Annotated in this window: 55 protein-coding genes, 2 tRNA genes and 1 rRNA gene (1 of these 58 running past the window's edge); 35 read left to right on the top strand and 23 right to left on the bottom strand. The window is 42.8% G+C overall.

Translation table 11 applies throughout. The features are described 5' to 3' along the window. The 4 genes from GTK07_RS17540 to GTK07_RS17525 all read left to right on the top strand — a co-directional run. Positions 1–542, top strand: partial view of a competence/damage-inducible protein A gene (locus GTK07_RS17540; protein WP_163636471.1) — the 3' portion only. 706 nt of this gene lie to the left of the window's left edge; only the last 542 of its 1248 coding nucleotides appear in the window; its start codon lies off the left edge, out of view; the stop codon is at positions 540–542. A 73-nt stretch (positions 543–615) separates the two neighbouring features. Continuing rightward, complete coding sequence (rpmB, locus tag GTK07_RS17535; RefSeq protein ID WP_163636470.1) at positions 616–843, top strand: 50S ribosomal protein L28; 228 nt, start codon at positions 616–618, stop codon at positions 841–843. Between the two features lie 28 nt (positions 844–871). Continuing rightward, positions 872–1054 (top strand): 50S ribosomal protein L33, encoded by a 183-nt coding sequence (rpmG, locus tag GTK07_RS17530; RefSeq protein ID WP_163636469.1) that lies wholly within the window; start codon positions 872–874, stop codon positions 1052–1054. Positions 1055–1091: 37 nt separating this feature from the next. Beyond that, entirely contained in the window at positions 1092–1244 is a 153-nt protein-coding gene (locus GTK07_RS17525; RefSeq protein ID WP_163636468.1) for a DUF4295 domain-containing protein, read from the top strand. An 86-nt stretch (positions 1245–1330) separates the two neighbouring features. On the opposite strand, the gene GTK07_RS17520 is transcribed toward GTK07_RS17525, so the two are convergent. Next, positions 1331–3160, bottom strand: a complete 1830-nt coding sequence (locus tag GTK07_RS17520) for an immunoglobulin domain-containing protein (RefSeq protein ID WP_163636467.1) — start codon at positions 3158–3160, stop codon at positions 1331–1333. A 278-nt stretch (positions 3161–3438) separates the two neighbouring features. On the opposite strand from GTK07_RS17520, the gene ftsY reads away from it, so the two are divergent. Together ftsY and GTK07_RS17510 are read left to right on the top strand one after the other, a co-directional pair. Beyond that, positions 3439–4395 carry a signal recognition particle-docking protein FtsY gene (gene ftsY / locus GTK07_RS17515; RefSeq protein WP_163636466.1) on the top strand — a complete coding sequence of 319 codons (957 nt, stop codon included), beginning with the start codon at positions 3439–3441 and terminating at the stop codon, positions 4393–4395. Between the two features lie 4 nt (positions 4396–4399). Further along, positions 4400–6061, top strand: a complete 1662-nt coding sequence (locus GTK07_RS17510; RefSeq protein WP_163636465.1) for an amidase family protein — start codon at positions 4400–4402, stop codon at positions 6059–6061. Here GTK07_RS17510 and GTK07_RS17505 read toward each other — a convergent pair. Next, the gene (locus tag GTK07_RS17505; RefSeq protein WP_163636464.1) at positions 6058–7152 is read right to left on the bottom strand and encodes a serine hydrolase domain-containing protein; all 1095 of its coding nucleotides are present in this window, start codon (positions 7150–7152) and stop codon (positions 6058–6060) included. The genes GTK07_RS17510 and GTK07_RS17505 overlap by 4 nt on opposite strands. Before the next feature lie 126 nt (positions 7153–7278). Between GTK07_RS17505 and rimO the strand changes: the two genes are divergently transcribed. The 3 genes from rimO to GTK07_RS17490 all read left to right on the top strand — a co-directional run bounded on the left by rimO (position 7279) and on the right by GTK07_RS17490 (position 10929). Further along, complete coding sequence (gene rimO / locus GTK07_RS17500; protein WP_163636463.1) at positions 7279–8583, top strand: 30S ribosomal protein S12 methylthiotransferase RimO; 1305 nt, start codon at positions 7279–7281, stop codon at positions 8581–8583. 250 nt (positions 8584–8833) lie between these two features. Next, entirely contained in the window at positions 8834–9316 is a 483-nt protein-coding gene (locus GTK07_RS17495; RefSeq protein WP_163636462.1) for a DoxX family membrane protein, read from the top strand. Further along, entirely contained in the window at positions 9313–10929 is a 1617-nt protein-coding gene (locus GTK07_RS17490; protein WP_163636461.1) for a Gfo/Idh/MocA family protein, read from the top strand. The genes GTK07_RS17495 and GTK07_RS17490 overlap by 4 nt, the downstream gene beginning before the upstream one ends. A gap of 117 nt (positions 10930–11046) precedes the next feature. Here GTK07_RS17490 and GTK07_RS17485 read toward each other — a convergent pair whose 3' ends face one another. The 3 genes from GTK07_RS17485 to GTK07_RS17475 are packed head-to-tail and all read right to left on the bottom strand — an operon-like array spanning position 11047 to position 12908. Next, entirely contained in the window at positions 11047–12183 is a 1137-nt protein-coding gene (locus GTK07_RS17485; protein WP_163636460.1) for a serine hydrolase, read from the bottom strand. A gap of 9 nt (positions 12184–12192) precedes the next feature. Then, positions 12193–12450 (bottom strand): hypothetical protein, encoded by a 258-nt coding sequence (locus GTK07_RS17480; RefSeq protein WP_163636459.1) that lies wholly within the window; start codon positions 12448–12450, stop codon positions 12193–12195. A 2-nt stretch (positions 12451–12452) separates the two neighbouring features. Continuing rightward, the gene (locus tag GTK07_RS17475) at positions 12453–12908 is read right to left on the bottom strand and encodes an SRPBCC family protein (RefSeq protein ID WP_163636458.1); all 456 of its coding nucleotides are present in this window, start codon (positions 12906–12908) and stop codon (positions 12453–12455) included. A 172-nt stretch (positions 12909–13080) separates the two neighbouring features. Between GTK07_RS17475 and GTK07_RS17470 the strand changes: the two genes are divergently transcribed. The 6 genes from GTK07_RS17470 (at position 13081) to GTK07_RS17445 (ending at position 19842) form a co-directional block, all read left to right on the top strand. Further along, a complete protein-coding gene (locus tag GTK07_RS17470; protein ID WP_235932916.1) occupies positions 13081–13899 on the top strand; it encodes a peptidyl-prolyl cis-trans isomerase in 819 nt (272 codons plus the stop codon). Continuing rightward, positions 13859–15292 carry a peptidylprolyl isomerase gene (locus tag GTK07_RS17465; protein WP_235932915.1) on the top strand — a complete coding sequence of 478 codons (1434 nt, stop codon included), beginning with the start codon at positions 13859–13861 and terminating at the stop codon, positions 15290–15292. The genes GTK07_RS17470 and GTK07_RS17465 overlap by 41 nt, the downstream gene beginning before the upstream one ends. Positions 15293–15296: 4 nt before the next feature. Beyond that, a complete protein-coding gene (locus GTK07_RS17460) occupies positions 15297–16250 on the top strand; it encodes an AAA family ATPase (RefSeq protein ID WP_163636456.1) in 954 nt (317 codons plus the stop codon). 102 nt (positions 16251–16352) lie between these two features. Continuing rightward, on the top strand, positions 16353–18623 hold the full coding sequence (locus tag GTK07_RS17455) for an aconitate hydratase (RefSeq protein ID WP_163636455.1): 2271 nt from the start codon (positions 16353–16355) through the stop codon (positions 18621–18623). An 85-nt stretch (positions 18624–18708) separates the two neighbouring features. Beyond that, the gene (locus GTK07_RS17450; RefSeq protein ID WP_163636454.1) at positions 18709–19269 is read left to right on the top strand and encodes a TlpA family protein disulfide reductase; all 561 of its coding nucleotides are present in this window, start codon (positions 18709–18711) and stop codon (positions 19267–19269) included. Between the two features lie 6 nt (positions 19270–19275). Beyond that, the gene (locus GTK07_RS17445) at positions 19276–19842 is read left to right on the top strand and encodes a TlpA family protein disulfide reductase (RefSeq protein WP_163636453.1); all 567 of its coding nucleotides are present in this window, start codon (positions 19276–19278) and stop codon (positions 19840–19842) included. Positions 19843–19844: 2 nt separating this feature from the next. Here GTK07_RS17445 and GTK07_RS17440 read toward each other — a convergent pair whose 3' ends face one another. The 5 genes from GTK07_RS17440 to GTK07_RS17420 all read right to left on the bottom strand — a co-directional run bounded on the left by GTK07_RS17440 (position 19845) and on the right by GTK07_RS17420 (position 23741). Further along, positions 19845–20294 carry a sterol desaturase family protein gene (locus tag GTK07_RS17440; RefSeq protein ID WP_163636452.1) on the bottom strand — a complete coding sequence of 150 codons (450 nt, stop codon included), beginning with the start codon at positions 20292–20294 and terminating at the stop codon, positions 19845–19847. After that, positions 20291–21133, bottom strand: coding sequence for a phytoene/squalene synthase family protein (locus GTK07_RS17435; RefSeq protein WP_163636451.1), 843 nt, complete (start codon positions 21131–21133; stop codon positions 20291–20293). Before GTK07_RS17435 ends, GTK07_RS17440 begins: the two co-directional genes overlap by 4 nt. Then, positions 21130–22590 (bottom strand): phytoene desaturase family protein, encoded by a 1461-nt coding sequence (locus GTK07_RS17430; protein WP_163636450.1) that lies wholly within the window; start codon positions 22588–22590, stop codon positions 21130–21132. The genes GTK07_RS17435 and GTK07_RS17430 overlap by 4 nt, the downstream gene beginning before the upstream one ends. A gap of 2 nt (positions 22591–22592) precedes the next feature. Continuing rightward, positions 22593–23492 (bottom strand): MerR family transcriptional regulator, encoded by a 900-nt coding sequence (locus tag GTK07_RS17425; protein ID WP_163636449.1) that lies wholly within the window; start codon positions 23490–23492, stop codon positions 22593–22595. 165 nt (positions 23493–23657) lie between these two features. After that, positions 23658–23741, bottom strand: a tRNA-Leu gene (locus GTK07_RS17420). A gap of 272 nt (positions 23742–24013) precedes the next feature. Between GTK07_RS17420 and GTK07_RS17415 the strand changes: the two genes are divergently transcribed. From GTK07_RS17415 to GTK07_RS17390, 6 genes are all read left to right on the top strand, one after another. After that, entirely contained in the window at positions 24014–24592 is a 579-nt protein-coding gene (locus GTK07_RS17415; protein WP_163636448.1) for an RNA polymerase sigma-70 factor, read from the top strand. Between the two features lie 122 nt (positions 24593–24714). After that, positions 24715–25671 carry a FecR family protein gene (locus GTK07_RS17410; protein ID WP_163636447.1) on the top strand — a complete coding sequence of 319 codons (957 nt, stop codon included), beginning with the start codon at positions 24715–24717 and terminating at the stop codon, positions 25669–25671. 142 nt (positions 25672–25813) lie between these two features. Continuing rightward, the gene (locus GTK07_RS17405) at positions 25814–29068 is read left to right on the top strand and encodes a SusC/RagA family TonB-linked outer membrane protein (RefSeq protein ID WP_163636446.1); all 3255 of its coding nucleotides are present in this window, start codon (positions 25814–25816) and stop codon (positions 29066–29068) included. A gap of 19 nt (positions 29069–29087) precedes the next feature. Next, the gene (locus GTK07_RS17400; protein WP_163636445.1) at positions 29088–30833 is read left to right on the top strand and encodes a RagB/SusD family nutrient uptake outer membrane protein; all 1746 of its coding nucleotides are present in this window, start codon (positions 29088–29090) and stop codon (positions 30831–30833) included. Positions 30834–30912: 79 nt separating this feature from the next. After that, positions 30913–32043 (top strand): alkaline phosphatase, encoded by a 1131-nt coding sequence (locus GTK07_RS17395; RefSeq protein ID WP_235932914.1) that lies wholly within the window; start codon positions 30913–30915, stop codon positions 32041–32043. Position 32044: 1 nt separating this feature from the next. Then, the gene (locus GTK07_RS17390) at positions 32045–33811 is read left to right on the top strand and encodes an alkaline phosphatase (RefSeq protein WP_235932913.1); all 1767 of its coding nucleotides are present in this window, start codon (positions 32045–32047) and stop codon (positions 33809–33811) included. A gap of 69 nt (positions 33812–33880) precedes the next feature. Here GTK07_RS17390 and GTK07_RS17385 read toward each other — a convergent pair whose 3' ends face one another. Then, entirely contained in the window at positions 33881–34234 is a 354-nt protein-coding gene (locus tag GTK07_RS17385) for a winged helix-turn-helix transcriptional regulator (RefSeq protein ID WP_163636444.1), read from the bottom strand. A 116-nt stretch (positions 34235–34350) separates the two neighbouring features. Between GTK07_RS17385 and GTK07_RS17380 the strand changes: the two genes are divergently transcribed. The 5 genes from GTK07_RS17380 to GTK07_RS17360 all read left to right on the top strand — a co-directional run bounded on the left by GTK07_RS17380 (position 34351) and on the right by GTK07_RS17360 (position 39609). Next, on the top strand, positions 34351–34950 hold the full coding sequence (locus GTK07_RS17380) for a nitroreductase family protein (RefSeq protein ID WP_163636443.1): 600 nt from the start codon (positions 34351–34353) through the stop codon (positions 34948–34950). A 78-nt stretch (positions 34951–35028) separates the two neighbouring features. After that, the gene (locus GTK07_RS17375) at positions 35029–35622 is read left to right on the top strand and encodes an NAD(P)H-dependent oxidoreductase (protein ID WP_163636442.1); all 594 of its coding nucleotides are present in this window, start codon (positions 35029–35031) and stop codon (positions 35620–35622) included. Between the two features lie 21 nt (positions 35623–35643). Next, entirely contained in the window at positions 35644–35934 is a 291-nt protein-coding gene (locus GTK07_RS17370) for a putative quinol monooxygenase (RefSeq protein ID WP_163636441.1), read from the top strand. A gap of 86 nt (positions 35935–36020) precedes the next feature. Beyond that, positions 36021–37298, top strand: coding sequence for a mechanosensitive ion channel family protein (locus tag GTK07_RS17365; RefSeq protein ID WP_235932912.1), 1278 nt, complete (start codon positions 36021–36023; stop codon positions 37296–37298). A 196-nt stretch (positions 37299–37494) separates the two neighbouring features. Then, positions 37495–39609, top strand: coding sequence for a M28 family peptidase (locus GTK07_RS17360; protein ID WP_163636440.1), 2115 nt, complete (start codon positions 37495–37497; stop codon positions 39607–39609). A 58-nt stretch (positions 39610–39667) separates the two neighbouring features. Here GTK07_RS17360 and GTK07_RS17355 read toward each other — a convergent pair whose 3' ends face one another. Together GTK07_RS17355 and GTK07_RS17350 are read right to left on the bottom strand one after the other, a co-directional pair. Continuing rightward, positions 39668–40060 carry a hypothetical protein gene (locus GTK07_RS17355; protein ID WP_163636439.1) on the bottom strand — a complete coding sequence of 131 codons (393 nt, stop codon included), beginning with the start codon at positions 40058–40060 and terminating at the stop codon, positions 39668–39670. A gap of 461 nt (positions 40061–40521) precedes the next feature. Then, positions 40522–40597 (bottom strand) — tRNA-Lys (locus GTK07_RS17350). Positions 40598–40716: 119 nt separating this feature from the next. Between GTK07_RS17350 and GTK07_RS17345 the strand changes: the two genes are divergently transcribed. Continuing rightward, positions 40717–41229, top strand: a complete 513-nt coding sequence (locus GTK07_RS17345; protein ID WP_163636438.1) for a shikimate kinase — start codon at positions 40717–40719, stop codon at positions 41227–41229. Here GTK07_RS17345 and GTK07_RS17340 read toward each other — a convergent pair. Together GTK07_RS17340 and GTK07_RS17335 are read right to left on the bottom strand one after the other, a co-directional pair. After that, positions 41221–41718 carry a phosphoribosyltransferase family protein gene (locus GTK07_RS17340; protein ID WP_163636437.1) on the bottom strand — a complete coding sequence of 166 codons (498 nt, stop codon included), beginning with the start codon at positions 41716–41718 and terminating at the stop codon, positions 41221–41223. The two genes, GTK07_RS17345 and GTK07_RS17340, sit on opposite strands and share 9 nt — an antisense overlap. Before the next feature lie 31 nt (positions 41719–41749). Next, positions 41750–42121 carry an RNA-binding S4 domain-containing protein gene (locus GTK07_RS17335; RefSeq protein WP_163636436.1) on the bottom strand — a complete coding sequence of 124 codons (372 nt, stop codon included), beginning with the start codon at positions 42119–42121 and terminating at the stop codon, positions 41750–41752. Between the two features lie 77 nt (positions 42122–42198). On the opposite strand from GTK07_RS17335, the gene GTK07_RS17330 reads away from it, so the two are divergent. Further along, positions 42199–43158: an FKBP-type peptidyl-prolyl cis-trans isomerase gene (locus tag GTK07_RS17330; protein WP_163636435.1), complete on the top strand. Its 960-nt coding sequence runs from the start codon at positions 42199–42201 to the stop codon at positions 43156–43158. A 54-nt stretch (positions 43159–43212) separates the two neighbouring features. On the opposite strand, the gene GTK07_RS17325 is transcribed toward GTK07_RS17330, so the two are convergent. The 3 genes from GTK07_RS17325 to GTK07_RS17315 are packed head-to-tail and all read right to left on the bottom strand — an operon-like array spanning position 43213 to position 45688. Further along, positions 43213–43824 (bottom strand): outer membrane beta-barrel protein, encoded by a 612-nt coding sequence (locus GTK07_RS17325; RefSeq protein WP_163636434.1) that lies wholly within the window; start codon positions 43822–43824, stop codon positions 43213–43215. A 47-nt stretch (positions 43825–43871) separates the two neighbouring features. After that, entirely contained in the window at positions 43872–44825 is a 954-nt protein-coding gene (locus tag GTK07_RS17320) for a transketolase family protein (protein WP_163636433.1), read from the bottom strand. 17 nt (positions 44826–44842) lie between these two features. Next, on the bottom strand, positions 44843–45688 hold the full coding sequence (locus tag GTK07_RS17315) for a transketolase (RefSeq protein WP_163636432.1): 846 nt from the start codon (positions 45686–45688) through the stop codon (positions 44843–44845). A gap of 153 nt (positions 45689–45841) precedes the next feature. On the opposite strand from GTK07_RS17315, the gene tgt reads away from it, so the two are divergent. From tgt to GTK07_RS17290, 5 genes are all read left to right on the top strand, one after another. After that, on the top strand, positions 45842–46972 hold the full coding sequence (gene tgt / locus GTK07_RS17310; RefSeq protein WP_163636431.1) for a tRNA guanosine(34) transglycosylase Tgt: 1131 nt from the start codon (positions 45842–45844) through the stop codon (positions 46970–46972). Next, positions 46972–48054, top strand: a complete 1083-nt coding sequence (locus GTK07_RS17305) for an LptF/LptG family permease (protein WP_163636430.1) — start codon at positions 46972–46974, stop codon at positions 48052–48054. Before tgt ends, GTK07_RS17305 begins: the two co-directional genes overlap by 1 nt. Before the next feature lie 112 nt (positions 48055–48166). Next, the gene (locus GTK07_RS17300; RefSeq protein WP_163636429.1) at positions 48167–49120 is read left to right on the top strand and encodes an acetyl-CoA carboxylase carboxyltransferase subunit alpha; all 954 of its coding nucleotides are present in this window, start codon (positions 48167–48169) and stop codon (positions 49118–49120) included. Positions 49121–49287: 167 nt separating this feature from the next. Further along, positions 49288–50835 (top strand): replicative DNA helicase, encoded by a 1548-nt coding sequence (gene dnaB / locus GTK07_RS17295; protein WP_163636428.1) that lies wholly within the window; start codon positions 49288–49290, stop codon positions 50833–50835. 103 nt (positions 50836–50938) lie between these two features. Further along, positions 50939–52126 (top strand): asparagine synthetase B, encoded by a 1188-nt coding sequence (locus GTK07_RS17290; protein ID WP_235932917.1) that lies wholly within the window; start codon positions 50939–50941, stop codon positions 52124–52126. On the opposite strand, the gene GTK07_RS17285 is transcribed toward GTK07_RS17290, so the two are convergent. Further along, on the bottom strand, positions 52123–52914 hold the full coding sequence (locus tag GTK07_RS17285) for an HAD family hydrolase (protein WP_163636426.1): 792 nt from the start codon (positions 52912–52914) through the stop codon (positions 52123–52125). The two genes, GTK07_RS17290 and GTK07_RS17285, sit on opposite strands and share 4 nt — an antisense overlap. Before the next feature lie 99 nt (positions 52915–53013). On the opposite strand from GTK07_RS17285, the gene GTK07_RS17280 reads away from it, so the two are divergent. After that, entirely contained in the window at positions 53014–53436 is a 423-nt protein-coding gene (locus GTK07_RS17280) for a secondary thiamine-phosphate synthase enzyme YjbQ (protein WP_163636425.1), read from the top strand. Between the two features lie 205 nt (positions 53437–53641). Here the strand turns inward: GTK07_RS17280 and rplT are convergent, their stop codons facing one another. The 4 genes from rplT to thrS all read right to left on the bottom strand — a co-directional run bounded on the left by rplT (position 53642) and on the right by thrS (position 56857). Beyond that, entirely contained in the window at positions 53642–53986 is a 345-nt protein-coding gene (rplT, locus tag GTK07_RS17275) for a 50S ribosomal protein L20 (protein WP_163636424.1), read from the bottom strand. Positions 53987–54076: 90 nt separating this feature from the next. Next, the gene (gene rpmI, locus GTK07_RS17270) at positions 54077–54274 is read right to left on the bottom strand and encodes a 50S ribosomal protein L35 (protein ID WP_072879913.1); all 198 of its coding nucleotides are present in this window, start codon (positions 54272–54274) and stop codon (positions 54077–54079) included. A gap of 54 nt (positions 54275–54328) precedes the next feature. Then, the gene (infC, locus tag GTK07_RS17265; RefSeq protein ID WP_313790832.1) at positions 54329–54880 is read right to left on the bottom strand and encodes a translation initiation factor IF-3; all 552 of its coding nucleotides are present in this window, start codon (positions 54878–54880) and stop codon (positions 54329–54331) included. A 36-nt stretch (positions 54881–54916) separates the two neighbouring features. Continuing rightward, positions 54917–56857: a threonine--tRNA ligase gene (gene thrS, locus GTK07_RS17260; RefSeq protein ID WP_163636423.1), complete on the bottom strand. Its 1941-nt coding sequence runs from the start codon at positions 56855–56857 to the stop codon at positions 54917–54919. Between the two features lie 719 nt (positions 56858–57576). Here thrS and GTK07_RS17255 point away from each other — a divergent pair. Further along, positions 57577–57671: ribosomal RNA gene (locus GTK07_RS17255) — 16S ribosomal RNA — on the top strand; the annotation flags it as partial.

Raw genomic sequence — 57671 nt, 5'->3', positions numbered from 1 at the left:
TGGTAGAAGATGAGGCCAAGAAACTATATCCCTTGATCGGTGATATTATTTATGGTGAGGAGGAAGATGGCGCCATTGAAGTACAGATAGGAAAGTTGCTGACCGAAAAGCGAATGACCTTGGCCACTGCCGAAAGTTTTACAGGGGGCAAAATCGCGGAACAGGTTACTTCGGTGCCCGGAGCGTCCCATTATTTTAAGGGAAGCGTGGTCTGCTATGCCACGGAGACAAAGATCAAGGTGTTGGGGGTGCCCAAAGAATTGGTGGAACAGTATTCCGTAGTCAGTGAAGAAGTGGCAGTTGCCATGGCTGAACGGGTGAGAGACCTTTTGGGATCGGATTTTGGGATTGCCACAACAGGTAATGCAGGGCCGACCAAAGGAGATTCCGACGCCGACGTGGGAACAGTGTATATTGCCATAAGTTCCCCAAAGGGCTCTTTTGCCCAAGAATTCAATATGGGAAACCATCGGGAAAGGGTAGTTAAGAAATCTGTAGGCAAGGCTTTTGAGCTATTGTACAAAGAAATTTTAAATTTCTGAAAAAGAATTTTGTACGTCCCATTAAAATGGTATAAATTTGCAGCCTCAATAAAATCACTCAAAAGTTAGGGAGATGTCTAAAGTTTGTGAAGTAACAGGAAAAAAGGTGATGTTTGGAAACAACGTTTCCTTTTCTATCAATAAGACCAAAAGGAGATTCGACGTAAACGTTTCCAAAAAGAAATTTTACGTTCCAGAAGAAGATCGTTGGGTAACCTTGAACGTTTCGTCAAGAGGGTTGAAGGTCATCAACAAAAAAGGAATCTCTGCCGTATTGAAGGATATCAATTCCAAAAAGTAAGTAGTAATAGCGTTTTAAGTACGATACAATGGCAAAGAAAGGAAATAGGATTCAGGTAATTTTGGAGTGTACAGAGCACAAAGAATCTGGTATGCCAGGTACTTCTAGGTACGTTACCAAAAAGAACAAAAAGAACACGCCAGATAGGATGGAAATCAAGAAATACAATCCTATCCTGAAGCGTATGACCGTTCATAAAGAAATTAAGTAATCACTTTTTTCACTAAAAAGTAAACACAATATAGGCCATGGCAAAGAAAACAGTAGCAACACTTCAGACCGCCTCTAAAAGATTGACCAAAGCCATTAAAATGGTAAGGTCCCCAAAAACTGGTGCATACACATTCGTAGAATCTGTAATGGCACCCGAAATGGTGAACGATTGGTTGAACAAGAACTAAGGAGAACAACCACATATATAAAGAAAGCCGCTTTTAGAGCGGCTTTTTTTTTGAGTTTTCTTTTTGTTCGGAATTCATTCCACTTATTAGTTCTTGTTGGCCCTATATGTGATATGCCGGTTGGTCACCACGGTATTTACCTGCAATGTTAAAGTAGCGGTGTTCGAAATTGTGGATCCGCAAACAAAGGCATCATTACTCAGAACCACACGAAATTGGGTGTTGTTCTCGCCAGGCGTTGGGTTGGTGATCGTCAATGTCTGGGACGATGTGCCGGAGTAAAATCCTGAATCTGTAAGGTCGGTCCAAACACCTACGTTGTTGAATTGCCATTGGTACTGATCTGCCATGGAAGTTACCGTTATGGCTGTAGTACAGCCAGGACAAGTAGTAGTATCCACTGGTTGGGAAGTAATGGTCGGTACAGTTCCGACTTCCCGATAATCATAGATCGAGTTGGAATCATTGTCCGCTGGTACTGTATAACCATCTACACCACTGCTTACTAAACCATCAGAATCGACTGTCACACTTGACGGCCCTAAAACACCATCATCATCATTATCGGTAAACCCAGCTTCCAACACACCGTTACATCCGTCTCCATCGGCATCCAAAACATAAGCATCATAACTGCCATCAGAGTCCGAATCCAAAATGGCATAGGATAATATGGCATAGGAGGTGTCGTTGTCCTCAATGTCAGTAAATAGACCATTGGAACCAGAGCCAGATGTCGCCCCATCAATTCGGCCATCATTGTTACTGTCGGAAACACCACTTATATCGAGTACCCCGGATTCAACTATATCCATAATACCATCATTATCCGAATCAAGGTCAAGATGGTTGCTGATACCGTCCCCGTCCGTATCACAAACCGCGCTGGCAAACAACTCGCCCGTAAAGCCTTCAGGACCTGGTCCTGATTGGTTGGTAATGGTAAAGGTATTATTGTTTCCAGATATCCAATTAATCGTATTGAAAGGGGTGCCGCCTTGGGCTTCCATGATTTCCAAGGTTGTGGAAGTGGTGGTCCGCGTACCATACAAGGCTGCTTCGCCGAATTCATCCACGATCAATCTTAGTCTGGGCAAGCCATTGGAATTTGCGGTCCAAGGCGTGCTGATAAAGGCTCCATCCGATTGAAAAACAAAATATTCATCTCCGGCATCAAGGGCCCCATTTTCAAATTCCAGAACGGAGGGGTGCACCGTGGTGCCATTGATATCCAATTGAAAGGAGTTGTCCATGGAAGAAAAATCCAAACGTAAATACCCGGTATCTGTATGGTTCACCACAACCGATCGTTCCCCTACATCTGCCGATGTTAAGAAAGAGGCATTTATTGTGGTGCAATATTCTTCCTCGTCCGTTATTCCATCGTTGTCATCATCAAGATCCACAGCATCACTGACACCATCTCCATCAGTATCGGTTGAAGGGATTGATGTTGCGGCAATCGTAACATTATCTATATATACACGGTCGCTGCTATCCGACCAATTTCCTCCGCCTTTCATAAAACGAATGGTGGTGTTGTTCGATAGGTATGCCGAAATATCTTGGTTAAAAGTGCCGCTCTGGTTTCCAGAAAAGATGTCCAGGGTTGTAAAGGAAGATCCATTGCTGGAAATCTGGATGGCAAGGGTTTCCCCGGATTCGAGACTGGAGGTCTGCCAATCAAAGGAAAGAGTTGCTGCGGTATAACTACTAAGGTCGGCGGTTCTCCTTATATTTTCTGTCCAGATATAATAAAAGTAGAGCTGCCCGCCCGTTATCCTAATGTATCCATTTGAAGCGGAATTGTTATCATTGTATTCCACCCAATTTCCTGACCAGTTTTGGGTACCGTTGTTGTTGGAATAGGATACGGAGCTAAAGGTATCAGAATAGGTTTCCTGAGCCTTTGCCATAATGCATAGCATCATTATGAATACTAAGATGAACTTATGTAAAAGATCTTTCATTGCAATTGATGAATACTATGTTAAGTTAAATGTATGAAAGTTGTCCAAGGGCCTAAAAATTTTGTTGTGTAGCCGTGCATTTCATCGGTAAAACCTTGTATGTCCGAAGTTTGTAGGGGTATTGGGCTTATTGCTCGCCAATATCGCCATCTTACTTAGGAGCAATTTGATTTAACAAAACTCCCCTTACTTTCCTATATTTGACATTCAACTAAGAATACGAGATGAGCTTATTCAAAAATATATTTTCAAAGGACAAAAAAGAGACTTTGGACAAGGGATTGGAGAAATCCAAGACCAGTTTCTTTGGCAAATTGGGCAAGGCCGTTGCAGGGAAATCTAAGGTGGATGATGAGGTACTGGACAATTTGGAAGAGGTGTTGGTGACCTCCGATGTTGGCGTGGACACCACCCTAAAAATCATTGAGCGTATTGAGGAACGCGTTTCCAAGGATAAATACATGGGAACGGATGAACTGAATACCATTCTACGGGAAGAGATTGCCGGGCTCCTTTCCGAGACCAACATTGGCGAAGAAACGGAGATTTCCATTCCCAAGGACAAGAAACCCTACGTGATCATGGTGGTGGGTGTGAATGGTGTGGGGAAGACCACAACTATTGGTAAGTTGGCCCATCAATTTAAGAACAAAGGATACAAAGTGGTGTTGGGTGCGGCGGATACCTTTCGTGCTGCGGCCATTGACCAGTTGGAGGTTTGGGCCAAGCGGGTGGATGTACCCATCATCAAACAGAAAATGGGAAGCGATCCCGCTTCCGTTGCCTTTGATACGTTGAATTCTGCCGTGGCTGAAGGGGCTGATGTGGTTTTGGTGGATACCGCCGGTCGTTTGCACAACAAGATCAATTTGATGAACGAACTTTCCAAAGTAAAACGGGTCATGCAAAAAGTGGTGCCCGATGCTCCCCACGATGTGCTATTGGTTTTGGATGGCTCCACAGGCCAGAACGCGTTTGAACAGGCCAAACAGTTTACCAAGGCCACCGAAGTGACCAGTTTGGCAGTGACCAAGTTGGATGGTACGGCCAAGGGCGGTGTGGTCATCGGTATTTCAGACCAGTTCCAGATCCCAGTGAAATACATTGGTGTAGGTGAGGGTATAGAAGACCTTCAAGTATTCAACAAATACGAGTTTGTAGACTCCTTTTTCAAAATATAGTTTTATGCACAAGTACCTTATCGGCTGTTTTCTTATCGTAGGTTTGGCTTCCTGCAAGCAAAAAAATATCGAACCTGAAAAGGAAGTTGTTCTTTGGACACCTTATAACGATTCATCCGAAGTGGCCGCCAGTCAGGATAATGAAAGCGCCAGGATGCGGTACAAATTCATCCAGAGCAAGGTGCTTGACAAAAACGAAGTATTTCTTCCCTTATATGATGAGGTTTCCAAATTTCCCGAAGAGCAGTATGAAAAGATGAAACCCCTAGTGTTGGAACAGGACATTCCAACCCTTCAACAACATATAAAAGATGACGATTTTACCTATGAGGATTTGGTACTTTTCTACTTACATCGAATATACAAATACGAACTTCCGAACAATACCACCCTGAATACGGTAATCGCTTTAAATCCGAAGGTGCTTGAAGAAGCTCGCAAACTGGATGCAAATGCCGATGGTCACCATTTGATCTATGGCATGCCCATTTTGCTGAAGGATAATGTTGGTACTTCTGAAATGCATACCACGGCAGGTGCAGTGGCTCTACAAAATAACCAGACCAATGATGCCTTTATTGTGAAACGCTTGAAAGCCAAAGGTGCCTTGATACTAGGGAAGGTAAACCTGAGCGAGTGGGCCAATTTTATCTGTGATGTTTGCCCGAATGGCCAGAGTGCCGTGGGTGGACAAACGTTGAATGCCTATGGCCGGAGGGTTTTTGATACTGGTGGTTCCAGCGCGGGTAGCGGTACTTCCACAGCGGCCAATTACGCTGTTGGTGCAGTGGGTACAGAAACCTCTGGTTCCATTCTTTCGCCATCGGGTCAAAGTTCCGTAGTGGGGTTAAAGCCAACGATTGGTTTGTTGAGCAGAACCGGAATTGTACCTATTTCCAGTACTTTGGATACTCCTGGCCCCATGACCAAAAATGTAACCGACAACGCCATTCTGTTGGATGCCATGTTGGGTAAGGACGAAAAGGATGCAAAATCGGTAGCAACTGATCAGGATATTCTATCCTCTTGGATGCAGCCGGAACCACTCAAGGAAGTTAGGCTCGGCGTGATGAAGAACTTGATGGAGCGGGATTCCATGTATGCGTTAGCCGTTGAAAAATTGAAGGAAGCCGGTGCGCAACTTATTGAATTTGAGCCTGAAAATGTACAGTTGGATCATTTTACGACCTTGTTAAATCTTGATATGAAAAAGGATTTGAAGGCATATCTCAATGCAGAGGTGAAGAACAAGGACGTTGTAAAGTTGGAAACAGTGGAAGATGTGGTTCGGTTCAACAGTCAAGACTCTTTGGTACGGATTCCATACGGGCAGGCCCGTTTTGATGATATTTTGACAGATTCCACAACGCAGGATGAATTTGAAAAGATCAAGACCGATTTGATGGCTTCGGGTAGGTCTTTCTTCAAGATCATGGAAGAAAAAAATCTTGACGCCGTGTTGAGCATCAACAATTACCATGCGGGATATGCTGCTGTGGCGGAGTATCCTGCGTTGACGATTCCTATGGGATATAAGACAACTGGCGAACCTGAAAATTTGACGTTTATTGGTAAACCTTTTACGGAAGCCCAACTGTTACGAATTGGTAAGGCATACGAAGACCTTACCCACGCGCGAAAAATTCCGGAAGCGTTTAAGGATTAATTGATGTAGGCACTCAACTTTTCCCAAAGCAAATTATCAAAACTGGATGGGCCCAATTGACTTCCTCCAGCATCGTCCCCTAATCTTACAATCACCAGATTTTGACTAGGTACTACATACAATTTTTGGTCAAAGGCACCCAAACCTGAAATGAGGTCACTTGGGGCTTCAGACATCAATTCACCACTGAAGGTGGCTTCATTGCCAGGAACCTTAAAGTTGGCTTTGCCGTTTAACCACCATAAATAACCGTAGGATTGGTTCAGGTTTTGGGAGGTGTTCGTCATTGCGGTAAAATAGGACTTGTCCGAAAGAATTTCCGTTCCGTCCCAGATGCCTTCATTGAGGCACAACAGCCCGAACCGGGCCATACCTCTGGTGTTGCTGAAAAAGAGGTTGTTGTAATTAACTTTGACCCAGGTGCCCTGCATGCCTATCTTGTCCCGTATCTTTTGATAGGAATACTGTTTAAAATCCATGCCTGTGGCGTTGGTCACGATTTGGTCCAATAGGGTGTAGGCCGCATTGTGATAATACCAAAACGTACCGGGTTCATTTTTATACAATAGACATTCCTTATCATAGCAGAAAGGGTCGTCCACGGTATAGTCCAAACCTGTGGTCATGGTCAAATGATGGCGTACGGTGATATTGGCTTCCTGTTCCGGCGTAAGCATGGACCATCCTTCACCCAAATAATCCATGGAGGAATCTTCGATGGACAAAAAGCCTTCCTCTTGAGCAATGCCGACCGTCATGGCCGTCAAGGTTTTACCAGCAGAGTTCCAGGAATGGCTATCATCTGCGGTAAAACCACCAAAATACCATTCCACCACAATTTTTCCATCTTTTAAAATGATGAATCCATCGGTTCCTTTTTCCTCCAAAAAGTCATGAAGGGGTTGTTCGGCATCCGTGTTCCAATTTAAACTGGTGGGTGACACTGTTTCCCAAGTGACCAAATCGTTGGGAGGAAAATACAATTCACCAGTTATTGGGTCTGGATTCTCATTGTCCTTGGAATCATCCCCGGAGGAACACCCGGTTAATAGAATGAATAGAAAGAGAGATAGGGCAACCAGTTGTTTCATAGCATTACGATTTTGTATAGGACTATATTTTGTTCCTTAGGTTTAACGTTGGAACAGGAAAAATATGCAGGCAAATCGATGTAATGCGCTGTGTTGTTGTATTTTTGCACTCCATTTATAGCAACTATGCGCACAAAATCGCTTAAACAGAACAAAATCAATGTGGTAACCTTGGGTTGTAGCAAGAATGTCTATGACTCCGAAGTACTGATGGGCCAACTACGTGCCAATAACAAAGAGGTGGTACATGAAGAGGAAGGCAACGTGGTGGTGATCAATACTTGTGGTTTTATCGCCAATGCCAAGGAAGAGAGTGTGAATACCATTTTGGAGTATGTTCAAAAGAAAGAAGATGGCTTGGTGGACAAAGTTTTTGTTACGGGTTGTTTGAGTGAGCGCTATAAACCGGACTTGGAAAAGGAAATCCCCAATGTGGACGAATATTTCGGGACCAGTGACCTTCCCAATTTGTTGAAGGCCTTAGGAGCGGATTACAAGCATGAATTGATAGGGGAACGTTTAACGACCACACCCAAAAACTATGCTTACCTGAAAATTGCCGAGGGTTGTGACAGGCCTTGTTCGTTTTGTGCCATCCCGATCATGCGGGGCAAGCATAGGAGTACACCAATAGAAGATTTAGTGGCCGAAGCGGAAAAATTGGCTGCCAAAGGCGTAAAAGAATTGATTTTGATTGCACAGGACCTTACCTACTACGGATTGGACCTGTATAAAAAAAGAAATTTGGCAGAGCTGCTCGAAGCTTTGGTTAAAGTGGACGGCATTGAATGGATCCGTTTGCATTACGCCTTCCCAACAGGATTCCCGATGGATGTTTTGGAAGTGATGCAAAGGGAACCTAAAATCTGTAATTATATCGACATTCCCCTGCAACACATTTCGGATTCCATTTTGAAAAGTATGCGTAGGGGCACTACAAAGGCCAAAACAACCCAGTTGCTGAAGGACTTTAGGACGGCGGTACCCGGTATGGCCATCCGTACCACCTTGATTGTGGGTTATCCTGGGGAAACCGAAGCGGATTTCCAGATTTTGAAGCAATGGGTAACCGATATGCGCTTTGAACGTTTGGGCTGTTTTACCTATAGTCACGAGGAGAATACCCACGCTTACAGTTTGGATGATAATGTGCCCGAAGAGGTGAAACAGGATCGCGCCAACCAGATTATGGAAATCCAATCCCAAATCTCATGGGAGCTGAATCAAGAAAAAATCGGGAAAACCTTCCGTTGCATTATCGATAGAAAAGAAGGGAATTATTTTGTGGGCCGCACCGAATTTGATTCACCCGATGTGGACAACGAAGTATTGATCGATGCGACCAAGCATTATGTGCAAATTGGTGACTTTACCTCCATCAAGATCAACGATGCCTCCGATTATGACCTATACGGGGAGCCCGTAGCTTAGCATTTTTTTTCAGAAAGGTATTTTTTATACTACTTCGCAAAAAAGTAGGGTATCGATCATGGTATATATTCAAGTTGATTTCCTAATCCATGTATTTCATAAACAGATAAACTGACAATAGTCATGGTTCAAGAGTATCTCTGTTGGTAATTTTATGGTTCATAACTAAAGAATCTTTGTTAATTTACCTTGTTTTAGTAATTGATTATCAATAGGAAATAAAGAAAGGGTTAACAACTAAACCAACAATATGGACCAAAATCAAAATAAACTGAAAGTGAGTGTCACGCTACTTCGTATTCTTATAGGGTGGCACTTTTTATTTGAGGGAATCGTGAAGCTTTATAATCCTGAATGGACTTCCTTTGGGTATTTGGCCACCGCGCAGGGCCCTTTTAAATGGTTCTTTACCATGCTGGTGGGCGATGCAACCATCGGTTGGGTGGACTCTCTGAACATCATCGCCCTTATGGTGGTGGGAATCACCTTTACCCTCGGAATTTTTGAAAAGGTAGGTGCCTTTGTAGGGATGGGACTTTTGGCCCTCTACTTTTTTGCGCATCCTCCATTTCCTGGGCTTACCCAGTTGAATGTGGAAGGCAGCTATTGGTTCGTGAACAAAAACCTCATTGAACTGGTGGCTTGTTTGGTCATTTACCAATTGCCAACAGGCCAATACTTTGGATTGGATTACCTACGGAAAAACAGACTAACTAAAATGCAAGAGCAATGAAATGGACTAGAAGAGACCTTTTGATCGGATTGGGAGGACTCCCCATACTGGGAGCGGTATGGTGGGCCGGAGCAGCCAATACTGTAGGGACTAGAAGAAAACGTTCCGAAATTTTGGAACAGCTCAACATTACGCCATCATTGCCACCGGCAGTGCCAGGTATCGGAGGGGAACCTGTTCGGGTTGGGATCATTGGATTCGGCATCCGTGGGGAGCAACTTTGTAGGGCCTTGGGATTTGCTACCGGAACATGGAAGGAAGAAATGCGTTTGGCCGCACAGGAAGATCCGGACAACCATGCCCTTGAGGATTTTATGGGTCAAGAAAAACTGAACGTAAAATTAGTTGGTATCTGTGATGTTTTCGATGTAAGAGCTCAAAGTTTTATCGATTCCTTCTCAACCCCGGAAAACCCAATCAAAAGATACACTACGTATAAAGATATGATAGGAAGCGGTGATGTGGATGCCGTGGTGATTGCCACTCCTGACCATTGGCATGCCCCTATTTCCATTGAAGCTTTGAACCACAACGTGCATGTGTATGTGGAAAAACCCATGACGCATACAGTGGGGGAAACCTATCTTTTGCGGGATGCTGCTAAAAACTCCAAAGCGGTGTTGGCAGTGGGGCATCAACATAGACAGACCTTGAGCTTTAGTACGGCCAGGGATATTGTTGAAAAAGGTACGTTGGGCCATGTATCGCTTATTCAGACCAATACCAACAGGAATGATGACAATGGTGCATGGAACTATGATATCCATGAAAAGGCGAGCCCCGAGACCATTGATTGGGAACAATTTTTAGGTTCTGCACCAAAAGTGCCGTTCAACAAAAACCATTTTTTCAGATGGCGTAAATGGTGGGCCTATGGATCTGGACTTTCAGGGGATCTGTTGACCCATGACTATGATCGCTTGAATTGTGTACTTAATATGGGCATTCCCTCTTCGGTGAGTGCTTCAGGTGGTATTTATACCCATAACGATGGCAGAAATGTGCCAGATGTGATCCAAGTGAACATGGAATTCCCCGATTACAGTACTGGAAGCAGCCAAGCCAAGGGCAAGGAAAAGGGAATGACCTTCTGTTATAGTGCCACGTTGGGTAACGGTTTCAACAGGCCTACCATACTGATGGGGCATGATGCTACCATGGAACTGGGCAATAAATTGACCATTTGGCCCGATGGGGCATCTACCCGATATGCCGAAATGATTGAGGCCGGGAAAATGAATCCGGGAGTACCCATTTATCAATATAACCCAGCGGCCAATGTGCCTGATGCCATCTCTTCTGCCACATCCCAATATTTTGCGGACAAAGGCCTTATGTGGACCTATATCGATGGGGTCCGTGTGGATTCCACTTTCTTGCACATGAGGGAATGGTTGAGTGTAATCAAAAATGGAGGCAAGGTAAGCTGCGGTATCAAGGAAGGGTTCGAGGAAGCTATTTCCGCCCATATGGCAGGTCTGTCATGGAAATTGGGCCGAAAAATCGAATGGGATCCCAATACAGAAATGTTGAAGCCCATTGAAGGCATCGACTTTGATCAAGTATTGCTGGCCAACGATAATTGGGATGTAAAACCCGAAATGGTTGGTTGAGGTTTCTAGATTTTTATGTTTTTCTAATCCGGGAAATGGGATGTTGCCTCCAAGGAATTCGGCTCCATATGGCAGTGTCCCATTTTTCATTGTTAAAAAACGCAGAGCGGGTAAGTATTATCTTTTTCGCTGGAGTTCGTACTGGTACAATTCCCTTCCCAATTGGGCTAGGAATGGGATGCCCACATCGTCATATTCGTAGGCATCGTCATTAAAAATACCGTCGCTGTTCACCAAAATGGTGGCTACGATCATAAAATCCACTTGGTTTTTGGTGTCCTGTATGTAAGCACAATCCGTTAGGGTGCCATAGGCATAACCCACTTTGTTGTAAATTTTGATATGTTCCGGTGTGGGGTCCGTGCTGTCCCCGAACATAAAGAACTTCACATAGCTATCATAAAACTCTACAGGGTCGTAACCCAATTTTGGAGGAAGGGTATTCATGGCTTCAAAAAGGAATTGGTGTTGTTCTGGGCTCAAATCAAACCGTTTTTCCTTTGGAAAGGCTTCAGGAAAAATGATTCTTTTCAATAATGCCGACTGTGCCTGAATGGGGAAGTAATTTTTAAGGGAAAAATCAAAAGGTTCCAACACCAAGGAATCGTCCGCATAAAACCCTCTGCCTTTTTTAATCCGTTTTAACAATAAAGGCTTGGCAGGTGTATTGATGATGGGTTGGGTCACCGCGGTGGTGGAATCGTTTAAATAAATCACCAAAGGTTTGGTAGTAACATCATCACCATTGGGGGCCGATAATCTATGTGCAATACGGATGGGGGTTACGCCTTTTCGGGCAATCCTGGTATTCAGGTCGTCCTGTCCTAAAAATTCCACCAAGCGATTATTGGCGGCATTGTCGGAAACGGCAAAGATTTCCGAAATGCATTTGGCAAAAGTGGTTTCCACAGAATCCCCCTCAATATAAAAGGGGGTGTTAAGGTCTAGGGAATCAATTTCGTTAAGTTTTTCAAGTGCGGCAACCGCAGCAGGAAATTTGGCGGTGCTTGCGGGATAAAAGTATGCTTCGGCATCAACCTGAAAATCGAAATCCGTGAAGAAAATACTGTCGTTTCGACGGTCAATTTGGGTATATCGAATTTGTACCTCGTGTTCCCTCAAATGATCCATCACATTTTTGATCAGTGGATTTTCAGAGGTCAACACCTGTTCCAAAGGATCAACGGCAACAACCGTATCTTTGCAGGATATTGCCAAAAGGGTCAATGTGGTAAGTGTGATCCTACTCCACATGATAGCTGGTTATAGATCTCCCGTGTAAACCTGTCCCCTGTGCGGTTTTAGAATGTCCTTTACCTCCTTTAGTTCAAACTCGGCCACCACCAAAAAGGCGATGCTATGGGTAGGCCCAAAATGCTCCACTCCCGATAGGTCAAATTTCAATTCTTCCACAATTACAAACTCTTCAAGGTGTTTGCGGTAGTGTTCGGCGGTTCGGGCGGCATTGGGGCCCCTGAAGTCCCAAATAATCTTGATTTTACGGTCCAAAATTTTTTCCATGGTTATTGTGAGTCGGTTGCGGAAATTCCCTCTTCGGCAAATTTCTTAAAATCTTGCATATAAATCAAGGTTTGTTTTTTGAATGCACGTGGCATCAATAATCCCATCAACTTCATTCCAAAGCCTGAAAACTGAAAATCCGTTTCAGTGACCCAACGTGTTTTACCACCCTCATCCTTAAAATAGTTTTTTTGGAGGTTATGTACTCCTTTGGCATCGTAACTGGCGTGCATTTCTTCGGGCAAGTTTTTTTTGATGATGGTCTCCACAAGAGTGACCTCCCGTTTTCCCATTTGGTAGCTCAGGCTCATTTGGGCTCCTTCCTGCCCAGGATTTTTGGAAAGCTGCTCATATTGGGTCAGCCCCCTTTGCCAGTGCTTCATGTTATCTGGATTGTCCAATTTCTTGATGAATTCATCCCGCGGGATGTCCACCAAAATTTGGGTCGTATACTTCATTTGATTTGGTTTTGCACTAATGTAACGATTTCTTTTTTGGCGAAGGGTGTCTAATAAAAATCTGTTAATGCGAATGGCACTTACTTGTATGGGATTTAGTAATTGTTATTTTTGCGAAATGCTTAAGCTCCAAAAAAATAGCTTTTACCTACTTTGCTCCCTGTGTACCTTGATGGTCACATCCTGCGAAGGTCTTTTTAATAAGGAAGTAGAGAGGGAACCATTGGCAAGAGTGGGGGACACTTATCTTTACAAAGATGATGTTGCTGTATTGATCAGTGATGACATGACCCCACAGGATAGCGCCTTATTTGTTTCCAATTATATCAACAATTGGGCCTCCAAACAATTATTGTTGTCCAAGTCCAAGATCAATTTGCCCGAAGAGAAACTCGCGGAATTTGATCGTTTGGTTGCCGATTACAGGTCGGAACTGTATACCCGCGCCTATATTGAAGCCCTTGTGCTACAGGCCAACGATACCTCGGTGACCAAAAACCAGTTGCAGGATTACTACGAACGGGAGAAGGAAAACTTCAAGTTGAACGAAAAATTGGTTCAGCTCCGTTTTGTGGGTATGCCCGCCCAGTTTTTGGATATAGATGGGGTAAAGGCAAAGATCAGGAATTGGAAGGATGCCGATAAAAAATACTTGGATTCCATTGCGGTGCAGTTCAAGAAAATCCATTTTAACGACTCCATTTGGGTAAGTTCCAGTAGGGTTGTAGAGGAAATTACGCCCCTAACTGCCACAAATGAAGCCAACTACTTAAAAAAATCACAATTTTTTGAGCTACAAGACTCCATAGAGGTATATTTGGGCATGGTCACCAACGTGTTGGATGTCAACGATACAGCACCTTTTGAGTATGTGGAACCAGAAATCAGACAACTGATTCTCAATAGAAGACGTTTGAACTACGTAAAAAAATTGGAAACCGAGATTATAGATGAAGCAATCAAGAAGAAAGAATTTGAGGTGTATGAATAATATGATGAAGGGGATTTTGGCCCTTGTTTTCCTATCGGCCATTACCGCCAAGGGACAGGAAACCGATGAAGCACTGGGAGTTAAGGACACAACCGCCTCGACCACCAAAGTGAAGTTGGATGGTATTGCCGCCGTAATCGGTGATTATGTGATCTTGGAATCGGACATAGATAAAACTTTGATTGATCTTAAAAACCAAGGGGCCTCCACGGAAGACATTACCCGGTGTGGGCTTTTGGGCAAATTGATGGAAGACCGTTTGTATGCCCACCAGGCCATTCAAGATAGTTTGTTGGTTTCGGACGATATGGTGAACGCGCAAAGTGATAGACAGATCCAACAACTTGTTGCACAGGTTGGATCTATGGAAAAAGTACTGAAGTTTTACAAAAAACCTGATGTGGAAAGTTTCCGGACCGAGCTTTTCGAAATCAATAAGCTACGCATGCTTTCGGAAAAGATGCAAAGCAAGATAGTGGAGGAAATTGAAGTGACACCTGAGGAGGTTCGTCAATTTTTCTTCAACATTCCCGAGGATGAGCGCCCTGTTTTTGGTGCTGAACTGGAAATTGCACAGATCGTAAAATCTCCCAAGGCACCTGAGGAAGAGAAACAAAAAGTGATTCAGCAGTTGAAGGCCATTAAACAGGATGTAGAAGAAAATGGTGCCAGCTTTAAGGTGAAGGCCATTTTGTATACCCGCGATGATTCTTCAAGGGCAAATGGTGGGTTCTATAGCATGAACAAAGAAACCCAATTTGTACGCGAATTCAAGGATGTGGCCTTTAGTCTCCGTGAAGGTGAAATTTCGGAACCTTTTGAAACGGTTTATGGGTACCACATCATTTATATTGAAAAAATTAGAGGGCAAGAAATTGATTTGAGACACATTTTGATGATTCCTGAAGTTCCTCAAAGTGCCATTGATGATGCAGTGAAGGAGTTGGATACCATCCGTCAGCATATATTGGATGGCAAATACACCTTTGCGGAGGCGGCCTTGAATTTTTCCGATGAAAAAGAAACCAAAAATGATGGGGGTCTATTGCGTAACCCGATCAATTTCGATTCAAGGTTTGAACTGACCAAAATGGACCCAACCTTGTACAATCAGGTAAGGAACATTAAGGATGGGGAAATTTCAAGACCTATAAGGGAAGATGATCCTAGGGGAGGACCTCCCAAGTTCAAGATCATGAGAATCTCCAATCGATACGATGAGCACAAGGCCGATTTTGCCAAGGATTATTTAAAGATACAAGAGTTGGCCCTTAGGGAAAAGCAGTTCAAGGCCATCAAAAAATGGATGGAGGAACATATTGAGGATACCTATATCCACGTGAACGTTGACAATAGAGGCTGCGATTTTGCAAACAACTGGGTAAAGGAGTAGGCGAATGTCAGACGTAACTGCGGTAGAAAACCTGGTAAAAAAACACCAAGAACTAAAAAGGGAGATTGCCAAGGTCATTGTGGGCCAAGAAAAGGTAATCGATCAAATTTTGCTATCCATTTATACAGGGGGGCATTCCCTATTGATCGGTGTTCCCGGTTTGGCCAAGACTTTGATGGTCAATACAATCGCACAAACGCTCGGACTGGACTTCAAAAGGATACAATTTACCCCAGACCTTATGCCCAGTGATATTTTGGGTAGTGAGGTATTGGACCAGAACAGAAACTTTAAGTTTATCATGGGGCCTGTTTTCGCCAACATCATTTTGGCGGATGAGATCAACCGGACTCCACCAAAGACACAGGCCGCCCTGTTGGAAGCCATGCAGGAGCGTGCGGTGACCATTGCGGGCAAGCAATACAAACTTAACCGTCCGTATTTTGTGTTGGCGACCCAAAACCCTATTGAGCAAGAAGGTACGTATCCCTTGCCAGAGGCACAATTGGACCGTTTTATGTTTGCCATCGAATTAAAGTATCCTTCCATAGAAGAGGAAATACAAGTGGTAAAATCTACCACTACCGATGATGAGGTAACGCTGAACACCCTTTTCAATGCGGATGACATTATTGCCATCCAGCATTTGATCAGGCGGATTCCCGTACCTGATAATGTAATCGATTACGCGGTAAGGCTCGTCAATAGAACACGCCCGGGAATTGAAGGTTCCTTGGATTTTGTAAATAACTATGTGGATTGGGGCGCTGGTCCTAGGGCTTCCCAGAATCTCGTATTGGGTGCCAAAGCGCATGCAGCCGTCCATGGAAAATTTTCTCCGGACATTGAAGACATAAAAGCGGTCTCCCTTGGTATTCTTCGTCACAGGATCCTAAAAAACTACAAAGCTGAGGCTGAAGGCATCTCAGAGGAAAGGATTATTGCAGAATTGTTATAAATATCAAATCATAGATATTTATTTAGCGCGATTCTAATTCCAAAATCCTTCGTTATTTAGTAAATTTACCGAATTACTAAAATCTTAAAACTCAATTGTAGAATGGCATTTGATATAGACATGATTAAGGGCGTCTACGCTTCCATGGGGGAACGTGTGGATAAGGCCCGTGAACTGGTAGGTAAACCATTGACCCTTTCTGAGAAAATACTATACTCACACCTATGGGATGGAACACCGACCAAAAAATTTACAAGGGGAAAAGATTATGTTGACTTTGCACCGGATAGGGTTGCCTGTCAGGATGCTACCGCTCAAATGGCATTGTTACAGTTCATGCACGCTGGTAAGCCAAAGGTTGCAGTACCTACCACAGTACACTGTGATCACCTGATCCAAGCAAAAGTTGGGGCTGAGGCCGATTTGAAAAGGGCCAACCAAACGAGCAACGAAGTTTTTGATTTCTTGGAATCCGTTTCCAATAAATATGGCATTGGTTTCTGGAAACCAGGTGCAGGTATCATCCATCAAGTAGTTTTGGAAAACTATGCTTTTCCAGGAGGTATGATGATCGGAACCGATTCGCATACGGTGAATGCCGGTGGATTGGGAATGGTAGCCATCGGTGTTGGTGGTGCCGATGCGGTGGATGTAATGGCTGGAATGGCTTGGGAATTGAAATTCCCTAAATTGATAGGGGTGAAACTGAAAGGAAAACTCTCTGGATGGACCGCTCCAAAAGATGTGATCTTGAAAGTAGCCGATATTCTTACCGTAAAAGGGGGAACAGGGGCCATTATCGAATATTTTGGCGAAGGAGCCACTTCTATGTCCTGTACTGGTAAAGGTACCATTTGTAACATGGGTGCTGAGGTAGGTGCTACTACTTCAACCTTCGGTTATGATGAATCCATGGATAGGTACCTAAGAGCTACCAACCGTGCCGATGTAGCCGATGCGGCCCTGGGCGTGAAGCAACACTTGACCGCGGATCCTGAAGTGTATGCCAATCCAGAGCAGTATTTCGACCAAGTGATCGAAATCGATTTGGATGTATTGGAGCCACATTTGAACGGACCTTTTACTCCGGATTTGGCTACCCCAATTTCTAAAATGGGTGAGACCGCCAAAGCCAATGATTGGCCTTTGAACGTAGAAGTGGGCTTGATCGGTTCTTGTACCAACTCTTCCTACGAAGATATTTCAAGGGCAGCTTCCTTGGCCAAACAAGTGGCCGACAAGAATTTGAAGACCAAATCACAATTCACTATAACACCAGGCTCCGAGCAGGTACGTTATACCATCGAAAGGGATGGGTTTATCGATACCTTCAACAATATTGGTGCAACCGTATTTGCCAATGCCTGTGGACCATGTATCGGTATGTGGGATCGTTATGGTGATAAAGCATCAGACGGACCACGAAACACCATCGTTCACTCTTTCAACAGGAATTTTGCAAAAAGAGCGGATGGTAACCCCAATACCTTGGCATTTGTGGGGTCGCCAGAATTAGTTACCGCCATCGCCATCGCCGGAAGATTGGATTTTAACCCTATCACCGATAAGCTATTGAATGAGGATGGTGAAGAAGTGATGTTGGATGAACCAAGAGGTTACGAGCTTCCTCCGGAAGGATTTGCCGTGGAAGATGCCGGTTATATTGCGCCTAAGGAAGACGGTAGCAGTGTTGAGGTGAAAGTTGCCACAGATTCTGAGCGTTTGCAACTCTTGGCCCCATTTGAACCCATTAAACCAGAAAGTTTAAAGGGCATGAAACTGTTGATCAAAGCCTTTGGTAAATGTACCACCGATCATATCTCCATGGCCGGACCATGGTTGCGTTACAGGGGGCACTTGGACAATATTGCCAATAACACGTTGATTGGAGCGGTAAACGCCTTCAACAAAAAAACAAACTTCGTCAAAAACCAATTGACAGGAGAGTACGGTGGAGTGCCCGATACCCAACGTGAATACAAAAAAGCTGGGATCAAAACTTTGGTGGTGGGTGACCACAACTACGGTGAAGGTTCTTCGAGAGAGCATGCAGCCATGCAGCCAAGACACTTGGGTGTAGCAGCTGTTTTGGTAAAATCCTTTGCTAGGATCCACGAGACCAACTTGAAAAAACAAGGGATGTTGGCATTGACCTTTGCAAATGAGAACGATTATGATTTGATTCAAGAAGATGATACCTTCAACTTTTTGGACATTGACCAATTTGCTCCGGACAAACCATTGACCATTGAAGTGGTGCATGCCGATGGCAGCAAGGATACCATCATTGCCAACCATTCCTATAACGATGCGCAGATTGCATGGTTTAAAGAAGGTTCTGCATTGAACCTGATCAAGAAGGAGAATGCATAATTTGTATCTAAGATAATTTTGTCTTAAACTCCTGATATTGATTTGGATATCAGGAGTTTTTAATTTTTGGGAAACATCCTTTTTCATGAAGATCAGTAAAAAAACCATTTTCAACATTGTATTGATCCTTTTGGTGCTTTCGTTCTTTGTAACACCGATCGGTTACTACGGAAAAATATTCCTGAATCGAATTTTTTCGTTTTCACCTCCTATCATCGAGCAATCGGAAAGACAGAAGATCACCGATTATGATTGGGTACTCAAAGATGAAGAATGGAACTTCTTCAATTTTGAAAAATCAAGGGGAAGGGTGGTCTTTATTAACCTTTGGGCTTCCTGGAAATTACCTTCCGAAGCGGAACTCGCAAGCATTCAGCAGTTGTATGACAAGTACAAGGGCAAGATGGATTTCTATATCATCACAAATGAAAACCGACCACCAGTGGAAGCTTTTATGGCCGAACACAACTTTACTTTTCCTGTTACCTATTTGATCATTGGTGAAAAAATGCCCATTGATTCCAGTAAGGTGCCTTCTTCTTATTTGATCGATAAATCGGGGAATATTGTGGTTTACAAGGAAGGTATTGCGGATTGGAGCACCGGAAAGGTTTACAGGTTGTTGGATGAATTGATCACTGAATAATTCCTTATGAAGATTACCAAGGAACAGATAGGTAACGGTATTTGGATTTTAGTCATTGTGTTGATCCTGTTCACCCCTGTCGGATTCCATGTTCGGGTGTGGGTCAGCAAGGCTGTGGCAGAGGTTTTTTCTGCGGATGTGGTAGAGGATGATGAACAGATAACCCTAGAGGATTATCATTGGAACCTGGTGGATCTGGATGGCAAACAAATGAATTTTCAATCCGCAAAAGGAAAAGTTGCCGTGGTTAATGTTTGGGCCACTTGGTGCCCTCCCTGTGTTGCCGAACTTCCCAAATTTGTAGCATTGCATGCCGATTACAAGGACAAGTTGCTTTTTGCCTTTGTAGCCAATGATGATAAGGAGAAAGTAGTGACGTTTCTAAAGAAAAAGGGATATCAGTTGCCCGTGTACCTGCAAGCTTCAAAGTCACCCTCGGAATTGGAAAGCAGCACGATACCGGCTACCTATATCATCAGTAAATCAGGGAAAATTGTTGTGGATGAAAGGGGAGCGGCCAACTGGAACTCCGAAAGTATACGGGCCCTTTTGGATGAACTTATTTTAGAATAGCCCTACTTTTTAAAATATTTAAAAGGAACCAAGAGCATTCCAAAACATTCCCCGTCTTCCTTACCCAAATGTTTGTGGTGCATTTTATGTGCCCTTCGTACCCCACGGGCGTACCAATTGTTGGCATTCCTCAAAAGCTTGAACCTTTGATGTATAAAGATATCGTGTACCAGAAAATAGGCAATTCCGTATGCTAGGATCCCAAATCCCAAGGGCCATCCATACCAAAACGAAGTGTAGTTGCCCACGAAGAACAAGGTCATACTCACCACGGCATAGAACAGAAAAAAGGCATCGTTGCGTTCAAACCAAGAATCATGGTCCTTTTTATGATGGTCTTTGTGTAGGCTCCATAGAAAGCCGTGCATTACATACTTGTGAGTGAACCAAGCCATAAATTCCATGAAGCCAAAGGTGACCAAAAAAATGAGTATCCAAAGTGCTACCTTCATTGTACCAATTGTAATTTATAATTGAGGTATGATTGGGCCAAAAGTCCGAATTTTTGATAATTGGGCACGCGTATCCTGGCATTTTTAATTTCTAGGGGAGGAGTACCCTGTAATTTATGTAGTAGTTTCTTGTAATAACGGTAGGCCGTATAAACTCCAAATTTGGCCTGCTCCGGTAACTTGATGATACCCGAATACCCTACTGCAAAATCGGCCTTTATCTCATTGACGATTCTTCTCTTGGACTCTTCATCCAGTTCCAAAAGATTGGTGTTGGGGAAATAGGTCCGGTTCAATTCCTCATAATCCGCCTTCAAATCCCTTAAAAAGTTCACTTTTTGAAAGGCCGATCCCAAGGCCATGGCAGATTCTTTCAATTCTTCATACTTCTCCTTATCGCCGTTCACAAAAACACAGAGACACATTAACCCTACTACATCCGCTGAGCCATAAATGTACTCCCGATATTCATCAAACGTTTCGTATTTCTTCTTGCTGAGATCCATACGCATACTTTTCATAAAGGCTGTGACCAAATGATGGGGGATATCATATTTATGGTACGTATGCTGAAATGAGTTCAAAATGGGGTTTAGGCTGATTTTTTTCTCTATGGCCTCTTCCATTTCCTTCTCAAAATTCACGAATAATTGTTCCTTGTCGTAATCGTGGAAGGTGTCCACAATCTCATCGGCAAACCGAACAAAGCCGTAAATGTTATAAATATCGGCCCGGATCGAGGGTGCCAACATTTTGGTGGCCAAGGCAAAGGAAGTGCTGTAGGATTGGGTCACAACTTTACTGCAATGGTAGGATACTTGGTCAAAAATGCTTTTCATCTTTTTACTTCTTTGGTGATTAAATCGGCCACCAGTTTACCAGAGATCAGGGATGGTGGCACTCCTGGTCCCGGAACGGTAAGCTGACCGGTAAAGAACAGGTTCTTTACCTTACTACTTTTTAGGTTAGGTCGTAAAAAGGCAGTCTGCCGTAAGGTGTTGGCAAGACCGTAAGCGTTGCCTTTATAAGAATTGTACTGCTCCACAAAATCGTTTACACAGAAACTTTCCTTGAAAACAATGGCATTTTTAATCTGTTGATGGGTCAGTTTCTCAAACCTATCCATTACTATGTCAAAATATTGGTTTCTCAATTCGGGTGTATCCTCCAATCCTGGGGCAATGGGAACCAGGAAAAATCCTGTTTCATAATCCTTGGGAGCCATGGAGCCATCCGTTACCGAAGGAAAATTGGCATAGAACAGGGGATTACTCGGCCATTGGGGGTCATCGTAAATTTCTTTGGCATGTTTTTCAAAATCGGTATCAAAGAACAGGTTGTGGTGCTCAACATTCTTCAACTTTTTGTTGAAGCCGATATAAAACAACAGGGAAGAAGGCGCATAAGTCTTATTTTCCCAGTATTCTTCGGAATATTGACGGTATTTTGGATCCAGGAGCGTTTCGGAATGATGGTAATCCGCTCCGCTTATCACATAGTCGGCCAGGTGGTTATTACCTTTGCTACGGATACCGATTACCTCCCCATCGGACACCAAGATATGCGTGACAGGACTTTTGGTATGGATTTTTACCCCCAGTTCCTCAGCAAGGTTTTTCATAGCCTTGATGATCTCGTACATGCCACCTTTGGGATGCCAGGTTCCCAAACCAAAATCTGCAAAATTCATGAAATTGTAAAAGGAAGGTGTATTGCTCGGTTTGGCCCCTAAAAACAGTACGGGAAATTCCAACGTGGACACCAGCTTCGGATTTTTGAACCTCTTGCGTACTTCCTGGCTGATGGTCTTGAAGAATTGGTCTACCCGAAGAACGGTTTCCTTGGTAACCAGTTCCAAAGGGGAAAGGCCGGGCCGGAGTACCACTTTGTTGATCGCGATGTTATAGTTTTCTTGGGCTTGCATGATAAAGCGTTTGAGATGTGCGCTACTGCCCGTTTCAATACGTTCAAATTCCTCACAAATGGTTTCCATGCAATCCCCAATGGTAAGGATATCGTCTTCAAAAAAAATTTTGTAAGCGGGGTTCAGTTTATCCAATTGGTAGTAATCGGAAGTCTTTTTTTCAAAGTCATTGAAAAACTTGTCAAAAATGTCGGGCATCCAATACCAACTGGGGCCAATATCAAAAGTAAACCCATCTTTTATCAATTGTCTGGCCCTGCCACCTACCGTATCGTTCTTTTCATGGATTTCTACCTCAAATCCTGCCTTTGCCAAATAACAAGAGGCTGAAAGTGAGGAAAACCCAGAACCGATGACGATGGCTTTTTTCATACTTATACGGTTTCCAAAAGTTCGTTAATGGATTTGAAAATCTTGATGCTACCGGGCAGTTTTTTGTCAGAGACTTGTTGGATTTGATAGCCTAGAACATACAATTTTGATCCAGGAGACATATCCAGGACTTCTTGAAAGCTATTGAAATAATCCTCAAGTTCGTTCAGCACTGGAGAAACCGTAAAATAGGAAACGAACCGGATGTTGTTATAATATTTGAGAAGGTCCACCAAGTTTTCCACGGGCATGGTCTGTCCTAGATAAATAGTTTTGTACCCTTTGTTGGCAAGTTCATAATTGATGTACAATAAACCAATTTCATGTATTTCGTTCTCAGGAAGAAAAAGGACGAATACCTTATCGTTCTGAGTTGGTTCCTTAGATTGTACCTGTTCTGTATGGATATAGATTTTTTGCTTGATCAGGTTAGATACGAAATGTTCATGGGCAGGACTTATGGTATGTGTTTGCCATAATAGGCCAAGTTCGTTTAAAAAGGGAATGAATACGTCTTTAAAAATTTGAGTGAAGCTGCGCTCCTGAAGCAAGCTATTGTACGTTTGCAAGAAAAGTGGCTGGTCAAAATTGAGCATGGAAAGCTTAAGGGAATTCAGAGCGTGGCTCTTTTCACTGTTCTTGGCCACAATATCCCTTACCAGCATTGGAATCTTTACATCGTCCAGTTTAGCAATTTTTGAAATTTTATACCCATTGTTGTAGAGCATGGTCACATTCAACAACTTTTGTAGGCTTACCAAATTATAGGTGCGGATGTTGGTATCGGTTCTTTCCGGGCTGAACAGATTGTATCGCTTTTCCCAAATACGAATGGTGTGGGCCTTTATTCCCGACAAATTTTCCAAATCCCGAATGCTGAAAGATTTTTTTACGTTGTTCATCTTTTCATACTAAACGTTAAACAAATTTACAATTTAAACGATGCCAACCTATTTTTTTGTCTTAAAATTTAGGGTATGGTTCCAAAAAATCAGAAGTTATGGACAATTTTGTTTAGGCGGCGCAGAAAAATGCCTAAAAAAAAACCGCAATAATTTGCGGTTTTGTGCCCACGACTGGATTCGAACCAGCACGTCCTTACGAACACCACCCCCTCAAGATGGCGTGTCTACCAATTTCACCACGTGGGCCAACACAGGAAACAAAAAAAGTTAAGTGTTTTGCTTAACTTTTGGTTTGCAAATATAATTGTTTTGTATCAATCGAAACGTTACAGATCTTGTTTTATGGCATTTGTATGATGGGATAATTGGTGCAATCCATTGTTTTTTCCTTGATCCTGATATAACTGAAGGAATTGCCACAAGTGTTTGAAATACAATTTTATTTTGCTATTTTAGTTTGGATACACAAAATCCGAGTAAAGTTTACAATATCATAATCTCTGGCCTATCTTATTTTTATGAAATTTGTACTCGATGATAAGTGCTCCAACAACAAGGCCACTCCCGAAAAGTTAGCCAAAATGATCAATCAATCCAACAGGAATGCATTCAACTCCTTATTTGGGATGCTTTGGGAGCCCATGTACATTTATGCATCATCGTTGGTCATGAACAATTCCATGGCCAAGGATTTAGTACAGGAAGTTTGGATCGACTATTGGCAACGGAGGGAAACAATCGAGGTCCAAAACATAAAATCCTATCTCTTCAAAGCTATTCGATACAAGTGCTACAATGCACTGAGGGATATGAAATTCAATAAAATCCAAATAGAAGTCGCCCATTCCATTTGTATCAACTCCGAAGTGGAAATGGAAGCCGATCTGGTAGATTTGTCCAAACGCATAGATCAGACAATTTCTAGCTTGCCAAAAAGATGCCAGGAAGTTTTCATCTTGAGTCGCATCAACCAAGTCAACAACAAGGAAATTGCAGAAAGGTTGAACATTTCCCAACGTTCGGTTGAAAATCAAATTTCGTTCGCTCTGCGCAGACTTCGCAAAGAGCTCTCCGCTGTTAAATCATTGTTTTTTTAACATATTTCTATTTTTACCTAAAGGTTAATAAGAATCCCTTAAGATTAAGTAAATATTAAAACTCATTTTTTTAATGTGCGTAATCGTGTGTCTTTGGTACTTATATATGAAATGAGCACACAATGACCGAAAATGAAATCAAGGGATTGATGGAAAAGTACTTAAATGGTACCATTACTAAAAAGGAAGAATCCCTTCTGGAGCAGTTTGATGTTGATCTTTTATCCAGAAATTATAAAGACACCTTCAAAAATGAAAACCACCGCAAGCGGGTTGCAAAGCAACTCTCCCGCAATATATCAGAGCATGGTAAGGGAATTTCCTTTCTAAAATGGTCCAAGGTTGCGGCGTCTTTGGCCCTATTGGTAAGCTTAGGATATTTCATCCACTCCAAGATGGGGACTAAGCCGGTTGTTGAACCCATTGTAATAATGGAGAAGACAACGGAATGGGGCCAAAAGTTGAACATTATCTTGGCCGATGGCACGCAGGTGAGGTTGAATTCCGGAAGTACGTTAAAATATCCAAGTCGATTTGAGGGGGATTTCCGCCATGTGAAATTGGTTGGAGAGGCCTTCTTTGAAGTGACAAGGAACCCCCAAAGACCCTTCGTTATTGAATCAGGGGAAGTGAAGACCACGGTTTTGGGAACTTCCTTCAACGTAGATACGTATCCTGACAACGACCAAATTGCAGTGACTGTCTCCACGGGAAAAGTAAAAGTGGCCTCCCGGGAAAATGAAATTATTCTGGAACCCAACGAACAAGGGGTCTTTCATAAAAAAACTAAAACCATGAGCAAGGAAAAAGTGGATATTTCAACCGCTCTCAACTGGAAGGACGGCGTTATCCATTTTGAGGATGTGCCACTTTCGCAGGCTTTGAAAACCTTGGAAAAATGGTATGGTGTATCCTTTGTGTTGGAGAACAAGTATGCAGGTAATTGCCATATCAGTGCCAGCTATAACAATGAATTGCTTTCAACGGTACTGGAAAGCATAGTTTTCGCTAAAAAAGGATTACAATACGAATTTTTGGAGGATCAAAAGATCCTGATCAAGGGAAAATGCACCGACTGAATCAACCTAACAAAATAACTAAGCCTATGATGTAAATACAGCCAAATAAAAAACAGCCTGTAACACTTTGGCGAGCGGAAACAGGCTGTAGAAAAATCAATGATTACAAATACTTATAACCATTTAAACATTATGTGAAATTATGAATTCACTAACTATTAAACAATTTATCAAGTTGACATTCCGTACATTTTGCTTTATGATCATCTTGGCACTGTTGAATCCGGTGCTGGCGGCCAATGTAAGGGGACAAAAACTAGAGAACTACAGGGTGGATCTGTCCGTAAACGATGCCACAGTAGTTGAGGTCTTGAAACAGATAGAGGAACAGACAGACTTCAAATTTGTGTACGATCGCAAAGTGGAGCGTTTGCATAAGACTTATGACATTGTCTACAACAAGGTGTCCCTTAAATCTATCTTGGAATTGATGGCCAAGGATGCAGACCTTACTTTTAGAAGGATCAACAATACTATTTCCATCGATGTGAAACCCAAAGCTCCCAAAAGAGTGGTGGAAATCGTCTTTATCACAGTATCGGGTACGGTAACGGATGAAAATGGAATCCCATTAGCAGGTGCATCGGTACAGGAGAAAGGAACTGGAAATGGTTCCATTACCGATTTTGATGGTAATTATTCCATTGATGTGCAAAGCGACGCAATACTTCAATTTTCATATTTGGGATATAGTCCAAAAGAGGTTGCCGTGGATGGCCGTACCACTATCAATGTGCAATTGCTGGCAGATGCAACACAATTGGAGGACGTAGTAGTGGTTGGGTACGGTACCCAAAGAAAGACCGATGTTACCGGTTCCATCGCCTCAGTGGAAAGTGAGGATTTCAACAAAGGGATCGTGATGAATCCAGGGCAACTTTTACAAGGTAAGGTTGCGGGTGTGAACATTTCCAATGTAAGTGGTGAGCCAGGTGCAGCGCAGGATGTGATCATCCGAGGTGTGGGAAGCTTACGTTCCGGAACCACTCCTTTGTATGTGATAGACGGTTTTGCATTGGACAATACCGGGACTGGCGTGCCTACCAACCCATTGAACTTCATCAACCCACAGGATATTCAAAGCATTGACGTATTGAAGGATGCTTCTGCCGCCGCCATTTATGGGGCCAGGGCTGCAAACGGGGTTATTGTTATCACTACCAAAAAGGGGAAAGCGGGACGCACTCAAATGGATTTGAGTGTATCCACAGGCTTCTCAAGCTTGGCCAATAAAGTTGATGTCTTCAGTGCTGACGAGTTTCGTCAACAAGTAGTGGCCGCAGGCGGTAATTTGGAAGATGGTGGTGCCAACACCGATTGGCAAGATGCCTTGAGCCGTACCGGTTTCTCCAAAAATGTGAATTTGTCCATGGGCGGCGGTGCCGAAAAGTTCTCTTATCACGCTTCCTTGGGTGTAAATGATCAAGAAGGTATTTTAAGGGCCAATGACCTAAAAAGGTACTCAGGCCGTTTGAACCTGACCCAAAAAGCATTTAACGACCGTTTCAAGGTGGAATTCAACATGACGGCCAGTAGAACGGAAAACCTTAGGGCAGATGCAAGATCCATGGTTGGTGACATGCTTCAGTTGAACCCCACCCTTCCCTTGTATACCGATGGGCAACCCACTTTGTTGGACAATGCGTTGAACCCTTTGACGCGCGAGAAAATCTTTAGTGATGAGGCCGTTAACCATAGGATTTTGGCCAATGTGGCACCTTCCATTGAAATAATAGATGGGTTGACCTATAAACTAAATTTGGGTGTTGATTATTCCACTACCGATCGTGACGAGCAATACATACCCTATTCTTTGTTGGAAGGCTACGCCAATGGATCATTGACTTCAACATATACGACCAACAAAAATAGTTTGGTGGAGAATACCCTTACCTACAATTTTGCCAACGACAAACACAACTTCACATTTTTGGCTGGGCACTCTTACCAAAAAACTTTTGTGCACCAAAAGAGCTTTGAGTTGGAAGGTTTTGCGAATAATGGCATAGAACCCAAATACCAAGATCAGATCAGTGGAGAAAGCACCCAGACCTATATGTACACCTATGCTACTGAAAATGAACTACAGTCTTTCTTTGGTAGGGTCAATTATGCTTTTGACAATAAATATTTGTTGACTGCTACTATGCGTGCTGATGGTTCCTCAAAATTTGGAGGTAATAATAAGTATGGTTATTTCCCTTCCGTTGCCTTGGGTTGGAACATCATGAACGAAGATTTTTTGAGTTCCAACACCACTATCAACAACTTGAAATTAAGGGCCAGTTGGGGTAAGACCGGTAACCAGGAAATCCCGTCCAAGATTACCAAATTGAGCTATACCGACAGTAAGGATGGTAACGATTCATATCCTATCAATGGCAATGAAAGCTCTTTGGAAGATTATCCATACGGTACCATTTTTACGCGATTGGCTAATCCCGATATCCAGTGGGAAGTATCCCAGCAGACCAACATAGGTTTGGACTTCGGTTTGTTCAACAACCGCTTGTCAGGAACCTTGGACTATTTTCAGAAAGTGTCCAAGAATATTTTGTTGGAAGTTACTCCTGCCGACCCCATTCAACCTACCGATAAGTACTGGACCAATATTCCAGATATGGAAATCAAGAACAACGGTATTGAATTTGCCTTGGATTACCACAGCGACTATAGCAAGGATTTTTCTTATAACATAGGAGGAAACCTGGCCTATACCCAAAATGAGGTGGCCAATTCGCCTTACAAGGTATTGACCACAGGTGCCGCACAGGGGGCGGGTCAAACGGATGCCACCATCAACGGAAACATTAATGGTGAACCAATCGGGTCATTTTATATGCAAGAGTTTTTGGGTATTGGCGATGATGGGCTGAGCATCTTGTCCGAAGATAGAAAAGTAGTGGGCAGCGCTCTTCCAGATTTGGTGTATGCCATTTATCTGAACTTTAAGTACAAGGATTTTGATCTTGGGCTGAACTTCAACGGGGTATCAGGCAACAAGGTATACAACCATACTGCCATGTCCTTGTTCAAAAAAGGATTGTTGGCCTCCAATTTTAATACCACATCGATTGCATCGGAGTTTCCAAATGAGGACATAACCAATTCCAACGCCGTTTCAACACGCTATTTGGAAAAAGGGGATTTCTTGCGCCTGAACAATGCCACATTGGGGTACAGTCTGAGACCGGCCCTCATCGGGTTGGATGGATTGGTGAACACCATTCGTTTTTCCGTGACTGGCCAGAACCTTTTTGTAATCACGGATTATAGTGGTTTTGATCCTGAGATTAATTCCAACTTGACCATTGATGACATCCAGACCTTCGGGATCGATTATTTCAATTATCCCAAGGCTAGAACCGTGGTATTTGGCTTAAATGTATCATTCTAATCAAAAAAAAACTTCAAAAATGAAGAACAAAATAATATTAGCACTATTGGGGATTTCCTTATTCTCAAACTTGAGCTGTACCGATTTGGAAGAAGAAGTTTTGGACGAATCCTTGGAAGGAAGCGGACAAGCGGAACTCATCAGTGGCGCCATTGCACCTGCTTATGGACAAGTGGCTTGGACCTGGAGACACACCAACTATTACGGCTTGCAATTGATTGCTGCGGACGAGGCCATTTTGCCATATCGCGGAGGAACGGATTGGTATGATGGAGGAAAATTTTTGGAAACCCATGCCCACACCATTTCTACTGGAAATGATCTGGTGGGAAGCTCATGGAACGAGGTGACCAAGAATATCTCACGTGCCCTCTCCGCAATTGAAGTACTAAAACCCCTGGCCGAAGCAGGGGATACCGAAGCTGAAGGCGCCCTTTACGAAATGGTTGCACTTCGCGCCTATATGAACATGTTGGTGTTGGATAGCTGGGGATTGGCCTTCAAAAAGGAGAATTCCGATGATCTTTCGGAAATTTTAAGGGGACAGGCTGCCATCGATTATATTGAGAGCGAATTCTTGTCTGTCGTAGATCTTATCAATACTAACAGGGGTCCAGGAAGGATTACCCAATCGGCAGTCTGGGGCTTCTTGGCAAGATTGAACCTCAATGCGGCCGTATACCGTGATCCATATGGCACACCCAATTTTACCAATGAGGATATGGACAAAGTGATCGAGTACACGGATAATATTATCAATTCAGGGGCATTTTCCCTGTCTCCAGAATATTTTGATCTGTTCAATGATGATAACAATGACAATTCCGAGATCATCTTTGCTGCGGACCAGCGAGGTGTCATGAAAAATGAGCACAGTCGTTGGGCCTATTGGTCGTTGGCGGGGTCATGGTTTCCAAGACCGGAATTCCCGGACGCCGATGGTACAGATGGTCCTGCAATCACTTCCGATTTCTATCAAACATGGGTAGATGCCTACGGGGGTACAGATCCAGCAATGGCCGATGCGAGATTTTTAATGGAAAACCAGATGATCCCTGCTGAATTGCAGGATTTGACAGGGGTTACCCCAGAAAATGATGAAGATCACTATTACTGTGTTTCCGCAGAGGATTTTGAGATTAACAGGGGGATTATCCGTGGCGTTATTTGGGGGCCTAGAAAAGATGAAAGCGGTAATTTTTATACTTGTGATGGTGGATACCGAATCTATCCTGTGATCCAAAGAAAAGGAAACGGCCCCGACAAGAATGTGGACTATGTGAACCATGTGTTGCAAGTGGATTTCACCAATGAAGGAAGGTTGCACAGAAATGGGTACCGGGTATCCAAATATCAGTTCAGCCACACTTCTCCCAATGGTAACAATTATAGCAGCGTGGATCTTGTGTTGATGCGTTTGGCCGAAATTTATTTGATGCGTGCCGAGGCAAAATTGAGGAAAGGCGACAGTGCGGGTGCCTTGGTGGATGTGAACACCGTTCGCACCTCAAGAAATGCCCGCCCAGAGCAAACACCGGCAGCTCTGCCAGGTGTTGATTTGGAAATTCTGTATCGAGAGCGCGGTTTTGAACTATACTGGGAAGGTTTTAGGAGAAGCGACCAAATCCGATTTGGACATTATGAGGATGCGTGGACCGAAAAAACGGATACGGATGTTCACCACAGATTGTTCCCGATTCCACAGGATGCCATCGATGGAGCATCGAATGTGCCAGGCTATTTGGAACAGAATGAAGGTTATTGACCAAGTGTATTTTTTAGCACATGCGGCAAGTTGGGATTCCACTTGCCGCTTGCTTTTTTAAATAATTTATTGAATGATTATGATGAAGATTACATTTCCTAAAATTTTGGCTTCCATCTTTGTTTTGGTTGTGGCAGGCTGTTCAACTAAAAAGGAGGGACAAGTGGAAAAGAGCCAACAAGAACCATTGAGCATCATCTTGATGATTGGTGATGGCATGGGCGTTCCCCAAGTATCCTCGGCCTACTACTTCGGAGAGGGAACCCCTAATTTTTCCAGGTTTATCCATATCGGTTTGCACAAGACTTCTGACAAGAGTTCCAAGATAACGGACTCAGCCGCAGGCGCCACGGCCTTTTCAACGGGGCAGAAAACGTATAAAAGAGCTATCGGTGTCTCCGTGGACAGCATTCCACAGGAGACCATTTTGGAGCAACTTCAAAAAGAAGGTTATCAAACAGGTTTGATTAGTCTCACATCTATTACCCATGCTACGCCGGCCAGTTTTTATGCCCATGTGACCGATCGTGATATGCATGAGGAAATCGCTGAGCAATTGGTGACGGCAAAGGTGGATTTCTTTGCAGGGGGCGGAAAAAAATTCTTCAACCAAAGAGAAGATGAAAAAGACCTCTTTCAATCTTTAGTGGAGAAAAGTTATCATTTGGATACCGTACAACTTTCCAGTCCTGTTGTAGATCAACCCAATGCCTATGTGTTGGCCGAGGATGGTATCCCTTCAAAAATTGATGGTAGGGGGGATTTTCTAAAGGATGCCACAGCAATGGCCTTGGATTATTTTGATCAGAAAAAAAGACCCTTCTTTTTAATGGTGGAAGGTTCGTATATTGACTGGGGAGGTCACGCAGAAAATGCCGATATGATGGTTGCCGAAGTCCTGGATTTTGATAAAACATTGGGAACGGTCTTGGATTATGTAAAAGAGCACCCCAATACGTTATTGGTGGTCACCGCCGATCATGAAACTGGTGGGGTCAGTATTGGCAAGTACTATGAGGTAGATGAAAGTACCGGTAATAAGACGGAAGTGGCAGACAAGGTTGAAGTGTATTTTAATTCCAATCAGCATAGCGGGGAGTTGATTCCTGTTTTTGCAGAAGGAAAAGGTGCTGAAAACTTTCAAGGTATCTATGAGAACAACGAAATTTATCACAAGCTTTTTAAAGCGTTGAACCAGAACAAAAAATAGGATGAAAAAAATTATTGGAGCAGTAGCAATGGTACTTTGGTTTTTAAGTACACATCAACATCTGCTGGCGCAAGAAACGTACAAAGTACATTCCCATAACGATTATGAACAGGAACTACCATTTTTGTTTGCCTACAGCAATGGTGCGGCATCCATTGAGGCAGATGTATTCCTTAAAAATGGAAAGTTGTTCGTGACCCATGCCGAAAATGAAATCGAAGAAGAAAAAACTTTGGAAACCCTTTACTTGGACAAATTGCAAGGATTGGAAAAATCGGGGAAATTGAGGGAAATTCAGTTGCTTATAGATATCAAATCCGAGGCCTATTCCACCATGAAGAAGTTAGTTGAGGTATTGAAAAACTACCCAACTTTGTCCAAGGTTAAATTTGTGGTGTCCGGAAACAGGCCCAAGCCGGAAGACTATAAAAATTATCCTGATTTCGTTTGGTTCGACCATCAAAATTTGGATGAATTGGACCACATTGATTTAGCCAGGGTAGGCTTGGTAAGTGTTAGTTTTAAGGATTTTTCGGTTTGGAATGGCTATGGAAGAATGACTTCACCCGACTTTGAAGTGGTACAGAATGCCATTGCAAAAACCAAGAGGTCGGGAAAACCCTTCCGTTTTTGGGCCACACCCGATACCAAGACGGCTTGGGCCCGATTGGCCAAAATGGGCGTGGATTATATCAATACAGATGAACCTGCCTTGGCAGTTCAATATTTGGGTAAGCTCGATGGAAATACCTTCCGACTTATAGACCCAATTGAGGTTTATGCACCAAAATATGAATACAATCCCGAGTCCAAGCCCAAAAATATCATTTTAATGATCGGGGACGGCACTGGATTGGCCCAGATTACCTCGGGTATGATTGCCAACCGTGGAAAGCTTACCCTTACTGGTTTGAAAAACATCGGTTTGGTAAAGACAGCGTCGTTTGATGATTTGATTACCGATTCAGCTGCAGGGGCAACGGCCATGGCCACTGGCAACAAAACAAATAACAGGGCCATTGGTGTGGGCCCCAGAGGCGAAGTTTTGACCAGTTTGATAGATATTACAAGCGAAAAAGGGTTCAACGCGGCCATTGTTTCAACCGATGCCATTTACGGGGCCACCCCATCCGCTTTTTTTGCACATCAGGTGGAACGTGACAATACCGAAGGTCTTGTGACAGATTTAAGGAAAAGTCACTTGGATTTTTTTATGGCAGGTGGCCAAAATCAGGAAGCAACTGTTTCCAAAGTATTCCAGACCCAAACTTTGGACGGCTTCTCAGATTTCTCCGAGCAAACCGCGGTTTACTTGGGTGAGAATAAGGCACCATCCATGGAAAAGGGAAGGGGAAAAACATTGCCTGAGGCGGTTAAAAAATCGTTGGATGCGCTGGGAGCCAGGTCAGAACCTTTTTTCTTAATGGTTGAAGGAGCCCAAATCGATAACGGTGGACACTCCAATAGTACCAGCGACATTATACAGGAAATGTTGGATTTTGACCAAGCCATTGCGGAAGCCATCCGCTTTGCGGATGCCCATAAAAATACGTTGGTGGTCATCACTGCCGATCATGAAACTTCTGGTTTCGGGATAGTGGGCGGAAGTTTGCAAGATGGGACGGTCCACGGTGATTTTTTAACTATTGACCATACGGGGATTATGGTGCCCTTGTTTGCGTATGGCCCCCATGCAGAAGATTTCAATGGAGTTTATGAAAACACCGAGGTTTTTCAAAAAATCTTGTTGGCCCTAGGGTCTAAATAAGATTTTGGGTGCGCTTGCCTATGGTAGGCGCACCATCTGTTTTTCCTTTATTTAAATGGAAACCTTGTTTTAATCAAGGCTCACTTTGATTTTTTTTTGGGCCTTTGAAGCCTCTTTGCCCCAATTGGAAATGGCATCTAGAACGGGGATCAATGTTTTTCCAAATGTTGTGAGTTCATATTCCACTTTCAGAGGTGGTTTGTTGGTGTATACTTTTCTGCATATAAGCCCATCGGACTCCAGTTCCTTCAGTTGAAGGCTTAGAGTACGCTCGGTAATGGTGGGTATTTCCTTCCGGAGTTCATTATATCTTTTTTTTTCTTTGGCAAGATGAATCAGAATTACCGATTTCCATTTTCCTCCTATATACTTCATTGTGAGGCTGGTACTGCAAGGATAATGTTTGTTGTCGACAGAATACATGGAATAAATAGTTAAAAAAATAGCTGCTATACATTTTGACCGTTATTGCAAAGATATAAAACTATATATATGTTTGTAACTATAAAAAGTATAGTTTAATTCAAAGCATAGAACTCATGGATTTTTTACAACTGGCTGAACAGCGATATACCACCAAAAAGTACGACCCCACCAAGAAAATTCCAGAAGATAGAATTCAAGATCTCAAGGAAATTCTGCGGTTGAGCCCTTCATCGATCAACAGTCAACCATGGCAATTCATCTTTGTTTCGGATGAAGCCCTAAAAAGGAAGCTTGCCGAACAATCCTTTTTTAATGATCAGAAGGTGAAAGATGCCAGCCATTTGGTGGTGTTCACAGTGATCAATGATCTTAAAAAATTTGAAGAACAAATAGAAAGGCATTTGCAGCCGGGGAGTGTGGGGTACTATAAACAATTTCTAAAACCCCTTGATGAAGATGTTATCCAATCTTGGTTGTCCCATCAAGTGTATTTGTCACTCGGCTTCTTTTTGGGTGCGTGTGCCTCAATGGGTATAGATTCCACACCCATGGAAGGCATTGAAAAGGAAGGGTACGATTCCGTTCTACAATTGGATGGATATACATCTTTGTTTGCTGTGGCCATAGGCTATCGTGATTCCGAAGATCCCAATCAACCAGCCCTGAAGCAAAAATCCAGATTGGATCTGGATGCTGTTGTGCAGTCCATTTAACCCCATTTCCTTTTTACCGTTTTCAAGTGGTTTGACCAAGAGTCGCCCACCTAAATCCTTATTATTCAAAACAAACTGATGAAACACTTACATATTATCAACGCCCATCAATATTATCAAGGTATTTCCGAAGGAAAACTGACCAAAACCTTGGCGGAAACCACCAAGACTTTCTGTGAAGATCATGGATATACCTATTCCGAGACCATTATCGAGGACGGATATGATCCTGCAGGGGAAGTGGAAAAATATGTAAAGGCCGATGTGGTTGTACTACATACACCCGTCTATTGGTTCAACACGCCTTGGATCCATAAAAAATATGTGGACGAGGTCTTCAATACGGGGTTGGCTTTGGGTAGATTGTTGAAAGACGATGGACGTACCCGAAAAGATCCATCTAAAAACTATGGCACCGGTGGACTGATGCAGGGAAGAAAAATGACCATGGTAACTTCATGGAACGCGCCGGAAGAATTCTCGGGGAACAAGGACCAATATTTGTTGAGTGGAAAGACTGCGGACGATGTACTGTACAATGTTGGGATCAATTACCGATTTTGCGGATATGAGGTACTGCCCAATTTTCATTGCTTTAATGTGATCAAGGATCCGCAAATTGAGCAGTATCTTCGCGAGTACAGAAATCATCTCGAACAAATCATAAAGTAAATAACCATTAACAACGGCATCATGAAAGTATATGTAATTGCCATCATTACAAGTAAACCGGAATACATGAACGAGGTTAAAAATGCCTTGGTAGAGCTTATGGGCAAAACCCATAAAGAAGAAGCATGCATTCAATATGACCTTCATCAGGACAAGGAGGATGAAAACCGATTCATCTTTTATGAGATTTGGGAAGATCAGGAAGGTTTGGACAGGCATAATGGACAGCCCCATATCAAAAAATTCCAGGCTTTTGCCAACGGAAAACTTCAGGAAGCCCCAATGGTCATAAAAGCTGACAGGGTTATATGATTTTTAGGGCGAGAGGCTAATATTCCATTTCTGAATAAGGCGTTAATAATTGTTCGGAGCTCGAAAGGATGCCGTAATTTTGCAGCATGTTTTCAGAGATCATTTCAATGTACAAGGATTGGGGAAGGTTGCTTCATGACTACCTTCTAAAAACAGGAATGGGGGAAGTTCTGGCTTCTTACCTTAACTTATTGATTTTGTTGGTCGGGGTTTTGATCGTGGCCTTTGTGCTTGATCTTATTCTATGGAGGGTGCTACGTGGAGTTTCCATTCGTTTGGCCCGAAAATCGAAGAATAATTTTGATAATTTTTTGGTGATGCACCAAGTGCCCCGCTATGTGGCACATATATTTCCATTATTGCTCTTGTTGGAATTTGTTCCCATGGCGTTCATGGATTTTGATTATGCAGGTGGCATAGCCTTGAAGGTGATCAAGATTCTATTCGTGTTTCTTACCTTGATCATTTTCAGGAAGTTCTTTAAAAGTACCAATGGATACCTAAAAACACTTCAAAGATTCAAGGACAAACCAATTGATAGTTACGTACAGGTATTCATGATTTTTGCCTGGGTGGTGGGTGTCCTAACCATATTTGCCATTGTCACAGAAACCACCGTCTGGAAGTTTTTTACCGCTTTGGGAGCGGCCTCTGCCATTATACTCCTCATTTTTAAGGATTCCATTTTGGGATTGGTGGCCAGTATCCAGGTCACTATAAATGACATGGTGCGGATAGGGGATTGGATCACCTTTGAAAAATATGGTGCCGATGGGGATGTGGTCGAGATTTCCTTGGCCACGGTAAAAGTCCAGAATTTCGACAAGACCATTACCACCATTCCCACATACGCTTTGATTTCGGATTCCTTCAAAAACTGGAGGGGAATGCAGGTATCTGGCGGAAGGCGAATCAAGAGGGCATTGATCATCAGTCAAAAAAGTATACGGTTCTTAACGGAAAAGGATATTGTCGAATTGAAAAAAATCCAGTTAGTGGAATCTTATTTAAACACTAGGAGTGAACAGATAAATGCCTATAACAAGGATAACAATATCAACAAAGAACTTTTGGTGAACGGACGTAACCTTACCAATTTTGGCGTGTTCCGAAAATACGTCACCAATTATCTTCAAAACCATTCGGCCATCAACAAAAATATGACCTTGATGGTCCGTCAGTTGGAACCCACCGCAAAGGGAATTCCCTTGGAAATCTATGCGTTCAGCTCCGACAAACGTTGGGAAAACTATGAATATGTCATGGCCGATATTTTTGATCATCTTTTGGCCGCTTTGCCTTATTTTTCTTTGGAGGTATTTGAGTTTCCCACATCCATCACCATGGACGATTCGGAGCATTGAGGTGAATTTTTCGGAAGGTTTTGTACACCTTTTGCTAAGGGCTGATTTCATGAAGTAATCCAAATAATTTGATTGGTAATTCCATAATTCTAACTGATCCAAATCAGGAATAATCCAAAAGTTGTTGCCGCAACATCTATTGGACAAATCTTGAAAGATTAAAGCCTTATTTTTGGGAAAACCAAACCTCATAAATATGAAGCATAAAGTTTCCCTTACATCATTTCTTTATTATTGCGTGGCCCTATTGACAGGTCATTTTGCAGCTGCCCAAGAATGGAACGGATATACACCAACATCCTTCCAAGAACAGGAAAAAATGGAAACCCTGTTAATGCAGGGTATGGATTTTCCCGGTTATCGGGAACATTTGAAAAAATTAACGGAAAGACCACATATTGCTGGAACCCCGGCCAATGAAAAGGTGGCCGATTATATGGCAAAGGTCATGGAGGAGGCCGGTATGATGGTGGACCGTTATCCTTATGACATTTATATGTCCACAAATGGTGGAACCTCCAACATTGATCTTGTAACACCGATCAGGTTGCCCCTTAACCAGCAGGAATATATTATGGAAGAAGATCCGTTTTCCGCTGACCCTACCTTGGGCAAAGGATGGAATGCCTATTCTGGAAGTGGGGATGTAACTTCTACCGTTGTCTATGCCAATTATGGTACCAAGGAAGATTTTGAAAAGCTCACGGAAATGGGCATCGATGTTAAAGGAAAAATTATAATTGCCCGTTATGGAGGAAACTTTAGGGGATACAAGGCCAAGTTTGCCGAACAATATGGAGCGGCCGGTTTGATCATCTATACCGATCCGGCCGATAGTGGTTATATGAAAGGTCTTGTTTATCCTGATGGGGTATATTATGACGAAAGTGCCATTCAACGTGGTTCCCTTTTGACCACGGATTACGAAGGCGACCCCTTGACCCCATTTGAGCCATCACTTCCACTGGACGGAAAGAAAAAAGTAAAACGATTAGATCCATCGGAAGCTGGTCTGCACACCATTCCGGTGCTCCCTATTGCCTATGGGGCCGCCAAGGAGATCTTTGCCAGAATGAACGGAAAAGTGGTTCCGTCCGGATGGCAAGGAGGCTTACCTTATACCTACCGATTGGAAGGTGGGGAAGAACTTACCTTAAGGTTGCAAGTGGACCAAAAGAAAGATTTTACCCGGATCAGCAATGTGGTGGGAACTTTTAAAGGTTCCGAATATCCGGATGAATGGATCATTTTAGGTTGCCACTACGATGCTTGGGCGTTTGGGGCCACCGATCCCAATAGTGGTACAGCTATGTTATTGTCCTTGAGTGAAGCCTTGGGCAAGATGGTAAAAGCAGGGCATTCTCCCAAGCGCTCCATACTTATTGCCCATTGGGATGCTGAGGAACACGGTGTAATTGGTTCATCGGAATGGGTAGAGCAAATGCGTGATGTTTTGGGTGCCAAAGCGGTGGCTTACCTGAATTTTGATGGCGGGGTTTCAGGTAAAAATTTTGGGGCCGCTTCGTCCCCAACCTTAAAAGGTCTCGTTACGGAAATGGCTAAAAAAGTAGATTACCCTTATACGGATAAAACGCTTTACGACGAGTGGCGAGGGGAGAAGGAGGTGCCCAGTATCGGTAACCTTGGTGGAGGATCGGACCATATCGGTTTTTACATGCACGTAGGGGTACCCTCTCTAAGTGGTGGTTCTGGTGGACCTACCCTTTATCACACCAATTATGACGATTTCCATTTTTATGAGACCTATGTGGACCCAGAGTTTAAAATGGGCGGAACAATAGGGCAATGGGCAGGTTTAATGGCGCTGAGAATGGCGAATGCGGAAGTGATTCCCTATGATGTGAAAAGGTATGCGGTCGATTTAAAAGGGCATTTTGAAAGTGCAGTCAAAAAGATTCAACAATTTGATAAGGAGTTTGCAGGCTTTGGAAAGGTGGAAACCGCTTTGGCGGTTTTGGAAAGGAATACGACAGTTTTAGATGCTGCCCTTACCAGAGCTTTGGGGGAAAAGGCACTTTCCAAGAAGGAACTGAAAAGTATCAATGAACAACTGATCGCTTTGGAAAAAAGCTTTATTGATGAAAAGGGCATGTACTATGGTTCTTGGTACAAATCCTTGTATGCATCAACCGATCCTTTCAGTGGATATGCCTCATGGATCCTTCCGGGATTGGAATATGAAATTTCCCTTGAATCATCAAACAGGTTGGAAGAATGGGATCAACGTTATGCCGCTGCGATTGAATCTTTGGCGAACAAAATTTTGATGTTGGCAAAAAGCATCTCCTAAGAAACTTGAAAAGCGAATATGGAAAAGCAGGCCATTGGCTTGCTTTTTTTGTGGTTGTTTATTTTGGGTAACCTATTGCTTGGTATGGTTCTTTAGGGAATCCTGAAAGAATAACCTTCTCTTTGTCAATTTCTTTGATCGGTAATAACATGGATCTATATCCATTTTCGTATAGAGTGCCAAAATAGGTGTTGTCCATTTTCTCCAAAACAAGTTTTCTTCCTTCCCAACCCATTTTTTTGTTGAGTTCTTGTATTGTTATGCTATCCAAGGATTGATTAAACTTAAAATCAAGTGTTTCGTTGTTCCATTCTATAAAAAAATGAAGCTTTTGTATTTCCTCTTCAGTCAACTCCGTCAGAGTAGGTGTTAACAACTCATAGTCCATGGCAAATTCGGTGTCCTCTGTTCTGGATTCGTTTTCATTGATTACGGAATGCTTTTTTCCCATCGGAAAAAACCGAATTTGATTTTCATTTAGGATTTCATTTTTAGTTTCCGACCATTTTTCGCTAAATGCAAACTTCTTTTGCAAGAATCCATCTTTCAACAGGTCCAATATTTCATAGTGTAATATTTGGTCCCCTTCAAATTTGATGACCCTCGGCTTTCCATAATAATTTCCATCATTGGTCATTAACCAAGTTCCACTTAAACTTTGACTATTTATAGGATTTAGAAACATTTAACGACGTTGATTTTATTTTGATATGTGGATTTGCAGGCATGAATGCAAAAATATCATTGTTCCTCCAGGACGGGAAGGCTAGGAGCGAGATATGTTATGCTAAATGTATGGATTTTAATCTTATTCCAAATTTGGCATAACATTAGTTATGGACGTAAGCACATCAATGGCCTAAAAGGAAAAAACCTTGACAATCTTTGATTGTCAAGGTTTTGGATTTTGTTTGGTGACCTGGCCGGGGCTCGAACCCGGGACCCTTTCATTAAAAGTGAAATGCTCTACCAGCTGAGCTACCAGGTCATTCAATAAGTGCTTGGCAGTTTTGCTAAGCGGGTGCAAATATAACATCAATAATCTATTTTACAAGGTGAATTAATGATAAATTTGTGTTTTTTTGAAATCACAGGAAATTGATGCATATGAAAGTAGTTTTGATGGGATATATGGCAAGCGGAAAGTCCACCGTTGGACGACTGTTGGCCAGTGAATTAGGAATTCCATTTCTGGATCTGGACTCGTATATCGAAGAAAACGAAAAAAAACCCATCAAAACCATTTTTTCTGAAAAGGGAGAGATTTATTTTCGAAAATTGGAACACCAAATGCTTGCCAAAATATTACAGGAGCATGATTCCGTTGTGCTTTCAACAGGCGGGGGAACCCCCTGTTATGGGAACAATATGCAGACCATTTTGGGGAAGGCGGACCATGCCATCTATCTCCAAATGTCCATTCCCGATTTGGTGGACCGCATTGCCACGGAAAAAGAAAACCGCCCCCTTGTTAAGGACATTCCCGATGAAGATTTACCGGAATTTGTGGGGAAACATCTTTTTGAACGCGTTCCCTATTACTCCCAGGCCCAACATATAATCAATGGAAAAGGTAAACCTGAAGAAGTTGTTGCCAAGATCAAAAAAGTCCTATTCTAAGTAGACCGCATCGTTATTGGGTTCAAAAACCACTTTTATGTGCTCGTTCAATGAAGTGGAAAGCGAAATCCCCTTAAAATCAGCCTTGATGGGGTATTTTTTATGATTCCTATTGACCAGAACGGCTGTTTTTAATTGTTTTATCGGGGTCTTTAAAAAGTAATGGGTACCGTAAATTAAAGTAGTTCCGGAATTCAGCACATCATCCACCAATACAATCGATCTGTTCTTGTATTCTTTTTCGTCCATAGACGTACTGACACCGCTCTCCAATGGATTTTTCTTGTCCATGTCCATTTTGAGGAGTACAATTTTTGCGTCGGTGATTTTTTTAAGGATATCTGTGATTTTTTTTGCAAAACTAACCCCACCACCGTTAATACCGGCAATGATAATTTCTTCCTCATCCACATTGGTCTCATAGATTTGGTAAGCAATACGTTTGACAATATGCTGGATCTGATCGTGGGTAAGTATGCGGTTCATCATATGGTACTTGTTGTTTCAAAGATAAAACAGATCATTCAGATTCGTCCAAATAATCATCAATGTCCCTCCGGTCTTTTTTGGTGGGGCGTCCCAATCCTTTTTTTCGGTAATGGGTTTTGGCATGTTGCAACAGTTCGGTGTGCTCAAAGGCCTCTTTTGGTGTGGTGTCCTTTCTATAAATATCCACCAATTTGGCCCCAACGCGGCTTTCGGGAATATCCAGTACGGTCAATTGATAATCCACTTGATCCTTCCTGATTACGATCTTGTCCATGGGATACACCTCTCTAGATGCTTTGATTGCGGCACCATTGACCTTCACCTGTCCTTTTTTAACGGCTGTGGCGGCAAGGTTTCGGGTTTTGTAATATCTGGTACACCAAAGGTACTTGTCAATACGCATGTCTTCGCAATTCTTTGTTAACGGACAAAGCAAAAATAGCGGAAAATTGTATCTTGCGCAGCTAAATGACAAACTTGATGAAGTACCGGATTTTAGTTTCTTTGATTTTTGTAGCGGTTGTTTTTTCTTGTAAAAAGGATGATGATGGTATTGTGGAGGTACCACCAAGCCTATTGAGCGATGTGGCTCCCGAAGACGATGCAACGATCAAGGAATTTCTGAATACCCATTTCTACAATTACGAAGATTTTGATGAACTGACCATGCCGGAAGGATTCGATTATAAAATTGTGATCGATACTTTGGCTGGTGATAATGCAGGTAAACGCTCTTTGATGGAAGATGCACAATCCGTAAAAATCAAAGTAAATTCTGATTATTTGGGATTGAGTGCCGGCGAAGAAGATATTGAACATACGCTTTACTATATTGTGGTAAGACCTGGAGGAGGCGGAAGTCCAACATATGCCGATTCTACTTTGGTTCGATACCAAGGTTCCCTTTTGAACGGAAAATTGTTTGATGAAAGCCAGGATTTTGTTTGGCAAGAACTCCCTGTTACTGTAAGGGGATATGCCAATGGTGTGGCAAAGTTGAATGCCGGAACCGAAGATCAGATTGTGGAAAACGGCGATGGTACGTATGACATAATGAATAGTGGAATGGGAATATTAGTGATGCCGTCTGGGTTGGCATATTTCAACAGGTCAGATTCATCTCTGATACCCAGCTATTCACCAATATTGTTTAAAGTAGAGCTGGGGCTTTATGTTGAAGATACCGATCGTGATAATGATGGAATTCCTTCCATTGAAGAGGACCTTAATGGAAATGGGTATTTAAACGATGACAATACCGATGCTAAGGATGAAGGCCGTTTTGCCGTTCCAGCACCTAATTTTAATGATGCCGATGACGATGGCGATGGGGTTTCAACACGAAGAGAAATCTCCGATGGTAACGGAAATATTATAAAACCATACCCGGACAAAGATGGGGATGGGGTTCCGGATTACTTGGATCCAGATACCAATTAAGCATAAAAAAGCCCGATGATTTCATCGGGCTTTTTATATTTCAATATGCTTTTTCTACAGCTTAAGGGAGAGTGCAAAAATTACTTGTGAAGGTCTGGAATCTACCCTACCGGAAATATCGGTAACATTATTCCCGATGAACTGGGCCTCATTTTCAGAGAAACCACGTTCATAGCGTACATCCAATCCAATATTGCCAAGATTTACGCCCACTCCGGCATTCAAGCCAACAGTGAAGTCATTTTTAACGTCCTCTACCTCCAAATCACCTAAATCGTTTTTCAAGGTATACTGAAACGCCGGACCCGCAAAAATGTGCAAAGGCCCGATCAATTTATACCCTAAAAGTACGGGCATGTCCAATTTAGAGATGTCATAATCTTGGGAATCCCCATCAACTTCATAGGAACTTTTGGTCTTGGAATATACCAATTCAGGTCTCAAATAAATCTTTGGGAAGTCCAACTTTCCCCAGAAACCAAAATGGTAACCGGCTTTCCCTTTGGCTCCTTCAGTAATGTCCTGTCCGCCTTCGCCAACTGAACTGATCAGGTCCCCATTTTTGTTATAGGATAAACCCGCCTTAATTCCGAATCCGGAGCCACTTTGGGCAAATGCTGTTGCACCGATCAGTGCAAATACTGCTACAAGAAGTGTTTTTTTCATAAGTGTCATTTTAAAAGATTTATTACCTCCAAAGGAGGTATCTGAAACTATTTACGTTTCAACACCCTTAAAACGGCTTCTTCTATTGCTTTATTGTTCAATCCGTACTTCTCCATAAGCTGTTCGGGGGTTCCGCTTTCTCCAAAAGTGTCCTTGGTAGCCACAAACTCCTGGGGAGCAGGATGGTGCATAGCCAATACTCCGGAAATGCTTTCTCCCAGACCTCCCAAGTAATTATGCTCCTCAGCGGTAACTACACATCCAGTTTTCTTTACCGAATCCAAAATGGCTTTTTCATCCAAAGGTTTAATGGTGTGTATGTTGATCACTTCTGCAGAAATACCTTGGTTTTCCAAGCTTTCGGCGGCCAATAGGGCTTCCCATACCAAATGTCCGGTGGCAATGATGGTGACATCGGTTCCTTCATTCAACATTAAGGCCTTACCGATCTCAAACTTTTGGTCCACTGGGGTGAAGTTGGGCACTTTGGGGCGACCAAAACGCAAATAAACGGGACCATGATGGTCTGCAATGGCAATGGTGGCCGCTTTGGTCTGGTTAAAATCACAAGGGTTGATGACCGTCATCCCAGGTAGCATTTTCATCAAACCGATGTCTTCCAAAATTTGGTGGGTAGCTCCATCTTCACCTAGGGTTAGACCCGCGTGGGAGGCACATATTTTTACGTTTTTGTCCGAATAGGCAATGGACTGGCGGATTTGGTCATAGACCCTTCCGGTGGCAAAGTTGGCAAAAGAGGACGCAAAAGGAATTTTTCCACCAATGGTCAGGCCGGCTGCAAGGCCCATCATGTTGGCTTCGGCAATCCCCACTTGAAAAAATCTCTCGGGGTTTTCCTCAATGAATGTTTCGATCTTCAGTGATCCCACCAAATCTGCGCAAAGTGCCACCACATTAGGATTGGTTCTTCCCAGTTCCGTCATTCCGGCACCATAGCCGCTTCGGGTATCTTGTTTTCCTTGATCTGTATATTTAGTCATGGTATGTTTTTCTGAAATTAATAATCGCCTAAGGTTTCTGGATTCTGAGCCAAAGCAACGGCCAATTGCTCGTCGCTTGGAGCCTTACCGTGCCATGCATGGGTATGCATCATAAAATCCACACCGTTGCCCATTTCAGTGGTCATCACGATGCAGACAGGTTTTCCTTTTCCGGTCCTGGACTTGGCTTCTTTCAATCCGGCGACTACCTGATCAAGATCGTTACCGTTTGCAATCTCCATGACGTCCCAACCAAATACCTTGAACTTTTCGGCAACATCGCCCAAAGGCAATACTTTTTCTGTGGGACCATCTATTTGCTGGCCATTTCTATCCACTGTGGCGATAAGATTGTCTACCCTGTTTCCGGCAGCGTACATGATGGCTTCCCAGTTTTGACCTTCCTGAAGCTCTCCATCACCATGAAGACTGAATACCAAATGATTGTCCCCGTTTAATTTTTTGGCCAAAGCGGCGCCGATGGCTACAGACATTCCCTGACCCAAAGAACCAGAGGCAATACGTACTCCGGGCAGTCCTTCATGGGTGGTTGGGTGGCCTTGCAATCTAGAATTGATCAAGCGAAAAGTGTTCAGTTCCTCAACGGGAAAATACCCTTTGCGTGCCAAGACACTGTAAAAAACAGGGGATATGTGTCCGTTGGACAAAAAGAAAAGGTCTTCGCCGATTCCGTCCATGTCAAATCCCTCCTTAAGGTCCATCACTTCGTTGTAAAGGGCAACAAAGAACTCCGTGCAGCCCAATGAGCCACCGGGGTGCCCTGAATTTACCTTATGGACCATACGTAAGATGTCCCTTCTGACCTGATAGACCAGGTCTTGCAATTCTTGATTTTTTGCCATTGTTTTCAATTTATCTTTCAAAAGTAAAGGCTATCTTCCTCATAAACAAGTGTAAAAAACACATTTATAAACCAAGAGCAGACCAAAACTTTATTTTTTTGTTAAGGGTTAAGGAAAATGAGTTGGTTATATTTGCGGTTTTAAACGTACGAGTTGGATTTTACCTTAATTCATAAAGATAGCAAAAGTAAGGCAAGGGCAGGAGAAATAACAACGGATCATGGAAATATCCAGACGCCAATTTTTATGCCCGTGGGAACAGTGGCTTCCGTGAAGGGAGTTCACCAGCGGGAATTGAAGGAGGAGATCGATCCTGATATTATTTTGGGCAATACCTATCACCTTTATTTACGCCCCAATACCAGTATTTTGGAAGAAGCTGGTGGCCTGCACAAGTTTATGGGTTGGGACCGAAATATCTTGACCGATAGTGGGGGATATCAGGTGTATTCGCTTTCCAGCAATCGAAAAATAAAGGAAGAAGGGGTAAAGTTCAAGTCGCACATTGACGGCTCTCACCACGTTTTCACCCCGGAAAATGTGATGGAAATCCAACGCACCATAGGTGCGGACATCATCATGGCCTTTGATGAATGCACGCCGTATCCTTGTGATTATCAATATGCCAAGCGCTCCATGCATTTGACCCACAGATGGTTGGACCGATGTATCAATCATTTGGAGAAACTTCCCTTCAAGTATGGGTATTCCCAGAGTTTTTTTCCCATTGTACAGGGTTCTACATATAAGGATTTGAGAAAGCAATCCGCCGAATATATTGCTTCGGTTGGGGCAGAGGGGAATGCCATTGGCGGCCTTTCGGTGGGTGAGCCGGCAGAGGAAATGTATGAAATGGCCGAGCTGGTCTGCGACATTCTGCCAGAGGACAAACCCCGTTATTTGATGGGAGTGGGAACGCCCATCAATATTTTGGAGAACATTGCATTGGGTGTGGATATGTTCGATTGTGTTATGCCTACCCGAAATGCCCGGAATGGGATGTTGTTTACGGCGCATGGTACCATCAATATCAAAAACAAAAAGTGGGAAAACGATTTTTCACCAATTGACGAGATGGGAATCACCTTTGTGGATACGGAATATTCCAAGGCTTATTTGCGACATTTGTTCGCGGCCAATGAGTATTTGGGCAAGCAGATCGCAACTATCCACAATTTGGGATTTTATCTTTGGTTGGTACGTACGGCCAGAGAACGTATTTTAGCAGGGGATTTTCTGGAATGGAAAAACCGGATGGTACAACAAATGGATAAAAGACTCTAATGCTCACCATACTCGATAGGTACATTCTTAAACGCTACTTGGTCACCTTTTTGGGGATGCTCATGCTCTTTGTGCCCATTGGGATCATGGCCAATTTGGCGGAAAAAATCGGGAAGATCATTGATAACGAGGCTCCCTTGTCAGAAGTGATTGTTTTTTATGGGAATTTCACCTTGGTGATCGGCAACCTATTATTGCCCATTTTCCTTTTTCTTTCCATTATTTTCTTTACCTCAAAGCTGGCTAGTAATACTGAAATTGTGGCCATTTTAAGTTCTGGGGTTTCGTATTGGCGATTTTTGCGCCCTTATTTCATCGGGGCAACCTTGGTGGCCATTCTCATTTTTATGATGGGAATGTTCATCGTTCCCCATGCCAGTATCGGGTTCAATGAGTTTGAGTACAAGTACTTTAAAAAAGGACGCCAGGATAGGGTAACGGAAAATATTTTCAACCAACTGAACGAAACGGATTATATCTATGTGAGCAGTTTTGATCCCAACCGCGAAATCGGGTATAATTTTACTTATGAGCATTTTGATACCATTGGTAAGTTGGATTATAAAATTTCTGCCAGTAACATTAGATGGGTAGAAAAGGATAGTGTGTACAGGTTGACCAATTATGAGAAGCGTGAAGTAAGGAATGAAACGGAATACATTAACTCCAAACGAAGGTTGGATACCATTTTCGCCTTCAAGATCGATGACCTTACACCGGTATCCTACGTGGCCGAGACCAAAAATCTTTTTGAACTCAACGACTTTATTGAGGACCAAAGGAGCAAGGGGGCATCCAATATCAACGCCTATGTATTGGTAAAATACAAACGGTGGGCATTGCCCATTGCCGCTTTTATCCTAACGGTGATTGCCGTTGCCGTTTCCTCCGTAAAAAGAAGGGGAGGCATGGGGCTCAATTTGGCTTTCGGGATTGGAGTGGCCTTTGTGTACATTTTCTTTGATAAGGTGTTCGGCACGCTTGCGGAACAATCTGGGTTTTCCCCCTTGTTGGCCGTTCTTATTCCCAATCTTTTCTTTGGTGCATTTGCCGTTTATATGCTGATGAAGGCCAAGCGTTAGATGGTCAATTCCATTTAATTGTTTGACGTTAAATGGCTTTCACAATTTATTTGGGTAACCTATAATGTTATATATTTGTCCCCATTGTTTTTATTGAAAATTTCAACTTTCCATGGAATATCTAGAATTTGAACTTCCCATCAAAGAACTTGAAGAACAGCTTCAAAAATGTATGATCATTGGGGAAGAAAGTGATGTAGATGTAAGCGAAACATGCACGCAGATTGAAAAGAAACTGGAAGATACCCGAAAGGATATCTATAAAAATTTGACCGCTTGGCAGCGGGTACAACTATCAAGACACCCCAACAGGCCGTATACCATGGACTATATCCGGGCCATTTGCGGGGAAACCTTTTTGGAACTGCATGGAGACCGAAATGTGAAAGACGACAAGGCCATGATCGGCGGATTAGGTAAGATCGGTGATCAGAGTTATATGTTCATAGGGCAACAAAAAGGATATAATACAAAAACACGCCAGTTCAGAAACTTTGGAATGGCCAACCCAGAAGGCTACAGAAAGGCACTGAGGTTGATGAAATCTGCCGAAAAATTCGGAATACCCGTAGTGAGTTTTATAGATACCCCAGGTGCCTATCCAGGAATAGAGGCCGAGGAAAGAGGACAGGGTGAGGCCATTGCAAGGAATATTTTGGAAATGACCCGCCTTAAAGTACCGATCATAGTAGTCATCATTGGTGAAGGAGCTTCTGGCGGAGCCTTGGGCATCGGTGTAGGTGATAAGGTACTCATGTTGGAAAACACTTGGTACTCCGTTATTTCCCCTGAATCCTGTTCTTCCATTTTGTGGAGGAGTTGGGAATACAAGGAACAAGCTGCCGATGCTTTAAAATTGACCGCAGCCGATATGAAAAAGCAGAAATTGGTCGATGAAATCGTGAAGGAACCACTTGGTGGTGCACATACCAACAGGGACAAGACTTTTGAAATCGTAAAAAACAAAATTTCGTCCCATTACGAGGAACTTAAAAAGTTATCACCAAAAGAACTGGTCAAGTCCCGCATGGAAAAATACTGTGAAATGGGCGTCTTCGACGAATAAGTCATGGTTTTCAGAGGTTAACCTTTGGAATTAGGTTATAACCCGTATTTTTTTTATGTTATTAACAGGTATTTTTAGTTATCAACATTTTATTTGTTGAGTACCTGTGGAAATCGCTTCCGTCAATTTTAAAGTTAACTAAAGGTTAATTAGCTACTTTCGCATTCATGGACAAGCCTAGCCCCGTCATCGGACACCGAGTGGACAAATCTACTCTTATTAGCCTTGAGAAAGGAAAAATACCTCCACAAGCTGTTGATTTAGAGGAGGTTGTGTTAGGTGCTATGATGATTGACAAGAAGGGGGTGGATGAAGTGATCGATATTCTTCATCAGGATGTGTTCTACAAGGATGCCCACAAGTATATTTACGAGGCCATCTTCAAATTGTTCGAATCTTCGGAACCGGTGGATTTATTAACCGTTTCCTCGCAATTAAAGAAAGATGGCAGGCTGGAAGCCGCAGGAGGGGATTTTTATCTTATAAAGCTCACCCAAAAAGTGGCTTCTTCGGCACATATTGAGTTTCACGCCAGGATCATTCTCCAAAAATATATTCAAAGGAGCCTCATTAAAATTTCCAGTGAAATTATTGAGGACGCTTATAGCGATTCCACAGATGTTTTCGATTTGTTGGATAATGCCGAAGCTAAATTGTACGAGGTAACCCAAGGCAATTTGAAGCGTTCTGCGGAGACCGCCCAAAATTTGGTGATCCAAGCCAAAAAGAAAATTGAGGAAATCTCCAATAAGGAAGGGTTAAGTGGGATTCCATCGGGATTTGATAAACTTGATCGGTTGACCTCCGGTTGGCAGCCCAGTGATTTGATCATTGTTGCGGCAAGACCAGGTATGGGTAAAACTGCGTTGACTTTGTCCATGGCCCGAAACATTGCCGTTAATTCGGGTAATGCGGTGGCTTTTTTCTCCTTGGAGATGTCATCCGTACAGTTGATTACCCGTTTGATTTCTTCAGAAACCGGTCTTTCATCAGAAAAGTTAAGGACTGGTAAACTGGAAAAGCACGAGTGGGAACAGTTGAACGTAAAGGTTAAAGCTTTGGAAAAAGCACCTTTGTTCATTGATGATACTCCTTCGCTTTCCATTTTTGACCTTCGGGCAAAGGCACGCCGATTGGCTTCGCAACATAAGATCAAGCTCATCATTATCGATTACTTGCAGTTGATGACGGCCGGTGGTAGCCAAAAAGGAGGAAACCGTGAACAGGAGATTTCCACCATTTCCCGTAACCTGAAAGCTTTGGCCAAAGAATTGGATGTTCCAGTGATTGCCCTTTCCCAGCTTTCAAGGGCGGTGGAGACTCGTGGTGGTAGCAAACGCCCCATACTTTCCGACCTTAGGGAATCTGGTGCCATTGAGCAGGATGCGGATATTGTATCCTTCATCTACAGGCCGGAATACTATAAAATTGACGAATGGGACGATGAGGAACGCACCCCAACCCAAGGTCAAGCAGAGTTCATTGTGGCCAAGCACCGTAATGGCGGTCTGGATAATATTAGGTTAAAATTTGTGGGTGCTCTGGGTAAATTTGATAACTTGGATGACTTTGATTCCCCATTCGAATTCCAATCGAAGATGAATGCGGATGAAGAAAATCCCTTTGCTACGCCAAAGTTCCCTAGTGCGAACGAAGCATTTGGCAGCGCAATGAACAGTGACGATGACCCAGATGATAATGACGTACCGTTCTAAAATTCTCAAATACTTGTCATTTCGAGCTAACGCGAGAAATCTCACGATTCTTTTATTTTTCTTATTGATCGGAAAGTCCTTCGCCTCCGTCATTCTTATTCCCATGGATGCCGAAGGTCAGGAAAACCATTTGAAAGCCTACGGAATTACCTATTGGGTACTTACCAAACAACAAAAGGTACAATGGTTGCTCAACTATCGTGGAGGTTCTTTTTTACTGCCCGATGGGGATGCCATACGAAAGGAATGCCAAATCAGGGGAGTTTCCTTTGAAGTATTATCTGACGGGCAGGCAGAACAGATTTTGGATGAGATCAGCAGCCCTTCCCAAAACCAAGATGCCGTAATTTTGGAAAAGGCCCCTCAAATTGCGGTGTATTCCCCAAAGGAAAACCAACCTTGGGACGATGCCGTTACCATGGTACTGACTTATGCAGAAATCCCTTATACCACCATTTACGATGAGGAAGTCTTGGGAGATAAATTGGCTTTGTACGATTGGTTGCACCTTCACCATGAAGATTTTACGGGTCAATATGGTAGGTTCTACGGACATTACAGAGCGGCACCATGGTATATTGAAGCCAAGGAGGAAGCAGAGGCATTGGCGCAAAAACTGGGTTACTCCAAGGTATCGGATGAAAAACTGGCCGTGGCCCTGAAAATCAGGAATTATGTCATTGGGGGAGGTTTTATGTTCGCCATGTGTTCTGCAACCGACAGTTTTGATATTGCCCTGGCTGCCGAAAATGTGGATATCTGCGAACCTATGTTCGATGGTGACCCTTCGGATGCCAATTACCAAGCCAAGCTGGAATTTGGAAACACCTTTGCCTTCACCAATTTTATTCTGGAACGGAACCCATTGCGTTATGAATTTTCTTCCATAGATATGACCAACAGGCGTGGCAACGTTCCCAAGGAATCCGATTATTTTTCGTTGATGGAGTTTTCGGCCAAGTGGGATCCTGTACCTACCATGTTAACGCAGAACCACACCAGTTTGGTGAAAGGGTTTATGGGCCAGACCACCGCCTTTGCAAGGGATGAGATAAAGCCAACCGTGATGGTGTTGGGGGAAAACAAGATCAATGGAGAGGCCCGTTATATCCATGGCATCAAAGGAAAGGGCTTTTTTACATTTTATGGAGGCCATGACCCGGAAGATTACCAACATAGGGTAGGGGATCCCAAAACAGAGCTGGACCTTCATCCCACTTCACCTGGATATCGATTGATTTTGAACAACGTTTTATTCCCTGCCGCAAGGAAGAAGAAACAGAAAACCTAGAGCAGTTTTTCCAAAACGCGTTCTACCCCAAAATCGTTATTGCTGGTGGTTTTGTATTTGGCAGTCTTTAGCACATTGGGGTGGGCATTGGCCATGGCAAAACTGTATTCGGAAAGTTCCAACATTTCAAGATCATTGTTGTAATCGCCAAACACCATAATCTCATGGGGAGCTACAATATGTTGCTCCATCACTTTTTGCAAGGCATAGCCCTTGTGGGCGTTCATATCGGACACATCTACCCAATTGGCCCCGGATACTTTTACCTTCAGCTCGCTTTCCAAATGTTTTACCGCGGGATAAATGAACCTTTCAGAGCTTTCAAAATGGTAAATGGCAATTTTTAGGACTTCATCATCTACTCGTGATTGGTCTTTAACAATCTGAAACTCGGAGTAATATTCCTTTAGCATGGTGATGAAGGCATCGGAATCCCCTCCTACAAAGGCGTTGTTTTGGCAGCAGAGCACTGGGTGCACATTTTCCAAAGGAGCTACGGTTTCCAAAATACGGTTTACCTCGGATCCATCAATAGGGGTGGTCAGCAATGCTTTTCCCTGTTGTTTTACCAAGGCACCATTTTCGGCTATCACTATAATCTCATCCTTAATGGAATCCAACTTGTCTATCATGCTGTGGTATTGTCTTCCACTGGCGGCAACAAAGGTGATGTTCCTTTTTTGTAGCTCTTTGAAAATTTCAAAGAAACGAGGGCTCACTTCGTGGTTGGAATTCAACAAAGTGCCGTCCATATCGGAAACCACCATTTTTATCTGTGATAGGTCCATGCTAAAAAATTAAGCTGCAAAGGTATTCCCTTCCAATCAAAGAATCATGGTTGTTTGGTAAAGTTTGTATTAATTTCGTGCAGAATCAGTATCACAAACATGCATTTTTATCAAAAGGAAATACAATTGAGACCTTACAAGAGAGGCTTCCATTTAATTACGGAAACTGTTTTGGAGTCATTGCCAGAGATCGGTAAGATTGGAACGGGAATGTTGCAGGTATTCATCAAGCATACGTCTGCCAGTTTAACTATTAATGAAAACGCCGATCCAACTGTTCGCAAGGATTTTGAAAGTCATATGAACAAGATGGTACCCGAAAATGCTCCTTATTATGTGCACAATTACGAAGGGCCAGATGACATGCCTGCGCATATCAAGGCATCTTTGATGGGAGCCTCGGTTCAGATTCCGATTACCCACGGACGATCGAATATGGGAATTTGGCAGGGAATTTATCTTTGTGAACACCGCAACCACGCCTCGGGAAGAAGGTTGGTCATCACTGCTTTTGGACTGTAAGCAATTGTCAATTTGCAATTTTCAATGAACAATTCAAAAAGCTAATATCGGACGAAAATTGGTTTGTATATTTTTGATCAAAACGAAAAAACAGAGCCATTCGAATCAATTCGAATAATACGTATCCAACTTGTTTTAGGCCAATAAATTAAAAATCCCGCACTAGGCGGGATTTTTAATAAGCGGGGTAAGTTTATATTGATTTTTATTTTACTCTTTCCACGATGGCCTTGAAGGCATCTGGGTGGTTCATGGCCAAATCCGCAAGAACTTTTCTGTTAAGTTCGATTCCATTGGATTTGATTTTTCCCATGAATTGAGAGTAAGACATTCCGTGCAATCTGGTACCGGCGTTGATACGGGTGATCCATAGGGAACGGAAGTTACGTTTTTTGGTCTTTCTATCGCGGTAAGCATATAGCATTGCTTTTTCTACCGCATTTTTGGCTACTGTCCAAACGTTTTTACGTCTTCCAAAGTAACCTTTGGCCTGCTTCATCACTTTTTTTCTCCTAGCGCGTGAAGCAACTGAATTTACTGATCTTGGCATAATGTTTCATTTTTTTGTAGTAGGCGTCCCAAAAACGGGAACTTTAATGGCCTAACTCCAGGGTTAATAAATAATGTACCGATTGAACAATTATTTTAAACGCAATTGTTCCAATACGCTGTTCTCATCTGATGGGTGTACCAACGTGGAATGAGTCAGCTTTAGCTTACGCTTTTTAGACTTTTTGGTCAAGATGTGACTCTTAAAAGCGTGCTTTCTCTTGATTTTACCAGAACCGGTAAGCTTAAATCGCTTTTTGGCACTGGATTTTGTTTTCATCTTAGGCATTTTCCTAGTTTTTAACTCCGCTTATTATTATGCTGAACAAAGGTTCAGTATTTTTTATTTCTTGTTTGGCTTGGGCGCGATGAACATGGTCATACGCTTTCCTTCCAATTTAGGCATTTGCTCCACTTTGCCCCATTCTTCCAATTCTTGGGCAAGCTTGAGCAACAAAATTTCACCTTGATCCTTGTAAACGATGGAACGCCCCTTAAAGAACACGTAGGCTTTTAGTTTGGCACCCTCCTTCAAGAATTTTTCCGCATGTCGCTTCTTGAAATCATAATCATGGTCATCTGTCTGCGGACCAAACCTAATTTCCTTGATGATCACTTTGGTTGCCTTGGCCTTTAGGGCCTTGTCCCTTTTCTTTTGTTCGTAAAGGAACTTTTTGTAATCGATAATCTTACAAACGGGAGGATTGGCATTGGGCGAAATTTCCACCAAATCCAATTCTTGTTCGTTGGCCATTTCCATTGCTTTTGCAATGGGATAAACACCCATCTCCACATTATCGCCCACCAACCTTACTTCGCGGGCTTTAATTTTTTCATTGATATTGTGAGGGTTTTTGTTCTCCCTCTGTGGTTGGGGCTTAAATTTTCTTCGTATTGCTATGACGTATACTTTTTAGTTAAACTTGATTTTTTAGAACGACTTTAAGGTACTATTTATTTCAGTAGATACCAAGTCGGAAAATGTATCGGTGCTCAGGCTTCCCAAATCCTCTCCCCCATGCCTTCTTACCGATATGGTTCCGGAAGCTTCTTCTTGCTCCCCGACGATCAACATGAACGGGATTTTTTTGAGTTCGGCCTCACGGATTTTTTTCCCTACCGTTTCATTCCTCTTATCAATGAGCGCGCGAATTTCGTCATTTTCCAGTGAATTCAAAACTTTTTCGGCATATTTTTCATGTTTCTCACTGACGGGCAATACAATAGCCTGTACCGGAATGAGCCACAGCGGGAAGTTACCCCCAGTGTGTTCCAGCAATAACGCCACAAAACGTTCCATACTACCAAACGGCGCGCGGTGAATCATAACGGGGCGGTGCAGTTCATTATCACTTCCTTTATAGGTAAGGTCAAAACGTTTCGGTAAGTTATAATCAACCTGAATGGTACCCAACTGCCAATTACGGCCAAGGGCATCCTTCACCATAAAGTCGAGCTTTGGTCCGTAAAATGCTGCTTCACCACTTTCCACCACATATTTCAGTCCTTTTTCCTCCGCTGCGTCGATAATGGCCTGTTCGGCTTTCTCCCAATCCTCGGCATTTCCGATATATTTTTCAGGATGTTCCAGGTCACGTACCGAAACCTGGGCAGTAAAATTGTTGAAGCCCAAAGAATTCAATACATATAAGGTAAGGTCGATCACATTTTTGAACTCGTCGTTCAACTGTTCGTTGGTGCAAAAAATGTGGGCGTCATCTTGTGTAAACCCTCGTACACGGGTAAGACCGTGTAGCTCTCCACTTTGTTCATACCTATATACAGTACCGAACTCGGCATAGCGTTTAGGCAAATCTTTATAACTGAACGGATGGCTGTTGTATATTTCACAGTGATGGGGACAGTTCATTGGTTTCAACAAAAACTCCTCATCCTCTTTTGGGGTATGAATGGGTTGAAAACTATCCGCACCATATTTGGCATAATGCCCAGAAGTAACATATAGTTCCTTTTGCCCGATATGGGGAGTGACCACCATTTCATAACCGGCCTTCTTTTGTGCCTTCTTTAAAAACTGCTCCAAACGCTCTCTTAAAGCCGCACCTTTCGGTAACCACAAAGGAAGACCTTGACCTACTTTTTGTGAGAAAGTGAAAAGCTCCAGTTCCTTCCCTAATTTACGGTGGTCCCTCTTTTTGGCCTCTTCCAAAAGTTCAAGGTATTCGGTAAGCTCTTTTTGCTTAGGAAAAGAAATACCATATACCCTGGTCAATTGTTTGTTTTTTTCATCACCACGCCAATAGGCCCCTGCAACACTCAACAACTTTATGGCCTTTATGATTCCGGTGTTTGGAATGTGTCCTCCACGACAAAGGTCGGTAAAGGTACTATGGTCACAAAAGGTAATGGTTCCGTCCTCCAGGTTTTCAATAAGCTCTACCTTATATTCATTGCCTTGGTTCTTATAATAGTTAAGGGCATCTGCTTTGGAAACGCTCCTCATTTTATAGTCAAACTTCCCGCGGGCAATTTCCAAGGCTTTCTTTTCAATTTCGGGTAAATCCTTTTCTGAGATGGATTGGTCGCCAAAATCTACATCATAATAAAAGCCATTGTCAATAGCTGGCCCAATGGTCAGTTTAATGCCAGGGTACATTTCCTCCAAAGCTTGAGCCACCACATGCGATGTGGAATGCCAGAAAGCTTTTTTTCCTTCATCATCATTCCATGTATATAAAGTAAGGGAGCCATTTTCCGTTAAAGGGGTTGTGGTCTCCACAGTTGTATCGTTGAATTTGGCTGAAATAACGTTTCTGGCCAAGCCTTCACTAATACCTTTGGCAACGTCCATAGGCGTAGTTCCCTTTTCTACTTCTTTTACAGCACCATCTGGTAGTGTGATCTTTATCATGTGGTTTAAACTTCTAAGTTTTACTTTCGAGAGGACAAAGATAATATCTTGTATAGATGCTACAATACCTACATAATAGGTTTACATGAATATTCTACATATAATAAGGTGGAATTAATTGGCTTTTTTGGTTTGATATAATAAGAAAGGTTTGGTTGTTTTGAAGTTTTAAAAAAAGTTGTATTTTTATAGGCTTTGTTTTCAGTGACTTGAATGTAAATATGCTGCAAAGGCAAAAAAAACTCTTGTATATTATGGAAAGGGTGTTACATTTGCAGCCCGAAAAACAACAAAGGGTTTGTTTTTAGGTTAGTACAAAAGCTCATTGACATACTGTTTTGATAAGTCGGAAAGGCTTGAAAAAAAATATCAAATAAAGCATTGTGTAATCAAAAAAAGCATTTTACATTTGCAGCCCGAAAAACATCGAGGTGTTCTAGGAAAAAGTTCTTGTAAAATGATTGTTTTGAGATAAAGAAAAAGCTTGAAAATATTTTTCAAAAAGCTTGCCGGTTTAAAAAACAGTTGTACATTTGCAGCCGCTTAACCGATAAGGTAGTGCGGTCAAAGCCGAGAGAAGATTGATTTAGTGAGATTGAGACTCGGTTTTAGAATAAAGAAGTTCATATACATATTGTAACGACAGCGTAAAGAGAACAAGAACCATTTTGATGCGGGGACTCGGGGTTTCCGGGTGTCGGACAGACATTCAAGGAAATACAATGAAGAGTTTGATCCTGGCTCAGGATGAACGCTAGCGGCAGGCCTAACACATGCAAGTCGAGGGGTAGGGGGTGCTTGCACCCCTGAGACC

It is taken from the genome of Flagellimonas sediminis, from assembly GCF_010500845.1.
Lineage (GTDB): Bacteria > Bacteroidota > Bacteroidia > Flavobacteriales > Flavobacteriaceae > Flagellimonas > Flagellimonas sediminis.
This window is presented reverse-complemented; position numbering and strand designations above follow the sequence as displayed.

Bases quoted from the DNA above. Each gene is read 5' to 3' on its own strand.
- rpmB (WP_163636470.1), top strand. From the start codon at position 616: ATGTCTAAAGTTTGTGAAGTAACAGGAAAAAAGGTGATGTTTGGAAAC.
- rpmG (WP_163636469.1), top strand. From the start codon at position 872: ATGGCAAAGAAAGGAAATAGGATTCAGGTAATTTTGGAGTGTACAGAG.
- GTK07_RS17525 (WP_163636468.1), top strand. From the start codon at position 1,092: ATGGCAAAGAAAACAGTAGCAACACTTCAGACCGCCTCTAAAAGATTG.
- GTK07_RS17520 (WP_163636467.1), bottom strand. From the start codon at position 3,160: ATGGCAAAGGCTCAGGAAACCTATTCTGATACCTTTAGCTCCGTATCC.
- ftsY (WP_163636466.1), top strand. From the start codon at position 3,439: ATGAGCTTATTCAAAAATATATTTTCAAAGGACAAAAAAGAGACTTTG.
- GTK07_RS17510 (WP_163636465.1), top strand. From the start codon at position 4,400: ATGCACAAGTACCTTATCGGCTGTTTTCTTATCGTAGGTTTGGCTTCC.
- GTK07_RS17505 (WP_163636464.1), bottom strand. From the start codon at position 7,152: ATGAAACAACTGGTTGCCCTATCTCTCTTTCTATTCATTCTATTAACC.
- rimO (WP_163636463.1), top strand. From the start codon at position 7,279: ATGCGCACAAAATCGCTTAAACAGAACAAAATCAATGTGGTAACCTTG.
- GTK07_RS17495 (WP_163636462.1), top strand. From the start codon at position 8,834: ATGGACCAAAATCAAAATAAACTGAAAGTGAGTGTCACGCTACTTCGT.
- GTK07_RS17490 (WP_163636461.1), top strand. From the start codon at position 9,313: ATGAAATGGACTAGAAGAGACCTTTTGATCGGATTGGGAGGACTCCCC.
- GTK07_RS17485 (WP_163636460.1), bottom strand. From the start codon at position 12,183: ATGTGGAGTAGGATCACACTTACCACATTGACCCTTTTGGCAATATCC.
- GTK07_RS17480 (WP_163636459.1), bottom strand. From the start codon at position 12,450: ATGGAAAAAATTTTGGACCGTAAAATCAAGATTATTTGGGACTTCAGG.
- GTK07_RS17475 (WP_163636458.1), bottom strand. From the start codon at position 12,908: ATGAAGTATACGACCCAAATTTTGGTGGACATCCCGCGGGATGAATTC.
- GTK07_RS17470 (WP_235932916.1), top strand. From the start codon at position 13,081: ATGGTCACATCCTGCGAAGGTCTTTTTAATAAGGAAGTAGAGAGGGAA.
- GTK07_RS17465 (WP_235932915.1), top strand. From the start codon at position 13,859: ATGAAGCAATCAAGAAGAAAGAATTTGAGGTGTATGAATAATATGATG.
- GTK07_RS17460 (WP_163636456.1), top strand. From the start codon at position 15,297: ATGTCAGACGTAACTGCGGTAGAAAACCTGGTAAAAAAACACCAAGAA.
- GTK07_RS17455 (WP_163636455.1), top strand. From the start codon at position 16,353: ATGGCATTTGATATAGACATGATTAAGGGCGTCTACGCTTCCATGGGG.
- GTK07_RS17450 (WP_163636454.1), top strand. From the start codon at position 18,709: ATGAAGATCAGTAAAAAAACCATTTTCAACATTGTATTGATCCTTTTG.
- GTK07_RS17445 (WP_163636453.1), top strand. From the start codon at position 19,276: ATGAAGATTACCAAGGAACAGATAGGTAACGGTATTTGGATTTTAGTC.
- GTK07_RS17440 (WP_163636452.1), bottom strand. From the start codon at position 20,294: ATGAAGGTAGCACTTTGGATACTCATTTTTTTGGTCACCTTTGGCTTC.
- GTK07_RS17435 (WP_163636451.1), bottom strand. From the start codon at position 21,133: ATGAAAAGCATTTTTGACCAAGTATCCTACCATTGCAGTAAAGTTGTG.
- GTK07_RS17430 (WP_163636450.1), bottom strand. From the start codon at position 22,590: ATGAAAAAAGCCATCGTCATCGGTTCTGGGTTTTCCTCACTTTCAGCC.
- GTK07_RS17425 (WP_163636449.1), bottom strand. From the start codon at position 23,492: ATGAACAACGTAAAAAAATCTTTCAGCATTCGGGATTTGGAAAATTTG.
- GTK07_RS17415 (WP_163636448.1), top strand. From the start codon at position 24,014: ATGAAATTTGTACTCGATGATAAGTGCTCCAACAACAAGGCCACTCCC.
- GTK07_RS17410 (WP_163636447.1), top strand. From the start codon at position 24,715: ATGACCGAAAATGAAATCAAGGGATTGATGGAAAAGTACTTAAATGGT.
- GTK07_RS17405 (WP_163636446.1), top strand. From the start codon at position 25,814: ATGAATTCACTAACTATTAAACAATTTATCAAGTTGACATTCCGTACA.
- GTK07_RS17400 (WP_163636445.1), top strand. From the start codon at position 29,088: ATGAAGAACAAAATAATATTAGCACTATTGGGGATTTCCTTATTCTCA.
- GTK07_RS17395 (WP_235932914.1), top strand. From the start codon at position 30,913: ATGATGAAGATTACATTTCCTAAAATTTTGGCTTCCATCTTTGTTTTG.
- GTK07_RS17390 (WP_235932913.1), top strand. From the start codon at position 32,045: ATGAAAAAAATTATTGGAGCAGTAGCAATGGTACTTTGGTTTTTAAGT.
- GTK07_RS17385 (WP_163636444.1), bottom strand. From the start codon at position 34,234: ATGTATTCTGTCGACAACAAACATTATCCTTGCAGTACCAGCCTCACA.
- GTK07_RS17380 (WP_163636443.1), top strand. From the start codon at position 34,351: ATGGATTTTTTACAACTGGCTGAACAGCGATATACCACCAAAAAGTAC.
- GTK07_RS17375 (WP_163636442.1), top strand. From the start codon at position 35,029: ATGAAACACTTACATATTATCAACGCCCATCAATATTATCAAGGTATT.
- GTK07_RS17370 (WP_163636441.1), top strand. From the start codon at position 35,644: ATGAAAGTATATGTAATTGCCATCATTACAAGTAAACCGGAATACATG.
- GTK07_RS17365 (WP_235932912.1), top strand. From the start codon at position 36,021: ATGTTTTCAGAGATCATTTCAATGTACAAGGATTGGGGAAGGTTGCTT.
- GTK07_RS17360 (WP_163636440.1), top strand. From the start codon at position 37,495: ATGAAGCATAAAGTTTCCCTTACATCATTTCTTTATTATTGCGTGGCC.
- GTK07_RS17355 (WP_163636439.1), bottom strand. From the start codon at position 40,060: ATGGGAAAAAAGCATTCCGTAATCAATGAAAACGAATCCAGAACAGAG.
- GTK07_RS17345 (WP_163636438.1), top strand. From the start codon at position 40,717: ATGAAAGTAGTTTTGATGGGATATATGGCAAGCGGAAAGTCCACCGTT.
- GTK07_RS17340 (WP_163636437.1), bottom strand. From the start codon at position 41,718: ATGATGAACCGCATACTTACCCACGATCAGATCCAGCATATTGTCAAA.
- GTK07_RS17335 (WP_163636436.1), bottom strand. From the start codon at position 42,121: ATGCGTATTGACAAGTACCTTTGGTGTACCAGATATTACAAAACCCGA.
- GTK07_RS17330 (WP_163636435.1), top strand. From the start codon at position 42,199: ATGAAGTACCGGATTTTAGTTTCTTTGATTTTTGTAGCGGTTGTTTTT.
- GTK07_RS17325 (WP_163636434.1), bottom strand. From the start codon at position 43,824: ATGAAAAAAACACTTCTTGTAGCAGTATTTGCACTGATCGGTGCAACA.
- GTK07_RS17320 (WP_163636433.1), bottom strand. From the start codon at position 44,825: ATGACTAAATATACAGATCAAGGAAAACAAGATACCCGAAGCGGCTAT.
- GTK07_RS17315 (WP_163636432.1), bottom strand. From the start codon at position 45,688: ATGGCAAAAAATCAAGAATTGCAAGACCTGGTCTATCAGGTCAGAAGG.
- GTK07_RS17305 (WP_163636430.1), top strand. From the start codon at position 46,972: ATGCTCACCATACTCGATAGGTACATTCTTAAACGCTACTTGGTCACC.
- GTK07_RS17300 (WP_163636429.1), top strand. From the start codon at position 48,167: ATGGAATATCTAGAATTTGAACTTCCCATCAAAGAACTTGAAGAACAG.
- dnaB (WP_163636428.1), top strand. From the start codon at position 49,288: ATGGACAAGCCTAGCCCCGTCATCGGACACCGAGTGGACAAATCTACT.
- GTK07_RS17290 (WP_235932917.1), top strand. From the start codon at position 50,939: ATGGATGCCGAAGGTCAGGAAAACCATTTGAAAGCCTACGGAATTACC.
- GTK07_RS17285 (WP_163636426.1), bottom strand. From the start codon at position 52,914: ATGGACCTATCACAGATAAAAATGGTGGTTTCCGATATGGACGGCACT.
- GTK07_RS17280 (WP_163636425.1), top strand. From the start codon at position 53,014: ATGCATTTTTATCAAAAGGAAATACAATTGAGACCTTACAAGAGAGGC.
- rplT (WP_163636424.1), bottom strand. From the start codon at position 53,986: ATGCCAAGATCAGTAAATTCAGTTGCTTCACGCGCTAGGAGAAAAAAA.
- rpmI (WP_072879913.1), bottom strand. From the start codon at position 54,274: ATGCCTAAGATGAAAACAAAATCCAGTGCCAAAAAGCGATTTAAGCTT.
- thrS (WP_163636423.1), bottom strand. From the start codon at position 56,857: ATGATAAAGATCACACTACCAGATGGTGCTGTAAAAGAAGTAGAAAAG.